This window comes from Meiothermus sp. QL-1 (assembly GCF_003351145.1).
Taxonomy (GTDB): Bacteria; Deinococcota; Deinococci; order Deinococcales; family Thermaceae; genus Meiothermus.
Map to the genome: position 1 here is coordinate 106,433 of NZ_QQSV01000002.1, position 53,230 is coordinate 159,662.

The following is a 53,230-nucleotide window of genomic DNA, read 5'->3' on the forward strand; positions in this document are numbered from 1 at the left end:
ATTCCCTGGTAAAACGCGCTCATTCCCGGCTAAGCCTAGCCCCCCTTGCCCCTTGCCGCGGTTTATGCGTCACAAGTTGCAGAGCATAATACGCAAGGTAGCACGGGTTTTTCCGGGCTATGGTAAGCAGCCTGTCCTTCAGGTCTTAATCTTCACCTGAAAAACGGTAGGCCCACTCCGCCTCAAAGCTGCGCTGCCAGGGGAAGCGCAGGTGGGTGGGCACGAGCGCCCCCCTGGGGAAGCGGGGCATGGGCTCGGCCTGGAGCCGCTTTAGGGTATGGTGGGCAGCCTCTTCCCCCAAGGGCTCGGTGAAGTGGGCCCGCACCCAGGGCCGGCCCACCTCCCCCCACAGGTACTCCAGGTAGGCCTGGGCCAGGGCCCGGGTGCGCCTCTGCTCACAGAAGCCGCTGGGGTTGCCGGCCCGCTGGCAGGGAAGAGGGGCAAACAGGCCGCCTTGGGCCAGGGCCGCGCCCAGGTTGTTGCTGGGGGTGCCCCAGGCCGCATAGGCGGCCAGGGCAGGGTAGAGGTCCAGGGCCAGCAGGTAGCGCATCAGGGCGGGGTCGCCTCGGTTGACCCGGGCGATATCGGCGATTGCCACAGGGGCCTGGCGAAGACCCTGGAGCACACCTAGGAGGCCCTGGCGGGGGTCGCGGCCGGTGTAGACCAGAAGCACCAGGTCGGGCCGCTCGGAGACCTCGATGGCCTTTGCCGAGGCCAAAAGCCGCCGCACCGACTCCCCCAGCGCAATCCCGTCGTAGCGGGCGATTTGCTCGGGGGCCTGGGGGTGGTCGTAGAGGACCCGCACGCGCAGCCCGGGGTTTAGGGCTCTGAGCAGCATTACCTGCCCGGCTTCGTCGGCCCCGGGGCGGGTGGGCAGGTCCAGGGTGGCGGCCTCGGCCACAGCCGGGGAACCGGGCAGGGCGTCGTCCCAGGGGGCCTCCACGTAGCTGAACCCCTCCAGGCCCCGCAGCAGGGCCAGGTTGCGCCCTCGGTCCACCGCGTCGGGGTGGCGGGGTATGACCCCGAAGGCCAACACCGGGCCCCAGGTGGCCTGCCAGTAGCGGAGCACCCCCAGGCGTCGTCGGGCCTCCTCTACGGAAACCCGGGCGCTGCGGCTTTGCACCAGGCCACCGTAGACCAAAGCGTCCAGGCTGGCCACCAGCATCTGCCCCGGCTGGCCCACCAGCCAGCCCCACAGCAGGGCCAGATCGGCCCCTTTGCGGCCCCGGTAGACTTCCCGCGGTGGGCAGCGCACCAGTTCCCAGCGGCAGGGCGACCAGTTGGGGGGTCGGTCGTCGAGGGGTATGTACACCACCCCGCTGGGGTAGGCCCAGGCCAGCGATGAGAGCAGCCCCAGGGTAAGCCAAAGACTCCGCATAATTCACCTGAGGCGGGCCAGGCGCTCCAGCAGAAGCCGGTAGAAGCCTTCGACGTCTATCCCAAGCCCCACGGTGCAGTTGGGGGCCTGGCCGGTGATCCGCCAGAAGTCGCAGACCGTTCGGCCAAAGCAGAGCCCCTCGTTGGCCTCCACCTCCACGTAAAACCGCTCGGTGCGGAAAATTTCGGGCCGGAGCAGGTAGGCCACCGCGCAAGCGTCGTGGATGGGAGCGCCGTCCCAGCCGTAGCGCTTTTGGTGGTGTAGGCGGAAGAACTCCAGCAGCTCTGCGACAAAAACCCCAGCCCGGTTGCCCAGCGCGCGAAACCGGGCCAGCCGCTCGGGGTGGGCCACGGTCTGGTGGGTTAGATTGAGGCCCATCATCACCAGGGGCACCCCGGCGCTGAAGACAATCCTGGCCGCATGGGGGTCGGCCAGGATGTTGAACTCGGCGCTGGGGCTCCAGTTGCCTAGGTCCACCGAGCCCCCCATCAGCACGATCTGCTGGATTTTGGGGGCGATGCGGGGGGCGAGCCGCAGGGCTAGGGCCAGGTTGGTCAGGGGCCCCACCGGCACCAGGGTGACCTCGCCAGGGTAGCGCTCTATTTGCTCGATGATGAACTGGACGGCATGGAGGGGCTCGGGTTTCTGGCTTGGGGTGGGCAGAACGGGCCCGGCCAGCCCCGAGGTGCCGTGCACCAGCTCGGCGCTGATGCGCTCCCGCACCAAAGGCCGCTCGGCCCCTGGGTAGACCGGGACGTGCTTGCCGAGCACCTCGAGCACCACCAGGGCGTTGTGGGTGGTGCGTTCCAGGGCCACGTTGCCGTACACCGTGGTGATCCCCAGGACCTCCAGCTCCGGGCTGGCCAGGGCCAGCATCATAGCAATGGCGTCGTCGTGGCCGGGGTCGCAGTCCAGGATGATCTTGCGCGCCACGGCCTACAGCTTACCCCAGGTAGACTAAGGGCATGCTCGAGGTCAAAGAGGCGGTCCGGATTGCCATGGACTATATCCAAAGCCTCTACAGCGAGAAGCAACTGCCCGAACTGCGGCTCGAGGAGGTCGAACTTACCCCGGACAACCAGTTCTGGGAGGTAACCCTCTCCTTCGTGGTGCGCGAGCCCACCGCCTACCTGAGCCTGGGGGAGGCGGCCCGTACCCGCGAGTACAAGGTCTTCCGCATCAACGCCGAGACCGGACAGGTGCAGAGCATGAAGATCCGCCGCTTCTAACCGAAGGAGAAGGGGTTGAAGCGGGTGTTGCGGTCGTAGTAGTCCTCGCCCTCGGCCCGTTTCAAAAAGCCCACCACGGCGTAGGTGAGGGGGGTGAAGAGCACCTCGACGCCCACCTTGAAGACGTAGTTGGAGACGAAAACGGTCCACAAAAGCTGGGGCTCCCAGACCCCGTAGAAGGCCACCAGCAGAAAGATGGCCGTGTCCAAACCCTGCCCCACCAGGGTCGAGCCGATGGTGCGCAGGGCCAGCCAGCGCCCCTGGGTGGCCACCTTGAGCCGGGCCAGGATGTAGCTGTTGGCGAACTCCCCCACCCAGTAGGCCACCAGGCTGGCCAGGGCGATGCGCGGCACCAGGCCCAAAAGCGTGCTGAAGGCCTCGGCCGAGTTCTGGCTAAACGCGTCGTCAGGGGCGGGCAGAGCGCTTACCAGGCCCAGGGTGAGGGTAGTCAGGAGCAGAAGGAAAAAACCCGTCCAGATTACCCGACGGGCCCGCCGGTAGCCGTAGACCTCGGTGAGAATGTCCCCGAAGATATAGGCCAAGGGAAAGAGTAAGGTGCCCCCGTCGAAGGTGAAGGGGCCGAAGAGCACCACCTTGGTGGAGGCGATGTTGGAGACGATGAGCACCGCCACGAAGGCAGCGGTGATGAGGTCGAGGTAGCGGTAGCTTCTCATTGCGAGGTGATGAAGGGCAGGTTGCGGTCGCGCTGGGCCCGGTCCAGGCCGTAGCCGTAGACGAAGGCGTCCTCAATCTCAAAGCCCAGGTAGTGGATGGGAACCTCTACCTGGCGGCGGCTGGGCTTGGAGAGCAAGGCCGCCACCCGGAGCGAGGCCGGTTGCCGGGCCTCGAGGAGCCGCAGCAGGTAGTTTAGGGTAATCCCGGTGTCCACGATATCCTCCACGATGATGACCTGGCGGCCCGCGATGGGCAGCCGCAGGTCCTTGATGAGCTCCACCTCGCCGCTGCTCTTCTCGGCGTTGCCGTAGGAGGAGACCGCCAGGAAGTCCAGGGTCAGGGGGAGGTCGATGGCCCGCACCAGGTCGGCCATGAAGATGAAGGCCCCGTTGAGCACGCAGACCAGATGGGGTTCCTGGCCTGCGTAGTCCTGCCTGATGGCCGCTCCGAGGGCCCGGATGCGCTCGGCAATCTGGGCCTCGCTGATCTGCACCCTCCCCTTGCCAGGCTGAAAGATGCTCACGGCTCGATTCTAAGCCAGGCGGCCTGGCGAAGCTGCTGAATTTCTGCGGGGCTCAGGTAGCGCCAGCCCCCTACCGGCAGGTCTCCCAGCTCAATCGGCCCCACCGCAAGCCGCACCAGCCGCTCCACCGGGCAGCCCACCGCCTGCAGCATGCGGCGCACCTCGCGCTTGCGCCCCTCAGCGATCACCAGCTTCACCCCGCCCCGGGCCGGGCTGGCCTCCAGGGCTCGAGCCAGCCCATCCTCCAGCACCACCCCCTCCTCCAGCCGGCGGCACACCGCCGGGCTCACCCGGCCGCCTTTGCACCAGGCCCGGTAGAGCTTGGGCACCTGGTACCGGGGGTGGGTCAAAAGCTGGGTGAGCTGGCCGTCGTTGGTGAGCAGCAGCAGCCCCTCGGTCTCCTTGTCCAGCCGCCCCACCGCGTGCAGCCCCGGGTGGGGGGGGACCAGGCTGTAGACCAGCTTTTCCGCGTGGGGGTCCTGGTGGGTGGTGGTGTAGCCCCGGGGTTTGTGCAGCGCAATCACCACCGTCTTGCGCGGCAGGCGTACCCGCTCACCGTCCAGCCGCACCACGTCGTTCGGCCCTACCACCGTGCCCAGCGCCGCCACCTGGTCATTTACCGTTACCCGCCCAGAGCGTATGAGCTCCTCAGCCTTGCGGCGGCTGGCGATGCCCGCGCGGGCCAGAAACTGTTGCAGCCGCATAGGGTCAACCCTCCTGCTCGAGCCAGGCCCGCTCCTCGGGGGAGAGCGGGGCTTTTTCCAAGAGGTCGGGGCGGCGCAGCCGGGTCCGGCGCAGGGCCTCCTTGCGCCGCCACTCGGCGATTTTGGCGTGATGGCCCGAGATGAGCACCTCGGGCACCCCAAGCCCGCGGAACTCTGGGGGTCGGGTGTAGTGAGGATGGTCCAGCAGGCCGGTGGCGAAGGAGTCCTGGCGATGGCTTTCGGCCTCCTTGATGACACCGGGCACGAGCCTTGCGGTGGCTTCCAGGATGACCAAAGCCGCCAGCTCCCCCCCCATGAGCACGTAGTCGCCGATGGAGATCTCCCGGGTCACGAAGTGTTCCACCCGGGCGTCGATGCCCTCGTAGCGGCCGCAGACCAGCACCAGGTGCTGCTTTTGCGCCAGTTCCTCGGCCAGGCGCTGGTGGAAGGGGACGCCTGCGGGGGTAAGGAGGATGACCTCATCGGCGGGGCCGGCGTCCTCGATGGCCCGCACCACCACGTCCACCCGCATCACCATCCCCGCTCCCCCACCGTAGGGGGTGTCGTCCACGGTTTTGTGCTTGTTTGCTGCGTAGGCCCGGATGTCCCGGACCTCCACCCCAATCAGCCCCCGCTGGATGGCCTTTTTCAGGATGGACTCCTCCGTCCAGGGCCGGATGAGCTCGGGGAACAGCGTCAGGATGGTGTACTTCATCTAGTCGAAAAGCCCGGGGATGGCCTCGATGTGGATGCCCCCTTCCTCCACCCGCACGTAGGGGGCTTGCAGGGGTACCAGGTAGGTTCGGTGCCGGGCCCTGAGCGAGCTGCCCTGGGCCCGGATGACCAAGAGGTCCTGCGGCCCTTCCCGCATATCGGCCACCTCGCCGAAGGGCTTGCCATCCACAAAGACCGGGCGCCCTATGAGCTCGAAGTAGTAGTAGCTGCCCTCCTCCAGCCTGGGCAGTTCGGCCCGGTCGGTGTAGACCCGAAGGCCCACCAGCGCCTCGGCGGCGTCGCGGCTGTTCACTCCGGCCAGGTAGAGGACGATCTCCTGGTTCAGGTTCTCGCTTTTGGCGATGGCCCGGTAGCCCAGGCCCTCGAGGTAAACCCTCTTCAGGGCCAGCACCACCGGCTCCCCCCGGAACTTAAGCCCGCCCGAGAGACCATAGGGCCTGCCCAGCCGGCCGATCTCCACCCGTTCCATAGGGCTTAGCGCACTTCCACGTTCACCCGGCCCTTGCCAAACGAGCGCACCACGGTCCGGATGGCCTCGATGACCCGCCCTTGGCGCCCGATGAGGCGGCCCTTGTCCTCGGGGTGGGTTTCGATGTAGTAGACCCAGCCCTCGCGGCCCCGCCGCTCATCGACCCGTACCGCCCCGGGGTGGTCCACCACCGCCTTGGCCAGGTACTCCACCAGGTCTCTCATCGGACTGCCCTACTGGCCGCTGGCCAGCTTGATGAGCTTCTTCACCCTGTCGGTGGGCTGGGCCCCTACCGAGAGCCAGTACTGGACCCGCTCCAGGTCGAGCTTGAGCCAGTCCTTGGTGGTTTTGCGGGGGTCGTAGTAGCCCAGCCGCTCGATATAGCCGCCATCGCGCTTGGTGCGGCTGTCCATCACCACGATGCGGTAGTGGGGGTTGCCTCTAGAGCCAAAACGAGCTAAACGGATCTTGACCATATTCGTTCTCCCTTATCGCCTGAAAAGGCCCCGGCCCCGCGGCTGCTTGGCCAGGGTCTTGAGCACCTGTTTGGTCTCCTCGAAGGTTTTGATGAGCCGGTTGACCTCCTGCACGCTGGTGCCTGAACCGGCGGCGATGCGCTTGCGGCGGGAGGCATTTAGAATCCGGGGCTCGCGCCGCTCCTCAGGGGTCATGGAGAGCACGATGGCCTCCATGCGCCGAAGCTGCTTTTCGTCCACCGAGAAGCCCGGGGGCAGCATGCGCGAGAGACCGGGTATCATGCCCAGAATCTCGCCGAAGCTGCCCATCTTGCGCATCTGGCGCATCTGGACGATGAGGTCTTCCAGGGTGAGGTCCTTGGGGGCTTTCTGGGGGGCCTCGAGCTCAGCCTGCTTGGCCCGCTCTAAGAGGGTCTGAAGGTCGCCCATGCCCAAAATGCGCTGGGCCAGGCGGTCGGGGTAGAAGGGCTCCAGGCCCTCGAGCTTCTCCGAGACCCCCGCGAAGTAGATGGGCTTGCCGGTCACGTGGCGGGCCGAGAGGGCAGCCCCGCCCCGGGCATCCCCGTCCAGCTTGGTGAGCACCAGGCCCGAGACCCCCACCCGCTCATCGAAGCTCCGCGCCACGGCAAGGGCCTCCTGACCGGTCATGGCATCCACCACCAGGAGGGTTTCTGAAGGGCCCAGCACCGCCTTGAGCCGGGCCAGCTCGGCCATCAGGGCCTCGTCAATCTGGAGCCGCCCAGCGGTGTCCACGATGACCAGGTCGCGGTAGTCGAAGGTGAGGTGTTGCTGCAGCCGGGCCCGGGTGGTCTCGGGCGTCTCGCCATCGGCCACCTCCAGGACCGGCACCCCAATTCGCTCCCCCAGGATGCGTAGCTGTTCCCGGGCGGCGGGGCGCTGGGTGTCGGCGGCGACCAGCAGGGGCCGGCGCCCTTTGGACTTGTAGAACTGGGCCAGCTTGCCGCTGGTGGTGGTCTTGCCCGAGCCCTGCAGCCCCACCATGAGCCAGAGGTTGCCTTCGGTCTTGAGCACCGGTTGCCGGGCCTCTCCCCCCAGCATCTGCACCAGCTCCTCGTACACCACGGCCAGGATCTGCTCGGCTGGGGTCAGGCTTTCCAGCACCGCCCGCCCCAGGGCCTTTTCCTGTACCCGCTGTACGAACTCCTTGGCCACCTCGAGGTTCACGTCGGCCTCGAGCAGCGAGACACGAATCTCCCGCAAGGTGGCCTTGAGGTCGGCCTCGCTGATGCGCCCCCGCCCGCGCAGCCGGTCTACTGCCGCGCGGAGGCGCTGGGAAAGGGTTTCAAACATCGTTCATCCGCTCCAGGTGCCCAAGAAACCACTAAAGGTGCTTTTGCGATTTTTGCCCCGCTTTTTCGGGGCTGCTGGCTAGGGTAGCAGCAATGGATTGAGCGTGTCAATAGCAATAAACCTTATGCATTAATTTGAAAGTGTAACTACCCCGCTCGAGGCTTCCACCCCGCGCGGCCGCAGCGGGTATTATCGTGGGCGGCAGTCGAGGGCGGAAGCCCAGAAGAAAGGAGCCAGACGATGAAATCCCCTGTACGCGTAGCGGTAACCGGTGCGGCCGGCCAAATCGGCTATAGCCTTCTCTTCCGCATTGCTGCGGGCGAGATGCTGGGCAAGGACCAGCCGGTCATCCTTCAGCTTCTGGAAATCACCCCAGCGCTCAAGGCCCTAAACGGGGTGATTATGGAGTTGGAGGACTGTGCCTTCCCCACCCTGGCCGGCATCGTGGCCACCGACGACCCCAGGGTGGCCTTTGCCGATGCCGACTATGCTTTGCTGGTGGGGGCCATGCCGCGCAAGCAGGGTATGGAGCGCTCCGACCTCCTGCAGGCCAACGGGGCGATTTTCACCGCCCAGGGGCAGGCGCTTTCCGAGGTGGCCCGGCGGCACGTGAAGGTGTTGGTGGTGGGCAACCCGGCCAACACCAACGCCCTCATCACCTACCACAACGCCCCCAACCTTTCACCCCGCCAGATTCACGCCATGACCCGGCTCGACCACAACCGGGCCATCGCCCAGCTCGCGGCCCGGCTGAAGGTGCCGGTCGGCGAGATTCGCCGGATGACCGTCTGGGGCAACCACTCCCTCACCCAGTACCCCGACCTCTTCCACTGCGAGGTGGGGGGGCGGAACGCCTATGAGCTAGTGGGCGACCACGACTGGTATGTGAACACCTATATCCCCAAGGTGGCCCGGCGGGGGGCAGAGATCATCGAGGCCCGGGGGGCTTCCTCGGCGGCCAGCGCGGCCAGCGCGGCCATTGACCACATGCGCAACTGGGCTTTGGGCACCCCCGAGGGCGACTGGGTGAGCATGGCGGTGCCTTCGGACGGCTCCTATGGCATTCCCGAAGGGCTGGTCTACAGCTACCCCTGCGTGTGCAGGGACGGCGATTTCGCCATTGTGGAGGGGTTGGAGATCAACGAATTCAGCCGCGAGCGGATGGACATAAGCGCCAGGGAGCTGGCCGAGGAGCGCGACGCGGTGCTCAAGCTGGGCCTTATCCGCTAGTCTAATAGAATGCTGCGGCGGGCCGCGGTGGGGTTGCTGGTCTTCCTGCTGGGCGTAGGCTGGCATGCCCCGCAGCGCACCTATACCGCCACCGGCCAGGTGGTGGGCCTGGTTCCTGCGCGGGGCGGCTGCTGGGTGCGGGTGCGGCTGCACCAGTGGGTCTCCCTGAGTGAGGGTTTTGGCCCGGCCGATATCCCCCAGCGGGGGCAGGTCTATGCCCTTTGGGGTGGGGTGGAGGAGTGCACGGGGCTCGAGGTGGCCCTGGCCGACCAGACCCCCGCGGCTGAGGCGGGGCACATCTACTACAAAGCGGGCCAGCTTTCCTCCGGCGCCTGGTGGCTGCTGGAAAGCCCCACCGCCCCAGTGGGCTGCGCTGGGCCCTAGCGTGGGCTGAAGCGCTTTTGTACGTAGTCCTCTACCAGGGCGATGAACTCCTCGGCGATGCGCTCCCCCTTCAGGGTGGTGGCCAGCTTGCCGTCGATGTAGACCGGGGCGCGGGGGGCCTCGCCGGTGCCGGGCAGCGAGATGCCGATGTCGGCGTGCTTGGACTCCCCGGGGCCGTTCACCACGCAGCCCATTACCGCTACCTTGAGGTTTTCCACCCCGGGGTATAGGTTGCGCCACTGGGCCATCTGGGCCTGAAGGTGGCTTGCGACCTGCAGCGCCAGTTCCTGAAAGAAGGTGCTGGTGGTGCGGCCGCAGCCGGGGCAGCTGGCGACGCTGGGGGCAAACTGCCTCAGCCCCACGGCCTGCAGGATCTCCAGGGCCACCTCCACCTCTTTGGTGCGGGGCTCGCCCGGGGCAGGGGTGATGGAGACCCGGATGGTATCCCCGATTCCCTCGGCCAGCAGGGGAACCAGACCTGCCGCGCTGTTGACGATGCCGCTCGTCCCCATCCCGGCCTCGGTTAGGCCCAGGTGTAGGGGGGCCGGGGTACGCCGGGCCAGCTCGCGGTAAACCCACCACAGGTCGGGGGCCCGGGAGACCTTGGCCGAGAGGATGATTTTGTCCTCGCCCAGGCCGTACCTGAGGGCCCACTCATAGCTTCGCACCGCCGACTCCACGATGGTCTTGAGGGTGACCCGGTGGGCGTCCTCAGGCTCGGGCAGCTTAGCGTTGGCCTCCATCATCTCATCCAGGAGGGCCGCGTCGAGGGAGCCCCAGTTCACCCCGATGCGCACCGGCTTGCCGTATTCCAAAGCCACCTCGCACATGGTGCGGAAGTTGGGGTCCTGCTGCTTGCCCCGCCCCACCGTGCCGGGGTTGATGCGGTACTTGTCCAGGGCCTGGGCCATGGCCGGGTACTTCCGCAACAGGATATGCCCATTGAAGTGGAAGTCCCCCACCAGGGGCACCCTTACCCCCAGGTCCAGCAACCTCTGCTTAATCTCGGGCACCGCTTGGGCGGCCTCGTCGTGGTTGACGGTCATCCGCACCACCTCGGAGCCTGCCCGCACCAGGGCCCAGACCTGGCCCACGGTGGCCTCCACATCGGCAGTGTCGGTGTTGGTCATGGACTGCACCACCACCGGGTGCTCGCCCCCCACGGGCACCGGGCCCACCCAGACCGTGGGGGTTTGGCGCCGCTTCACCATGCGTTTAAGTCTACTAGAAACACCCCATACCCCTTTGCTCTGGGCTGCAGTTTTTGCGGCCTAGCTACACCCGGTCCCGAATCGGTGTACGTGTACCCAAGCAAAAGGTACACTTTTCTCAGGTGTGGCCGACCCTGATATACACCATCCATGCCTTTCGGGGCCATTCCATACTCAAAGGCAGGAGGTTGATATGTCTACCCTGACCCCTGAGATGAAGCTGGAGGCCGAGAAGCTGCGCCGCGAGTGGGAGACCAGCCCCCGCTGGAGGGGCATCAAGCGCGACTACACCCCAGAGGATGTGGTGCGCCTGCGACCGAGCCTGCTGCCCGAGCAAACGCTGGCCAAAGCCGGGGCAGAGCGGCTTTGGGAGCTTTTGCACACCCGGCCCTACGTCAACACCTTTGGGGCCTACACCGGGGCCCAGGCGGTGCAGATGGTGAAGGCGGGCCTGGAGGCCATCTATCTCTCGGGCTGGCAGGTGGCCGCCGATGCCAACCTGGCGGCCCAGACCTACCCCGACCAGTCGCTCTACCCGGCCAACTCGGTGCCGGCGGTGGTCAAGCGCATCAACAACGCCCTGATGCGGGCCGACCAGATTGAACGGGCCGAGGGCAAGAGCGGCCGCTACTGGTACGCCCCCATCGTGGCCGACGCCGAGGCCGGGTTTGGCGGGCCCCTAAACGCCTTCGAGCTGATGCGGGCCATGATTGAGGCCGGCGCTGCCGCGGTGCACTGGGAAGACCAGCTCAGTAGCGAGAAGAAGTGCGGCCACCTGGGGGGCAAGGTGCTGATTCCCATCTCGCAGCACATTCGCACCCTGAACGCGGCCCGGCTGGCCGCCGATGTGATGGGGGTGCCTACCCTGATCATCGCCCGCACCGACGCCGAGGCCGCCACCCTCATCACCAGCGATATAGACGAGCGCGACCGGCCCTTTGTGAAGACCGGCGAGCGCACCCTGGAGGGATTCTACCGCTTCAAGAACGGCCTCGAGGCCTGCATCACCCGGGCCCTGGCCTACGCGCCCTACGCCGACCTCCTTTGGATGGAGACCAGCACCCCCGATCTGGAGGTGGCCCGCAAGTTCGCCGAGGCGGTGCACAAGGAGTTCCCGGGGAAGATGCTGGCCTACAACTGCTCGCCCAGCTTCAATTGGAAAAAGAACCTCGATGATGAGACGATCGCCAAGTTCCAGCGGGAGCTGGGGGCCATGGGCTACAAGTTCCAGTTCATCACCCTGGCAGGCTGGCACAACCTGAACTACCGCACCTTCGAGCTGGCCAAGGCCTACAAGGAGCGCGGTATGAGCGCCTTTGTGGAGCTGCAGCAGCTCGAGTTCGCTGCCGAAAAGGACGGCTTCACCGCGGTCAAGCACCAGCGCGAGGTGGGGGCGGGCTACTTCGACGAGGTGCTGATGGCCATCACCGCCGGACAGGCCTCCACCGCGGCCTTGGTGGGCTCGACCGAGGAGGCCCAGTTCCACTGAAAAACTGCCCGCAAAGGCGGCGGCCTGGGCCGCCGCCTTTGTATTCTGGGGGCTGTGACCCGCTACCGCATCCGCACCCGGCCCACCCAGCCCCTGCCCGGGGAGCGCAGGCTGGCCCGGCCAGGGCGGGGGCTGGAGTTCTACGAGCTCAGGGGCTACGCCCCGGGGGACGAGCCCCGCTTCATCGACTGGCGGGCCTTTGCTCGCACCGGCCGGCTCTACACCCGGCTTTTCCAGGCCGAGGCCCCGGCCCGCTTCACCTTTTTCCTGGACGGCTCCCCCAGCATGGCCCTGGGGGGGAAGCAGGCCTTTGCCGAGCGGGTTTTCCGCCTTCTAGCCGGCCTGGCCCGGCCCGAGGGGGCTTTTCTTTGGGGGGGCGGGCGCTACCTCGGGGCGGTCAGGGCGGTGGAGGCCGGCCCCTCGGCCCTCCTGGCCGCGCCCCGCCCGCGGGGGGTGACGGTGCTCATCACCGACGGGCTGGATGCTCTGGACTGGTCGCGCCTTTTGCAGCGGCTGAGGCGGGTGGTGCTGGTGCAGGTGCTGGCCCCTGAGGAGCTTTCACCCGGCTTCACCGAGGCCTTGCTCCAAGACGTGGAGACGGGCGGGCGGCTCGAGGTGGGCCCGGCGGAGGTGGCCGGCTACCGTGTGGCCTTGGAGGCGCATCTGCTGCGCTTGCGCACGGTGGCCCGCCGGCTGGGCAGCTACGCTTTGCTGCGGGTGGGGGAGCCCATTTTGCCAGCGCTCTTGCGCCAGGGGGTGCTGGAGGAGCGCTAGAAGGCCAGCACGGCCTGGATCACCGCCTCTATCTGCTCCTCCCGCAGGAAAGGGTGCATGGGCAAGGAGAGCACCTCGCGGGCGGCGGCCTCGGCCGCGGGCAGGCTGCCTTCCGGGGCCAGGTGCCGGTAGGCCGGCTGCAGGTGGGCTGGGAGGGGGTAGTGCACGCTGCAGCCGATGCCCCGGGCTTTTAGGTGGGCGGCCAGCCGGTCGCGCTCCGGGTGGCGGATGGTGTACTGGTGGTAGATATGCAGGGCGTAGGGCATCTCGCAAGGGGTCTGGACGCGGTGCTTCAGGGCCTGGGTGTAGCGGGCTGCGATTTCCCGGCGGCGGGCGTTCCAGCGCTCTAGGTGGGGCAGCTTGGCCCGCAGGATGGCCGCCTGAAGGGCGTCCAGCCTCGAGGTGTACCCGGCAGCCCGCACGTGGTGGTAGCGCACCTTGGCCCCGTGGGCCGCGAGCAGGCGGGCCTCTTCGGCTAAGGCAGGGTCCTGCGTGGCGATGAACCCCCCGTCGCCGTAGGCCCCAAGGTTTTTGCTGGGGTAGAGGCTGAAGGCCCCGGCTTGGCCCAGGGTGCCGGCTGGGCGGTGCAGGTAGCGGGCCCCTATGGCCTGGGCTGCGTCCTCCAGCACCCAAAGTCCGTGCTGCCGGGCAAAGGCCAGGATTTCATCCATAGGGGCCACCTGGCCGTAGAGGTGCACCGGCAGAATGGCCCGGGTCCGGGGGGAGAGGGCTTCGGGCAGAAGGGCCGGGTTCAGGTTGAAGGTCTGGGGGTCGATATCCACCAGCACCGGCCGGGCCCCCGCGTGCAGGATGGCCTCGAGGGTGGCGATGAAGGTAAAGGGGGTGGTGATCACCTCATCCCCCGGTCCTACCCCCATAGCCCGCAGGGTGAGGAAAAGGGCGTCGGTGCCAGAGGCGCAGCTCACCACCCGGGCCACGCCTAGATACTCTGCCAGCTCGGCCTCCAGGGCCTCCACCTCGGGGCCGCCGATGAAGTGGCCCGAGGCCAGCACCCGGCCGATGGCTGTGTCAATCTCGCTTTTGAGCTCGAGGTACTCCTGCTTCAGATCGAGAATCGGAACCATTCCACACCCGCTTTAGGTTATCGCAAGGGCTAGCGGTAGATGCCCTTTCCCAACCAAAATCCCACCCCTACCCCCAGCAGATTGGCCCCCCAGGCGGCCAGGGCCGGGGGCAGCGGCCCGGTCAGGGCCAGCACCTTCCCCACGCTGAAGGCCACGTAGTAGGCGATGGTGAGGACCAAGGCCAGCGCCAGGGCCACACCAGGGCTGCTGGCCCGGCGCACCGCCACCGGGAGGGCCAGCACCAGCACCAGCAGGTTGGCCAGGGCCAAAGCGAGGCCGGTGTGCCACTGGGCCAGCGCCTCGCGCCGCTCGCCTGGGGGGGTGCTGGGGTCTTGCAGCTTGCGCCACCAGGAGGAGAGCGGCACCGGGCTTTCGAAGCCGCCCCCGGCGTACTGGGCCTCCAACTCCTCACGGCTTTGGGGGAGGCGAACGGTGAGCTCGGCCCCTGCAGCACCGATGTTTTGCGCCCTGAAAACCTCCCGCAGGTGGGTCTCGGCCTCGGCCAGGCTGGCGAAGTTGGGGAGGGGCAGGCGGGCAAAATCCAGGGTGAAAACCCGGTAGTCGCGGAAGATGATGCGGTGGCCTTCCAGCCGGGCGCTTTCGGCCAGGACGACGGTCTGGGTCAGGCCCTGCCAGCGCTCGAGGCGCACCTGCCTGAGCTCATCCTGGGCAGGGTCGAAGCCCTCGAAGCGCAGCACGTACTCCCCCACCGCGAGCTCCCGCCCGGCCAGGCGAAACTGGGCGGTGCGCTCGGGCACCAGCTCGTTCCAGTAGACCACCACGGTGGCCCGGTTGGCCCAGGGCACCACCCACTCCGAAAGGGCGAGCGAGGCCCCGCTCAGAAGAAGCCCGCCCGCCAGGAAGACCCGCGCTGCCCGCAGCAGGGGAATGCCCCCAGCCTGCATCACCAAAAGCTCGTTCTCCCTTGCCAGCCGGCCAAAGGCCAGCATCACCGCAAGCAGCCCGGCGATGGGCAGGGCCTGCACGGTGGCGTGGGGGACCTGCAGGGCCAGCCACTTGAGGATGCTGCTGAGTTCGGCGGTGGTCATCCACTGGGCCCGGGGCAGCAGGTTGCTCAGGAGGCCGAAGCCCACGTAAAGGAGCAGCCCGAAGAAGAAGGCGGGGAGGGCCTCGCGCAGGATGTAGCGGTCTAGGTAGCTCATCGGATTTCCAGTCCAAAGACCAGGCGGCTTCCTGGGGTCTCGTCGGGGTGCTGGGCGATGTAGACGGCCTGGTAGCCCAGCCGCCAGACGAAGCAGCAGTCGGCGTAGCGCAGCTCCAGGCCAGCCCGGCTTATGCCCTGGCGCAGAAAGTCGTAGCCGATGGAGGGGGCCAGGCTCAGGTCAAAGGTGCACTCCAGGGGTCTGGGGCTGAAGCCCAGCACCAGCTCGCGCCGTTCCCAGTCGTCGCGGCCGTTGCTCAGGGTTTTGCCCACGCAGTCGAAGCAGCCCTGGAACTGGGCCCAGAGCTCGCCAAAAGGCTGCTGCAGCCCGAGCCGCAGGCGGGTTTGGGTCTGGGCCTTGAGGAGGTCGCGCTCAGCCTCGAGGTCGAAGCCCGGAAGGGATAGCCCCCCGTCGAGCTTCCGGGCGGCCTCGCGCCGCTCGAGCCAGAAGCGCCCCTGGGTGGGGGATTCCACCCAGGTGTAGCCCAGCCGCAGGGCAAAGTCCCCCTCGAAGCGCCCCTCGAGCCGCCCGCCATAGGCCCAGTAGGCCGGCCCCTGGTCGTAAAAAGTCAGGAGCCCGAAAGGCTCCAGCCGCAGGCGAAAAGGGCCTTCGGCCAGGGCCAAAGGGTAGCGCAGCTCGGCCCCGGCGGCCACGCCCCGGACCTGGCTGGCCGGGGTGCCGTCGGGCCAGTCCTGGGCGATGTGGCCGAAAAGCCTGAGGTTGGGGTAGCTGGCCTGAAGCCCAAAGGCGTAGCGGCCCAGCTCGCTGTTGTGGGTGAAGAAGAGGGGGCCATCCACCATCTCGCTTTGGCTTTTGGGGCTGCTGGCCTTGGCATCGAACTGGAAGCTAGCCCGGCGATTTTCCTCGCGGACCGAGAAACCAAAGCGCAAGGTGGGGTCGGGGCCGCCCAGCCCAAGGCCCAGCAGGGTGAGCCGCGGGGCGGCGGGCAGCCCCAGGAGGGGGAATTCGCTCAGGCCCAGGTTCATCCCCTGATCGAAGTCGAAGCGGATGGGGGAGGAGTTCCCCAGTTGGTCGAGGCCCAGGCTGGCGGCCAGAGGTCGGTTGGGCTCTAGGCGGAGGGTCGTGTACTGGGCCAGGCCGAAGCGGTAGGCCTCGAGCCGGCTCTCCTCCAGCAGCACCTCGCCGCTTTCGGTGTCGAAGTGCAAAGTCTGGGCTAGAAGCCGCAGGTCGTCGCCGCAGCGGCAGGGGGTGGCGCGAATATTCGCGGCCTGAAGGATGCGCCCCTGCACCCGGGCCTCGGCGGCCCACAGGCGGTAGCGGGGTGTTTCCACCTCCACCGCCTGGGCCTCGAGCACCCCGCTGGCCTGGTCGTAGCGCAGGCTGGGGGCGCTCAGGGTAAGCCCTGGGGTCTCCAGGCAGGCCCCATCGCTGAAGAGGGCCACCTCGCCGTCGAACTCCAGGTTCCCACCGCCCGCCAGCCCCTCGGGGGTCTCGAGGGTGTAGGGCTGGTCGCGGCAGGGGGTGGCCCAGGCCAGGCCAAGGGCAAGCCAGGCCAGAACTCCCCCAAAGGCTCTTCGAGAAAACCACACGCCCTACAGTCTATCGGCATAGGGGCGCAGCCGGTTCAGAGTTTCGGCCGGCACCCGTGTGCTGGCCCGCACCCGTCCCTCGCCGAAGCTCAAAAGCAGGGTGCTGTCGGGCCGGTTGCCCCTGAGGACCGTGGACCCATCGCGGAAGGTGAAGCTGCCCAGCACCAGGGCCTGGTTCCTCCCGGTCTCTACCACCACCGTGCTGGCCTCCAAATAGGGCTCGCTCGAGCGCACCTCCCCCTTGAGGACCAGCACGTCCTCCCGCAGCAAAAGCCCCTGCTGGGCGCTGAGCCCCCGGATGTCCTTGGAGCTGAAGCGTACCCCTGTCATGCGCAGGGTGTCGGGTTTTTGCAGGTATTCCAGGCTGGCGGCGCTGAAATCGCCGTCTTTGGACCTCAGGGTGGCCCCCTGGGCACGGATGAACTCCCCGTCCTTGTACTGGATGTAGCGGGCTTCCAGCACCAGCCCGCTTTTGTTGTCGGTGATGGTGCCGCCGTTGGGCAGGGTGTAGACGCCGGTGCTGATGTCCAGTTCGGAGTTGCCCCGGGGCTTGACCTCAAAGCCGGCGAACCTCGAGGCCAGCGCAAAGCCCAGCACAAAGAGCAAGACCAGAACGCGGCTCATAGGCTTCATCCTAGCGCCGGGCGCATGAATGGCGTGAGGGTGGGCTCAAAAGACCTCCGTCTCACCGGGCCAGCTCCTCCAGAATGCCGCACAATAAAGCGGTGCGGCCTGGGATCTGGGGGATGTAGACATTCTCGCTGGGTTGGTGGGCGGCCTCGCCGAAGAGGCCCAGCCCGTCCAGGGTGGGCACCCCCAGGGCCGCGGTGAAGTTGCCGTCCGAGCCGCCCCCCACCCGCCCAGCGCCCAGCTCCAGTCCGAGCTCCTGGCCCACCCGGCGGGCCATCTCGAAGAGTTCCAGCGAGGCCGGGCTGGGCTCCATGGGCGGCCGGTTGAGGCCCCCTTCCACCTGGAGGCTGGCCCCCGGCAGCACCGGCTGCAGGGCCTTCAGGGCCTGCTCCACCCGCTGGGCCTCGCCCATGGTCCAGACCCGCAGGTCCACCTCCACCCAGGCCTCGGCGGCCACCACATTGGTGGCGGTGCCGCCCTGGATCCGGTTTGGCCCCAGGGTGGTTCCCTCCTTTGCATCCTCCAGGGCCACAATCCTGGGAATCTGGTGGGCCAGCTCCAGGATGGCGTTGACCCCTTTTTCCGGCTCCACCCCCTGGTGGGCGGGCCGCCCACGGGCGGTGATTCGGTAGAGGCCTACCCCTTTGCGGGCCACCTTGAGGTCGCCGTTGGGCATGGGGGCTTCCAGCACCAGCACCGCTTCGCTCTGCCGCGCTTCCGCCTCGATGAAGGGACGGGAGGCCTGGGAGCCTATTTCTTCGTCGGGGGTGAAAAGGAGGGTCAGCTCGGGCCAGGCCAGCCCCAGCCGACGAAGGGTGTGCAGGGCCCACAAAAGCTGCACGATGTTCCCCTTCATGTCGTAGACCCCGGGGCCGTAAGCCCGCTCGCCCTCTACCCGCCAAACCCTGGGGAAGCTTCCCACCGGGTGGACGGTGTCGTAGTGGCAGAGCACCAGCACCCTCCGGCCCCTTCCCGCTACCCTGGCCTTGAGCAGGGGACCGTTGGAGGTCTCGGTGCGCTCCACCGGGCCCAGGGCGCTGAAGCGGGTCTCAATCCAGTCGGCCACCGCCGCCAGCCCCGGCAGGTGGCGGGAGGGGGATTCCAGCGAGATGAGGGCCTCCATGTCGCGCAGTAGGGCGGGCAGCCCGGTTTGCAGATATGCCAGCGGTCTCACCCGTCCATCCTAATCCTTTGGGAGGGTCTGGGGCTGGTAGTATGGGGCCCATGACACCGCACCTCGCCGCCCCAAAAGGCGCCATCGCCGAGACGGTGCTGCTCCCCGGCGATCCCTTGCGGGCCCAGCACATCGCCGAGAAGTTCCTGAAAGACCCGGTGCTTTACAACCAGGTGCGGGGCATGCTGGGCTACACCGGCACCTACAAGGGCCGGCGCATCAGCGTGCAGGGTACGGGGATGGGCATCCCCTCAGCCAACATCTACATCCACGAGCTCATCGAGTTTTACGGCTGCAAGACCTTGGTGCGGGTGGGCACCGCTGGGGCCATCCAGCCCCATCTGCGCCTGCGCGACCTGGTAATAGCCCAGGCCGCCTGCACCGACTCCTCCCTCATCCCCCTGCGCTTTAGGGGGCAGACCTACGCCCCTATCGCCGACTTCGAGCTGCTCTACAAGGCCTACGTGCAGGCCAAGGCCCGGGGATTTCCTGCCCATGTGGGCAATGTGCTCTCCACCGATACCTTTTACCCTGAAGAGAAGGAGGTCTATCGCCCCTGGGCCCAGTATGGGGTGCTGGCGGTGGAGATGGAGGCGGCCGGGCTCTACACCCTGGCAGCCCGTTTTGGCGTGCGGGCGCTTTGCATCCTCACGATTAGCGACCACCTCCTCACCGGAGAGCGCTCCACCCCCCTAGAGCGCCAGGAGACCTTCGACCAGATGGTCGAGCTGGCCCTGGAGTCGGTGGTCGCCTCCTAACGCACCAGGCTGGCGAACTCGCTGAACTCGGGCCGGAAGCCCCCCGGGATTCCCTTGGCGATTACCGCCACCGCGTCGTGGGCGTGCAGGCTTTCCAGGTGAGCGCAGGCCACCAGGAAGTCGTGGATGCGTGGGTCGGCCGCCAGCGTTTGGTAGAGCAAGCGCACCGCGTCCTCCACAAACTTCACGTAAGCCCCGTTGAGCTCGGCAAAGGCCTGCTCATCCTCGCGTTTGACCACCACCTGGACCTCGGTCTTGAGGGCCTGGCGGGCATGCTGCACCAGGTGCTCCAGGTGGAGCCCGGCCTCTGCCGCGACCTCCACCCTGATGCGGGCCACCGAGCGCTGGCTGTGGGGGATGGCGTAGGCCCCCCGCACGTCGCGGGCGTGCTCGGCCAGCTCGGCCGAGCAAGGACAGGCCGAGGAGTAGACGAAGTCGAGCTCGATGTAGCGACGCACGGGCCCATCCCCCTCTACTGCGGCCTCGTAGCTGGCGCTGTAGTACTGGTACCCCTCCAACCCCGAGCGCAGCGAGGGCAGGCGCATGGGGTAGTTGAAGGCCACCTTGACCCGTGCTGTGAGGCTTCCCAGCTCCCGCTGGTAGTCGCGCACCACCTGGGCCAGGGTTTCCAGCCCAAAGGCCTCGTCCTTGCGGGCGTAGAAGGTGCGGAGAATGCGGCTCATGTTGATGCCCTTGAGGTCAGCCTCGAGCGAGACCGTGCCGGTGATGCGGGCCTCCAGGGTCAGTGCCTCTCCCTCTAAGGTCAGGAACTTCAGAGGCATGCGGAAGCCGGCGATGCCCACCTGGGGAATGGGCACGTTGGCCCCCTCCACCGCATCCACGGTCTCGGTCATGTCGGGCAGGCTGGCCCGGTAGGCCGCGTCGGGCCGGAAGTGGGCGTCGTAGCGCCGCACGATGGTGGGCTCTGCCCCCTCGGTGTTGCGGAAGAGGTAGGCTTTTCGGGTAGGGGTTTTGCTGGGTTTTAGAGGGAGGGGCTCGAGGATTTCATTTTCCCGAAGCAACGGCATCTCCTTTTTTCCGCCAGCAACCTCGAGGAGTCCGGCGGCTAGAATTCCGAAGGGAGCGCGACCGTGGCCCCCGGCCATCTCCCTTCCGCCTGGTGCGGGGGCCGCACCCGTCCAGCATGCCACCCTGTACGCAGACTAAACGTAAGCTGGACGGCTGTCTTCACAGGTTCCATCCCCCAGCGACCTCCAGGACCTGGCCGGTGATATAGCCGTTTTCCTCCTTTATGAAGAAAAGCACCGCCCGGGCCACCTCAGCCAGGCCGGCCAGACGGCCCATGGGAATCTCTTCGATGGGCTTGGAGAGGGAGTTTTCGGCCACCCCAGGCGCCACCACGTTGACGGTGACCCCTTTGGAGGCCAGCCGTGCGGCCAGCGCCTTGCTGTAGAGCGCCAGGCCAGCCTTGGCAATCACGTAGGGGGTGGTGTGGGGCCAGGCCCGAAGCTGCAAGGCGCCAGCGAAGCCCAGGTTCACCACCCGCCCGTACCCGGTGGCGCAGAGGTAGGGCAGGGCCGCTTGGGTGAGGTAGAAGGGGGCGTTCAGGTTGGAGTCGAGAATCCAGTCCCACTCTGCGGGCGAGACCGCCTCCAGGGGTTTCTTGAGGTAGTCGCCCACGTTGTTGACCAGGACCTGTATTCCCCCCAGCTCCGATGCAACCGCGTGCACCAAGCGGCGGGCCTCCTCCGGCCGGGTTACATCGCCCTGGACTTTGATAGCCCGCACCCCAAGCCGCTCGGCCTCTCGCCGGGTGGCCTCGGCCTCCTCCGCGCTCTTGCGGTAGTGCACCGCTACGTCGAAGCCCTGCTCCGCCAGCGCGAGCAGGATGGCCCGGCCAATGCCCCGGGCCGAGCCGGTGACCAGGGCTGCCCGCCTCACCTCGCCTCCTTCAGGTAGGCCTGGAGGAGGAGCTGGGTGATGCGGTTTAGGGGGTAGTCCAGCGCTGCCTCTGCCTCTACCCAGGCCCATTCGGCGATCTCCGGGTTGGGCACCACGGCCTCGCTTTGCGCTTCGGCGAAGTAGTTGATGAAGAGGAAGTGCTCTGGCCGATGGAATTCTGGGTCGAACACCCCCTCTTGCAGGAGGGCGAAGCGCAGGTGGGTAAGGGGGAGCCCCACCTCTTCCAAAAACTCCCGTCTAAGCGCCTCCTCCAGGGGCTCGCCCCAGTGCACCTTGCCCCCCGGCACCCCCCAAAGCCCCCGCCACTTGGGGGTTCTTACTATGAGCACCCGCCCTGAGGGGCCCCGTACCAGCGCGCCTACAGTGGGAATGGGATACTTTGCCTCCATGCACCTCAGGCTACGTCAGTCCTTCTGGCAAAAAGGTGCCGTGTAGACCGCATAGACCCTCCCCCCCTTGGGATAGGCCTCCACCCGGTAGGGCTGGGGGTGATTGGGCAGGTGCGCGGTGGCGCGCTGGGGCAGCCCGGTCTCCAGCGCCACCACCAGGGGGTCGTCGCGCCGGAAGCCAGCCCCCCGCGGAAGGCGCTGGGGAATGAGGGGGTGCTGGGCGCTGAAGTAGACCCTCAGGGGTTGCCCCCCCGCCACCAGCGCGATGATGGGCTGGGGGGCGTGCTCGGCCAGGGCGATGACCACCACCTCTTCCGAGACCTGGTGTTGCTCGGCGAGCTGGGGGATGAGCCTAGGGTGCGGGCCCTGGTGGGCCAGGGCCATCCTCACCACCTCCGCTGGCAGCAGCATCTCCGCCGCGCCCAGGTTGCACAAAGCCTCCAGGGCACGCTCCAGCCCCTGGCCTGCGTGCGCTTCGTGCAGCGCGGAGAGCAGCTCCTCGTCTTGCTGAATCAGAAGGTGCATGACCTCGTGGGCTAGGGTGAAGCGCTGGCGCCGGGCCGGGCTTTGGGGGTCTATCAGCACCAGGTTTTTTTCTGCCAGCACCAGGCCAAAGCGCCCCTCCGAGAGGGAGCTGTAGACGAGCCGAAGCCCCACCCCTTCAGCCAGCCGCTGCGGGGTCAGGGGAGCCTGGGCCCTGCGGTAGGCCCGGGCCAGCTCGAGCACCCGTTGGCGCAGCTCCAAGCCTCCTCCTAGCGAACCGCCACGAAGATCGAGGCCCGCTGGCTGTTCTCGTGGACCTCGAAGTCGAAGGTGTAGGCCCGGGCTGGCGCACGGGGCTGGGCGAAGTAGGCTCGGATTTCTTCCCAGGCTCGCCAGGCCGAGTGGGGCTGGGGCCCCTCGGCGGTAAACATCAAGTAGTGCCCGGAGGGAATGTTGAGCAGCGATAGCCCCTCCGGGGCGTCCTCGGGCCCCCGCACCTGGTAGCCCACGAGCACTGCGCAGCTCCCCTCAGGGCCGTAGCTGTGGTAGACCACGAAGGGCTTACCCCGGGCCATCCGCTTGGGCAAGAGCTGTTCTAAGGCCCCGCTTTCGATGTGCACCCAAAGCTCCTGCCGGGCCTGCTGGCCCTGGGCCTCGTAGCCCGCTACCATGAAGCCGGACTCGCGGGTAGGGATTGGGCGCTCCACCCCTCAGCCCTCGAGCACCCGCTTGAGGTGCAGGTATATCTCGTACCAGTCGCGCTTGGACTCCGGGCGCTTGCCCCTTAGCTCGATGCGCGCAAGGGTTCGCTGCCACTCCGGGGTAATCTCGGGGCCAAGCAGGGGGTCGGCCACCAGCTCGGCCAGGCCCTTGGGCAGGGCGGCCTCGGTGCGCTCGCCGTAAAAGTCAACCGGGGCCAGGAGGTCGTTCACGGTGAGGTTGTAGGCGGCGGCCAGGGTCTGCAGGGTGTCCAGAGAGGGGTTGGTGCGGCCCCGCTCGAGATCGGACAGGTAGGGCACCGAGAGGCCGCTGTGCTGGGACAGGTCTTTCAGGCGCCAGCCCCGCTGGGTGCGCAGCTCGCGCAGGCGTTCGGCCAGTGTCATGCTTCTGACCCTAGCATAAGGCTCCTGTTCGGTCAAGGCGTAATGCGTGGGATGGTGCATAGCCTTATGCAGACTGATTATGCTAAAATCATAAAAAGTGGAGGTGTTATGAGCTCTGCCGAAAAAGTCTGGAGGAGCATCGGCCGGGGCCGGGCCCACCCCAGCGAGGTGCTGAACACCCTCATCGAGCTGGACAACCGCCAGGGGGCGGTGGGGCTCTACGCGCTGGAGCGGGAGCTGGGAAGGGCGCTGCCCCGCCTGCGGCCTTCGGCCCGGCCCCTGGCCCAGGCCTGGCTCGAGGCCGTGGTCCTCTACCGCCAGACCTACTACCCCGAGGCTCGATTGGCCCGGCTACTCTGCCGCACGAGCCTGCCCGCTGCAGGCTAGCAGGAGGGCTCTGGCCAGGGCTTCCCCAGGGGGGCCTTCCCCCTGGTAAACCTCGGCCCCTCTCTCCACCCGAATATGCCCCGGGCGAAAGGTGAGGTTGTGGAAGCCCTGGGCAAAGGCGGCTTGAATCAGCTCGCCCAGCGAGCCTGCCGGCAGGCCTCGTTCGGCCAGGAGCTGCGCAAGCTCGCCCGGCAGGTCGGGCTCGAATCCCTGCCGGGCGGTGAGGCGGCGGTAGGCCGGTTCTCGCTGCTCCATGGTGCCGCCCTGGGTGAAGTAGTGGGCCAGCAGCCGGTACCAGTCGCCGCCGCGGGCAATGGGGGCCATGGCTTCGTAGCCTTCTTCCAGGGCTTCTGGGGCGTAGTCCTGGTAGCGGTTCTCGTGGACCACCAGGTGCCGGGGTAGGCGCGGCCGGGGTGGGGGGGTCTCGTCCGGTACCCCCACGCAGAGGCCCGCCACCGGCACCACCCCGGGGGGCAGGCCGCACAGCCGGGCGATTTCCTCGATGCCGTTCAGCACCCCTCCAACCCAGACGATGCCGTAGCCCAGGCTCTCGGCCATGGTGGCCAGGGCGCTTCCCGCCAGCACCGCGTCGGTGATGGCGAAGTGGAGCGCAGTGCGGGGCCAGCGGCCAAATCTCCCCCCTCGGTGCTCCACCAGCCGTCGCAGGCGGTGGGTGTCGGCCAGGATTAGGAAGAACTCGGCGCAGGTCTCAATGTGCGGGTTGTTGCCGGAATGGGCGGAGACGGCTCGCCTGAGGGCCGGGTCGCTTATCCGCAACAGGCTGTAGAGCTGGGCGGTGGCGTCGGTGGGCGCTCGCTGGGCGGCAAACAGCAGCTTCTCTAGGTCCCCTTCCCGCAGGGGCTCCGGCTTGAACTTGCGCACGCTGGCCCGGCGCTGGTATAGGGCAAGGAGCTCGTCCATGCGGTAGAGCCTACCCAAGCCTCCCCCTTCTGAGCTTGCTTTTGGACACTTTGTCCGTTGCAACCCGGTTTTCCTCGGCCTACCATAGACCCAACTGCCAAAGGAGGTTGGTATGCTCAAAGAGCCTCAGGTAAGCCTAAAGCGCGTCACCCACTGGATTGGTGGACAGCGGGTGGAGGGCCGCTCGGGCCGGAGCGGGGTCGTTTGGAACCCCGCCACCGGCGAGAAGCAGGCGGTGGTGGACTTCGCCTCGGTGGAGGAGGTAGACCAGGCCGTGGCGGTGGCGAAGGAGGCCTACAAAAGCTGGCGCCAGACCCCCCTTTCCCGCCGGGCGGAGGTCATGTTCAAATTTCGCGAGCTTCTGGACCAGAACCGGCGCAAGCTGGCGGAGATGATTGTGCTCGAGCACGGCAAGACTCTCTCCGACGCCCTGGGCGAGGTGGCGCGGGGTTTGGAAAACGTGGAGTTCGCCACCGGCATTCCCCACCTCCTCAAAGGCGGCTTTTCCGAGCAGGCAAGCCGGGGCGTTGACGTCTACCAGATCCGCCAGCCCCTTGGGGTGGTGGCCGGTATCACACCCTTCAACTTTCCGGCCATGGTGCCCCTCTGGATGTTGGCCAACGCCATTGCCTGCGGCAATACCTTCGTGCTCAAGCCCTCGGAGAAGGATCCTTCCCCAAGCCTCTTCCTGGCCGAGCTGCTGCAGCAGGCAGGCCTGCCCGATGGGGTCTTCAATGTGGTGCAGGGCGATAGGGTGGCGGTGGACCGCCTGCTGGAGCATCCCGATGTGAAGGCCATCAGCTTTGTGGGCTCCACCCCTGTTGCCCGCTACATCTACGAGACCGGCACCAAGCACGGCAAGCGGGTTCAGGCGCTGGGCGGGGCCAAGAACCATATGGTGGTCCTCCCCGACGCCGATATCGCCATGGCTGCTGATGCAGCGGTGAGCGCCGCCTATGGTTCGGCTGGCGAGCGCTGCATGGCCATATCGGTGGTGGTGGCGGTGGGCGAGGCCACCGCGGAGGCGCTGGTAGCCGCCATTCGGGAGCGCCTGCCCAGGATCAAGGTAGGGCCGGGCCTGGAGGAGGGGGTGGAGATGGGCCCCCTGGTGACCCGCGAGCACCGCGACCGGGTGGCCGCCTACATTGAAAACGCCCCCAAGGAGGGGGCCGTGGTGGTGGTGGATGGCCGGGAGGACCCGGTGGCCCGGCGCGAGGGCTTCTTCCTGGGGGTGAGCCTTCTGGACCATGTGAAGCCCGGCATGAAATGCTACGACGAGGAGATTTTCGGTCCGGTGCTCTCGGTGGTGCGGGTCAAGACCTACGAGGAGGCGGTCCGCCTCATCAACGAGCATCCCTACGGCAACGGTGCGGCCATCTTCACCCGCGATGGGGGGGCTGCTCGGCAGTTCCAGTTCGATGTGGAGGCGGGCATGGTGGGCATCAACGTACCGATTCCGGTCCCGGTAGCCTACTACAGCTTCGGCGGCTGGAAGGCCAGCCTGTTTGGTGACCTGCACATGTACGGCCCCGAAGGGGTGCAGTTCTACACCCGGGCCAAGGTGGTCACCAGCCGCTGGCCCGACCCCGCCACCTCCAAGGTAGACCTGGGCTTCCCCCAGGTGCGCTAGTTTCTGCCGGCCACCCGGCTGCGCAGCCACTCCCCGAGCAGGTTCATGCTCAAAGCGGTGAGGGCAATGGCCGCGCCGGGGAAGACGGCCATCCAGGGGTAGACTGCCAGGAACTGCCGCCCCAAGGCCAGCATGTTGCCCCAGCTCGGTACCTCGGGGGGCACGCTCAGACCCAGGAAGCCGAGTCCTGCCTCGTAGAAGATCATGGCCGACATCTCGAAGCTGGCCAGGGTGAGAAGAGGCCCGGCCAGGTTGGGCAGGACGTGGCGCCACAGGATGTGCGCGTCGCTACCCCCCAGGCTCTGGGCTGCCTCCACATAGGGTAGTGCGCGGATGCGCAGGGTTTCGCCCCGCACCAGCCGGTAGAAGACCGGGGAGCCGGTCACGCCAAAGAGCAGGACCACGTTGAACAGGCTCCGCCCTAGCACCGCGGCCAGCACCGTGACCAGCACCAGGTAGGGCACGGAGAGAAGCAGGTTGTTGAGTGCGGTGAACAGGGCGTCTACCCGGCCGCCGAAGTAGCCGGCCAAAAGACCCAGCAGGGTGCCTAGGCTGGCCGCCAGGAGCACCCCGAAGAAGCCCACCGTGAGCGAGACCCGCGTGCCGTAGATGAGCCGGCTTAGCAGATCCTGGCCCAGCGGGTCAGTGCCCAAGGGGTACTCCAGGCTGCCGCCCTCGAGCCAGAAGGGTGGACGCTTGGCCTGGAGCAGGTCGCCCTCGTTGGGCCCGTGGGGGGCCAGCCAGGGGGCCAGAAGGGCGGTGAGGACCAGCAAAAGCAGTAGGCCGCCGCCTACCAGCCCCCCTAGGTCGGTGGAACGCAGGCGCTTTCTAGCTGTGCTGGATGCGGGGGTCGAGCCAGGCATAGGCGAGATCGGCAAGAAGCTGCAGCAGAATTACGAAGAAGGCGATGAAGAGGGTAATGGCCTGGACCAGGGGAAAGTCGGCGTCCTGGATGGCGGTGTTGAGTAAGCTGCCCAGCCCCGGCCAAGCGAAGATGGTTTCGATGTAGATGGAACCCCCCAGCAGGTAGGTAAGCTGCAAGCTGGCCACGCTGACGATGGGGATGGCCAGGTTGGGCAGCAGGTGGTGCCAGGTAATCCGGGCGGGGCTCAAGCCTTTGGCCCGGGCGGTGCGGAGGTAGTCGGCACGGCGGGCTTCCAAAGCTGCGGTGCGGACCAGCCTGAGCATCTGTCCGAGGCCGCTAAAGCCCAAGGCCACCGCAGGCAGTACCAGCGAGAGCGGGCTGTCGCGGCCGAAGGAGGGAAACCAGCCCAGCTCCACCGCGAACCACAGGATGAGCAGCATGGCCAGCCAGAAGCTGGGCACCACCTGGGCGGCAAAGGCCAGGCCCAGGGCCAGCCGGTCGAGCAGGCCGCCGGGGTTCAGACCGGCCAGCAGCCCGAGCGGCAGAGCTACCAGCAGGATGAAGGCAAAGGCGGCCAGGGCCAGCTCGAGGGTGGCTGGCAGCCGCTCCAGGATGAGCTCTAGGTTGGGCCGCTGGTTCCTCAGCGAATGGCCCAGGTCCCCTTCCAAAACGCCTCGCAGATACTGGGCAAATTGCAGCCAGAGCGGCTGGTCAAGGCCCATGGCGGCGCGGAAGGCAGCCCGCTGCTCTGCATCGGCTTCCTTGGGTAGCATCAGGGCCAATGGGTCGCCGGTGAGCCGCACCAAGAAGAAGACCAACACCAGCGCCCCTGCCATTAGCAGGAGCGCTTGCAGGCCTCGAGAGACGAGATAGCGCAGCACTAGCGGACGCTGACACCCTTAAGGAAGTACTCTTCAGCGCTGCGGGGCTTGTAGCCCTGCACCCGCACGTTCACCGCCTCAAAAATGACCGGTTGGTAGAGGTAGATGAAGGGCGGGTCCTCGTACATGCGCCGCTGGAGCTGACGGTACAGGGCTGCCCGGGCCGTGCGGTCGGTGGTGGTGGCGATCTGTTCGATCAGGCGGCCTAGCTCCGCGTCCTCCCAGGTGTTGTAGTAAGCCCCCGGGGTCAGGGCGCCTTGCAGCCGGGGCAGGGCCTCGCCCACCGTGGATGACCAGCTGTCCACGTACATGGCCCCCACCGCGCCGTAGCGTTCCTGGCTCCAGTAAGCAGAGGAGGTCTTGAACTCCAGTGTGAGGTCGATCCCCACCCGGGCCAGGTCGCGTTGAATGGAAAGGCAAACCTCGTTGATGTGCACGTAGGCGTCGGCAGGGCAGCCCATGCTGAGGCTGAAGCCCTTCTCGAAGCCGGCGGCGGCCAAAAGCTTTTTGGCCTGCTCGGGGTCGTAAGGGTAGGGCTTCAGGCTTTCGTCGTAGCCCAGGTTTCCTGGCAGTACAAAACCCGAGACCAGTCGGGCCTGGCCGTTGAAGATGGCCTGCACGATACCCGGGCGGTTGACTGCGTAGTTCAGGGCCTGCCGCACCAGGCGGTTCTCCAGCGGCGTGCCCTTGCCCGCGCCGATGTTCTTGAAGCCTACGTAGTAGACCCGGTCGTTGGGGTAGCTTACGATCCGTACCCGGTTGTTGCCCCGCAGCTGGGCCACCAGGTCGGGGGTGAGCCGATTGGCGATGTCGATCTCACCGGTTCGCACCGCAGCCACCCGGGTGGTAGCGTCGGGGATTACCCGGAAGACTACCCGCTGCACCCTGGGCAGGCCCGGCTCCCAGTAGTTGGGGTTGGCCTCCAGCACAATTCGGTCCGCGCTGCGGCTTACAAAGCGGAAGGGTCCGGTACCTACCGGGCGGGCGGAAAAACCGTCCAGACCGACCTGTTTTATATAGCCTGGGGGCACCAGCGCCCAGGCGTTGGCCAGCAGGTTCAGGAAGAGGGCGTTGGGCTTCTCCAGAACCAGGGTGACCGTGGTGGGGTTCAGGACCCGCACCTCTTTGACCAGGCTGAAGTTGCCGGCGTAGTCGTTGGACTTGTCCCGACCGGTTTCCCAAGTGGCCACCACGCTGCGCGCGTCGAAGTCCTCGCCATTGTGGAACTTGACCCCGGTGCGCAGGGTAAAGGTGTACTCCCGCCCGTCCGCCGAGATGCTCCAGCGGGTGGCCAGCTCGGGCACGATCCGGCCCTGATCATCTACGGCCACCAGGGTGTTGTAAATCTGTGCGGCTACGTTGCTGGCGGTGCGGTCGGCAGCTCGTGGCATGAATAGGCTCTTGGGGTCGTTGGCTAAAGCAACCGTGAGCTGGCCTGAGGGGCCCTGGGCCAGCACCCAGCTCAGGAGGGTGAGCAAGAAGACTGTCAGCCGCATCATAAGTCCCTCTTCGGGCCGTTGTGTGGCCCTAGCACAGGGAATTTACCCGCGGCTGTTCAGCTCCTGGTCAGGCGCAAGTACCCCTTAGCGAAGCGCTGGAGCTCTGCCGGGCTGCTCAGGCCCAGCTTGCGCATCACCCGGCTGCGGTGGGCGCTTACCGTGTGGGGGGAGATGGCCAGGGCCATGGCGATCTGCCGGTTGGTGTGGCCCAGAGCGACGCCTTCGAGCACCCGCCGCTCGGTAGGGGTTATGAGGTTTCGCTTGCGCTGGGGCATACCCGCTCCTTTGGGCTACCTGAGGAAAATCACGGTGTAAACCCCGAGCAGCAGGAAGAAGCCAAACCAGGCCCCTAGCATGCCCACCGCCACGCTGCCCAAGCGTTCCAGCGCCGGGGAGACCTCCACACCCTCTTTTTTACTTCCTGAGGCGTAGAGTACCCCCACCAGGAAGGCCAGCACCGTGACCCCCACCAAAGTGGTCAGAACGAAGATCGTTACCCCGCCCCAGTCGAGTTGCCAGGGATATTCAGCCACCCGGTAGCCGAAGCGCTCGAGCGAGGCCGCCCGCACCAGCTCGCGCATGATGCCCACGTTGAGCAGGGCCACCAGCCAGACCCCAAGGGCCTGTGGGGCTTGCAGGGCTGGATTCCTGAGGCTGCGGTAGAAGAGGAAGAGCCCCAGCGCCAGCAAGGTAAACCATATCTCCATGGGACCATGCAGATCGAAGTACCGTCCCTGAGTTGCGGCCCAGCCCATTCCCGCGAGCCAGAAGAGGGGTACCACCCAGAGGGCAATCCGCCGGCCTAAGCTGGCTACCCAGTCCAGGAAGCTGCGGTCGAAGTCCTCCCGTTTGCGGAAGTACCAGGCCAGGAGCATCAGCACCGTGGCGAGGGAGAGCAGGGCCTGGATGGGGAGCAGAAGGGTTAGCCGGGGCAGGTTGTACGCGTGGAAATGCATGCCACGGGTGTCCACCGCCCCTCCTGGGGCATACCATTGCAGCCATTTTTCCGGGTAGATGGAGACGCTGGCCAGCACGTGCATGATCCAGCCCGCGAAGAAGAGGAGAGCCAGGGAAAACGCCGCTGCCCACAAAAGCCGTCCTTCCGGGCTGCCCTTCAGGTAGAAAAGGTAGGCCAGGCTGTACCCCCCCATCACCACGAAGATGAACGCTACCGACCAGAAGCCGGTAAGGGTATTGGCTGTGTACCACGCAGGGTCGTAGATGACCTGAATGAATAGCAGGGGGGCAATCCCGGTTACGATCCCAAGCCCCACCGCGTTGGGGGTAACGCGGGCTGCGAGGCGGGCCAGGGTGGGCCAGTTGCCTTTTTTCCACCAGAAGCCGAAAAGGCTCAGCCCCGAGGTACCCAGCGCCAGGGTTACGAAGAAGATGTGGAGCACGAAGGTTGCCACCAGCAACACCTGCGCGGCAACGGGTGCGATAGGGGATCCGATTGGATCCCGCATCATCCTGAGCATCTCACCGAGTTCCACCGCTCACCTCCGGGCCTGTTCCATACCCCTGCGCTCGCTGACCAGCCAGGCCAGATAAGCGGCCATGGCCTGGCGTTCCGCTTCGGTGCCCACGAAGGGATGCATGTAGGGAAAGCCCCCGATGGCCCCCAGGTAGGCCGCGATGCTTGCTTGGGTGGTTTGGTTGCGCGCTTCGAGCAGGCGAGCCAGAGAGCGAAGCTCGAGCCGTTTTTCTCCGATTTGGAGGGAAGTCTGGGGACTGACGGAGTGGCAGGCCGAGCACTGTTGGAGGGTGAGAAGGCGGCCTACCTCCAGCTGATGTTCACGGGCAACAGGCTGTGTTCCAACAAGCGAGCTGGCTTCGGGCAGTTGGAGGAAGGGCAGGTTCTTCATCATGCCCCTTTCGTGGAGAGGCTGCTCTTCCGCCCGGATGCCTTTTGCAGGTACGTCGGTCATCACAAGCTGGTTGGAGGACATATAGCCATGGATTATGTCTGGCTTGCGCATGACCTCGCGGGTACGCTCTGCTCCGAATATGGCGGCGAAGAGCACGCCCATCGCGCCTAGAGCTATGAGCGGGTGCTGGAGCTTGGGAGCGCTCAGGGCAAAGATGAGTCCCAGTGCGGTGAGTATCAACCCCCCCTGTATGACCGCAAAGGTGGGGCTAGGGATGGCCGGAGTGAATAGGATCGCCCTAGCGTGTTCAGGCAAGGCGGGGTAGTACCAGGTGGTGAAGACAATGAGGGCCAGGACCAAGCCCAGGAGGCCGAAGGCTGCGGCGTAGCGGATAATACGCTCCCGCTCAGGGAAGTTTTTGGGCATCAGGCTGGCGATCAAAAGTGCCCAGGCTCCGGTGATGGTGAACATCAGGAAGAAGCGCATAAAGAGCTGGGGCCAGAAGGTAGGGTTGTAGAAGCCCTCCAGGCTGAGCCCGCTTTGTAGCCAATTCCCAGGGGTTAGCTTGAAGGAGAGAATCCCAACGATAATGGCGAGGGTGCCGGTGCCGCCGAGGGCCAGGAGCCAGGCGATCTTGAGGTGGGTTCTGGGGCTGACCCGGCCAAAGGTGTAGTAGTAAGCGATAATGCCTACTACGTCGATTAGGAACATGTACCACTCAGCCCCCCAGTACAGCACGAAGTTGTGGATCAGGGCCGAGATGCCTCGTGGGTTGGCTGCGGTGGTGCTTTGCCAGATACCCACCCCAGCCATGGCGCCAAACACATAGGCGAAGACCAGAAGGCCCAGTGCGCTCCTCTTGAGGTAGGCGTAGAGCTCAGGGCGGTTTTCGTAAACAGCCTTGCGCTCGAGGAAGAGATTGAACCAGCCAGCCGCTACCGTGATGTGCGAGGCCAGCACGTGGAAGGCCGAGATGATGGCGATGAACATGGCGGAGTGTACCCACACCCCTTCCCAGATGGGAAACACGTTGAACCTCCTTTCATTGGACCTAGGGCCGAGGCTCGGAGGCCTCTGGGCCTCCGAGCCGATCTGAGCTTTGGCAATCGAGGCCTAGGCCGGGGGGGCTCGGGCCGCTACTCTTTGGGCAAAGGCTGGTTTTACCGGGGCTTGGGCCACCACTAGGCGCTTGACAAACCGGAGGTTCGCGAAGCGGCCTTGGGCGGGGGCCAACCCCTCTGCGGGCAGCAGGTGTACGAAGCAGAGCGGCCCGTGCTCTGCCGGTCCGCTTTTTTCGTCTTGGGGGTTGGGGGTGCAGGCGTTCGCCCGGTTGAAGCGCTCCAAGGCCTCTGTCCCTACCAACCCCGGAGGGGTGTACATCAGCACCCCCCGCAGCCCCAGCTCGAGCGAGACCACCAGCAGGGAAAGGACGAGCAAGGGAGCCAGGCGTTGGGCGGAGGGTGTGCTCATTGGGTTCACACGTTTCTCAGCAGAAATCGTAGGCGGCAAGGCCACGGACAATTGTCCCGCTAAGACAGGCACATACTTTGCTTGCAGCGTAAAAGATATTGATTTATCAATATTGACTAGGAGGGAATATCGAGATGAAAATCTTGCCTTGGATGCTCCTCGTATCGGCCCTAAGTCTGGCCCTGGCACACCAACCGGTGCCCGAGCGGCCCGAGGCCTACCAGCTCGAGGCGCGACTCTTCGTTCTGGACAACGGAGAGGAGCGCAGCCGCCTGCTAGCCTTTGACCTACCCACAGGGAAGAGGGTGGCGGAGCTCAGCCTACCGCCAAAGGGCATGAGCCTGGTCGTCACCCCTTCAGAGCGCTTTCTGGTAGTCTCCCGCGGCCGGGACACCGACCGGCAGTGGCTTACCGTGGTGTGGACGGGAAAGGAGAAGGCGCGCTGGAGCCGACCAGTCGTTGCCAAGAGCCTGCTTGTGGGTAGGGGTTGGAACATCGGCCACGGAGCCCACGCCTACACCCTGGGGGGACAGCTCCTATTCCTGGAGGAACGCGAAGGGGTAGCCCTGCGCTTCAGTGAGGAGGCTCTGAGGCCGGAGGCCGCCTTCGAGCCAGAGAAGATCGCCCTGCCAAGCCCTGACCACTACCACATCGTGGAAGCCCCTGAGGGCACCTATCTGACCCTGCTGCGCAAGGGCCAGGTCATCCTGTTTGACGCCGCTATGCGGGAGGAAAAGGCCCGCTTTGCCTGTCCTGTGGAGCATGGTGAGGCGTTTGACCCGGAGACAGGGCGGAGCTTTTTTGCCTGCGCCAAGGACCTGCTGGTAACCGAGGCTGGGCGCGAGCTTGTTCGCTTGCGCTACCCCGTGCAGGAGCGCATAGGGGCTTTTTTAAGGGGCAAAGGTGGCTTTTTCGGCTACTCCGATGCGGTTCAGCACCTTCAGCACTTGGATCCTCGCGCCCCAAGCCTAACACCGATACCGTTGGGGGGCAGCCTGATTCGGGCGAAGAGCGATGGCGAGCGGCTCTATCTTCTTCTCAGCGACGGCCGCCTGCAGATGCGCGAGGCCCGTCAAGGCCAGCTGGTCCAGGAGATCCGCGTGGGCCGCCCTTTTCCCACGACGGATGAGACCACCGGGGGGGCCATCTACCCCGATATAGCGCCTTGGCCGGAGAAGGGCCTGGTTTTCGTGAGCCTGCCCCAGCAGGGATTGGTAGCGGTGGTAGATTCGCAGCGGGGTTGGGTGCGGCAGTATCTGCGCACAGGTGGGAGCCCCACCCGGCTGGTCTTGCTCAAAGGTCCGTAGCTAGTAGGCCTTTTCTAACCCCCCACTTAGGGTGGGGGGCCGGCAGGGCCATTTTCAGAAGGCTTGCCCCGCCTACTCGCCGGCCCGGGTTTCCCCTCCCACATCCCAGTGCTCGGGCGAGCGCCAGAGGTTGGAGATCAGAATCTCGCGCATGGCCAGAAACTCCTTGGGCATGCGGGTGTAGAGCTTGATGAAAAGCTCCTCGTGGGAGAGGATCTCCTTCAGCCACAGGTCTCGGTCGATGGCCATCAGCTCCTGGAATTGCTCCTTGCTGAACTCGAGCCCCCTCCAGTCTATGTCCTCGTATCGGGGCACATAGCCCAAGGGGCTCTCGGTGGCGTAGCCCCGCCCGTTGGCCCGTTCCACAATCCACTTGAGGACCCGCATGTTCTCGCCGTAGCCCGGCCAGAGGTAGTTGCCGTCCTTATCCTTGCGGAACCAGTTCACGCTAAAGATGCGCGGGGGGTCCACCACCTTTCGCCCGATATCCAACCAGTGGTTGAAGTAGCTGGCCATGTGGTAGCCGATGAAGGGCAGCATGGCGAAGGGGTCGCGGCGCACCTCGCCAATCTGTCCGAAGGCGGCGGCGGTCATCTCGGAGCCCATGGTGGCGCCCAGATAGACCCCAAACGACCAGTTGAAGCTCTGGTAAACGAGGGGCACCACGCTGGCCCGGCGCCCCCCGAAGATGAAGGCCTTGATGGGCACCCCCTTGGGGTTCTCCCACTCGGGGTCGATGGCCGGGTTTTGGTGCGCCGGGGCGGTGAAGCGGGCGTTGGGGTGGGCGGCTTTGCGGCCGCATCCGGGTGTCCACTCCTGGCCCTGCCAGTCGATGGCCCGTTCCGGAGGGGGCCCATCCATCCCCTCCCACCACACATCGCCCTCGGGGGTCAGGGCCACATTGGTGAAGATGGTGTTGGCCCGGATGGCCTCCATGGCGTTGGGGTTGGTGGCGTAGGAGGTCCCAGGGGCCACCCCGAAGTAGCCGGCCTCGGGGTTGATGGCGTAAAGCCGCCCATCAGGGCCCGGCTTAATCCAGGCGATGTCGTCGCCCACGGTGGTCACCCGCCAACCTTCCTCTAAAAAGGGCTTGGGCGGGATGAGCATGGCGAAGTTGGTCTTGCCACAGGCTGAGGGAAAGGCCGCCGCCACGTAGGTTTTCTGGCCCCGGGGGTCCTTTACCCCCAGGATGAGCATGTGCTCGGCCAGCCAGCCCTCGTCCCGCCCGATTACGCTGGCGATGCGCAGGGCCAGGGCCTTCTTGCCCAGCAGGGCGTTGCCCCCGTAGCCCGAGCCGTAGCTCCAGATGCTGCGCTCTTCGGGGAAGTGCACGATGTACTTGACCTTGGGGTTGCAAGGCCAGGGCACATCCTTCTGGCCGGGCTTTAGGGGCATGCCCACGCTGTGTATGCAGGGCACGAAGTCGCCGTCCTCGCCCAGCACCTCATAGACCGCCTTGCCCATGCGGGTCATGATGCGCATGTTGACCACCACATAGGCCGAGTCGGTGAGCTCAATGCCGATGTAGCTGATGGGCGAGCCTAGAGGGCCCATGCTGAAGGGCACCACGTACATGGTGCGGCCCCGCATGCACCCGTCGAAGAGGCTCAGGAGGGTAGCCTTCATCTCCTTGGGGTTGACCCAGTTGTTGGTGGGGCCGGCGTCCTCCTTGTTCAGGGAGCAGATGAAGGTGCGGTCCTCCACCCGCGCCACGTCCGAAGGGTCGGAGCGGGCCAGAAAACTGTTGGGGCGAAGTTTGGGGTTTAGTCGGATGAAGGTGCCGGCCTGCACAAGCTGCTCACACAGGGCGTGGTACTCCTCCTCCGAGCCATCGCAAAAGTGCACCCGGTCGGGCTTGCAGAGGGCTACGGCCTCAGCAATCCACTGCCTGACCCGCGGGTTCCGGATGTAGGGGGGGAACTCGAGGCTTTGCATGTCGCATTACACTCTAATAGCTGGTCCAGCAGTTGCCCAGACGCCGTGGCGGGAATGGGGTAGACTCTAGGGTGGTGAAACCATGAGCCTGAGCCAGGGTAAGTTCAAGCGCCTGCAGGCCTGTGCCGACGAGAAAGGTGTGATTGCTGCAGCGGCCATGGACCAGCGCGGTTCGCTGCGCAAGGCTATCGCCAGGGCCAAGGGGGCCGAGGTAAGCGATGCTGAGCTCACCGAGTTCAAGACCGCGGTGGTGAAAATCCTAACCCCCTACGCCTCGGCCATCCTTATCGACACCGAGTACGGCCTGCCGGCCCTGCAGCACAAGGCCCCCCGTACCGGGGTTCTGTTGGCCTACGAGAAGTCGGGCTACGACGCCAGTGTGCCGGGACGGCTACCCGATCTACTGCCCGAGCTCAGTGTGCGGCGCATCCAGGAGCTGGGGGGCGATGCGGTGAAGATCCTCCTCTACTACAACCCCGAGGACGATCCCAAGATCAACGCCATCAAGCACGCCTTTGTGGAGCGGGTGGGGGCAGAGTGCGCAGCCCTGGAGATGCCCTTTTTCCTCGAGCCCATCGCCTACAACGAGGCCCTCGGCGAGGGTCTGGAGATGGCCAAGGTCAAGCCCCGCTATGTGGCCAAGTACATGGAGGAGTTTTCCAAGGAGCGCTACGGGGTGGACGTGCTCAAGGTGGAGTTCCCCTTCAACATCGCCTACACCAGCGGCACCCTGGGCTTCAAGGGCGAGGCGGCCTACACCCGCCAGCAGGCCCTGCAGTTCCTGAAGGATGCGGCCAGCGCGGCCGGTAAGCCCTTCATCTACCTTTCGGCTGGGGTGAGCGATGCGGTCTTCCGCGAGTCCTTGGAGATGGCCGCCGAGGCTGGGGTGCCCTACAGCGGGGTGCTCTGTGGGCGGGCAACCTGGCAGGATGGCATCCCGGTCTACGCCAAGCAGGGCCTGGCTGCGCTGGAGGACTGGCTTTCGGACCAGGGGGTGAGGAACATCCAGATGCTCAACGAGGTGCTGGCCAAAGGGGCCAAGCCCTGGTGGACGCTTTACGGCAGTCCTGAGGCGGCGCTGGCCTGAGGCTTTTCCCCTTTTTTGGGTTGTGCTAAACTCTTAGGGTTGCCTGGCCTGGCCCGGCAGTACTTCAGGGAGGAAGCCGATGAAACGCACTTGGCAGCCCAATAAGCGCAAGCGGGCCAAAACCCACGGTTTTCGCGCCCGCATGAGGACCGCCGGCGGCCGCAAGGTGCTGGCCCGCCGCCGCGCCAAAGGCCGCTACAAGCTCACCGTCAGCAGCGAGCCCCAGCTCAAGCGCTAACCCCTGGGGGTTGGCGGAGGCTCCCCGCGGGGGAGCTTTTTTGTAGATGCCCTTCTCTTCGCTCAAAGGTGAAAAGGCCTTCCAGCGCCTGCGGGGAGGGAGGACGGGGCGCGGTAAGTACCTGGTGTTGCGCTGGCTGCCCCTGCGCCCCACCGCCATCAACCCGGTGCGGGTGGGGATTGTGGTCTCGAGCAAGGTTTCCAAGAAGGCTACCGTGCGCAACAAGATCCGCCGTCGCCTGCGGGAGATTCTGCGCCGGATGCACCTTCCCCCTTCGGAGATGGTGATCTGGGTGCAGCCCGAGGCGGTGGAGGCCTCCTACTGGGATTTACTGCGCGACCTAGGCCATGCTCTAAAGAAGAGCGGGCTGGTACAATAACACGGGTATGGGAAGGCTGGCGGCGATGCTCAACCGGCTGCTCATGGCCGGGGTGCGCTTTTACCGGCGCTACCTGTCGCCCCTGAAACCCCCCACCTGCCGCTTCTACCCTACCTGCAGCCAGTATGCCCTGGAGGCGTTGGAGCGCCACGGTCCTTTTTGGGGGCTCTACCTGAGCCTGCGGCGCATCCTAAAGTGCCACCCGCTGCACCCTGGGGGGCTGGATTACGTGCCCAAGGAGCGGCCCAGGATTCGCCTGAGAACAAAGGAGCAGGAATGAAATGGTTCTGGACGAGTTTGGCCCTGTTCGCCTTGATGCCGGCGCTTGCCCTTACCCCGGAGTGGCGGGAGGTGGACATCGATAAGGATGGCAGGCCTGAGAAGGTGGCCGTGACCAACCTGGCCGATGTGGCCTTCAACACTCAGGGCCAGATTGTAGGATGGTACATCAAAACCGCCCGCGCCACCGACTTCCGGGGCAACTACGACCGCGCTCCCAACCTGGTCAAGGCCGGTCAGACCCCCCCAGGGACCCTCGAGGGCTTCGTGCCCACCGCTTTTGAGTTCACCCGGCGCGACCCAGCCGACCCTGAGGCCGACTTCATCGCCACCTTCACCGATGGAGCCACCCGTCTTACCTACATCATCCACCCCCGTTTCCTCACCGTGGACATAGAGGTGGATAGCTCCACCCCCAGGAAGCTCATCTGGACCGGCATCGGGGGAACCGACACCCCTATTACCAAGTGGCTTGGTCAGGGCAACCTCCAGCCCATCAACGCCGGTCAGGGACCTGCGGTCTACGTGGGGTGGCAGACCCAGAAGGGTGCCGGCTTTGCTATGTTCTTGCGCCCAGAGCGGCCGGTGCCCATCACCATGACCCAACTGGGCGGGGCAGGGATAGCCGAGGTCAGCCTGCCAGAGGGGAAGTTCAACCTGAAGGTCTATGGGGGGCTCAACGAGCTGGTGCGGCTGCATGTGGAGGGGTTCTACCAGCTTCCTGGGGTCTTCGAGCCCAACATCTGGGGCCAGATCTCGCTGGGCTTAGTTTGGGCGTTGGAGCAGGCCCACCGGCTGGCGGGGGGGAGCTGGATCCTGGCCATCATCATCGTGACCGTGGTCATCCGGCTCTTAATGTGGCCCCTGATGCACCAGCAGTTCAAGAGCATGGCTGAGATGCAAAAGATCCAGCCTTTGGTCAAAAAAATCCAGGAGAAGTACAAGGATGACAAGCAAAAGCAGCAGGAAGAGCTGATGAAGCTTTACCAGGAGCACCGCATCAACCCTCTGGGGGGCTGCTTCCCCATCCTGCTGCAGATGCCCATCCTGTTTCTGATGTACAAGGTCATGGTGGGCTACGAGTTTGGCCAGGGCTTTCTCTGGATCCGTGACCTGGCCCTGCCCGACCCCCTCTACATCCTCCCCTTCCTCTACATCCTGGTGCTTTTGGTCTCTACCTGGCTCTCCGCGGCAGGCAACAAGGATGCCCTTCGCCAGGGCATCCTCATCAACCTTATTTTCGCCTTCATCCTCTTCAGTTTCCCGGCCGGCGTTACCCTGTACTGGCTGCTCTCCACGGCCATTGGGGTAGGGCAGCAGTGGCTCATCAACAAGCAGCTCGGCCTGCCGCTGGCTCCGGCCAAGGGCTAGAGGTAAGCCCTCACCCCCGGCCCGCAGGTCGGGGGGTTTTCCTTTGGTAAGCTAAAGGTTATGGACGAAAAAAAGCGTGGCCTTGACGATCTTTTGTCCGACCTGGGGATAGAGGACGAAACAGCCCCCGAGGTCGTGCTGAAAGAAGGGGGAGAGGCTCCCTTGGTGGCCCCGGCGCGCCAGGAGGACCCGCGGAGCTTCCTCGAGCACTTCATGGTGGGGCTTCTGCTTCGCCTGAACCCCGCCTACTCGGTGGAGATAGAGCAGCAGGGAAACCTGTTCCGGGTGGAGATCGTGGGGGGGGATGTGGGTCGGGTGATTGGCCGTGAGGGGAAGACCCTGCAGAGCCTGGAGTTCCTTGTCAATGTGGTCATGGCCAAGCACTGCGGTCCGGCCTACCGGGTGCTGCTGGACGCGGGCGGCTACCGCCGCCGCAATGAGGAGCGCATCAAGCGTCTGGCCAACGAGGCGGCCATCAGGGTGGAGATGAGCGGCGAGCCGGTGGAGCTGCCGCCCATGCGGCCCAGCGAGCGACGGATGGTCCACGTCCTGCTCAAGCAGCACCCTAAGGTGACCACCACCTCGGTGGGGGAAGGGGAGGCGCGGCACGTGGTGGTGCTGCCCCGCACCCCCTCGGAGTAGGTGTGCCGGCGACCTACCTGGCGCTTCTGCGGGACATGGAGCGGCGGCTTGGGGCAGGGGGAAAGCCCCCCCTGGAGGCGCGCTGGCTGCTGGCCCACGCTGCGGGGCTGGACCTGGAGGAGCTTTTGAGTCTGCTGGGAAGGCCGGTGCCCGAGGGCGTGGCCGAGCGGGCCCAAGCCCTGTTGGATAGGCGGCTGGGGGGCTGTCCGCTGCAGCTTATTCTGGGGCAGACGGAGTTTTATGGTCTTGAGCTTTGGGTGGAGCCGGGGGTGCTCATCCCCCGGCCCGAGACCGAGGGGCTGGTGGAGCTGGCCCTTCACGCTCTGTCCCCGGGTTGCTCGGCCTGGGTGCTGGACGTGGGGACCGGCAGCGGGGCCATCGCTTTGGCCCTCAAGGCCAGGCGTCCTGAGCTGCGGGTCTGGGCTACCGACATAAACCCTAGGGCCATACGGCTGGCCCAGAGGAATGCCAGGCGCTGGGGGCTCGAGGTCGTCTTTTTACTGGCTTCCCTGACGGCAGGGCTGAGGGGGCTGGACCTGGTGGTCTCCAACCCCCCCTACCTGCCCGAGGGCTACCGCAAGGAGGCCCCTCCTGAGCTGGCCTACGAGGACGAGGCGGCTTTGTACGCGGGGCCGGAGGGGCTGGGGGTGGCCCGGGCCCTGCTGGGGGAGGCCTGGGGGGCCCTGCGGCCTGGGGGGCGATTTATGCTGGAGCTGGCCCCCGAGAACATCCATATCCTGCGGGATGAGGCCGCGGCCCTGGGCTGGGAGGGGCTGGAGGTGCGGCCCGACCTGGTCGGGCGTCCTCGCTACCTGCTGGGGCGGCGGCCCTACTTCCAGTAGGGCCGGACCGATTCCAGCAGCCGTTCTACCGCCTGACGGTTGCGCCGCTCGATCTCGGCCTTGCGGGGAATCTCCGGGTAGGGCTGCTCGGGGTCGTGCAGGGTGTGGGTCAGGAATTGGCCGAGCCGGCTGCCCCAGCGCTCCAACCAGGGCTCGGGCAGGTGGTCGGGCCAGGGCAGGCCCTGCAGGGTGAGGTACAGAAGGGCCCAGACCCGGCTGGCGGCGTCCAGGCTGTACCCCCCGCCCAGGGTGTAGATGGCCCGGCCCCCGGCAAAGGCAGATGCGTACTGCCGCAGCAGGGTGAAGACCCGCGCGTAGGCCCGGGTGGTGAGGAGAAGTTCGGCCAGAGGGTCTTGGTAGTGGGCGTCGGCCCCGCACTGGATGACCATCACATCGGGTTGGAACCAACGCAAAGCCGGTTCCAGCCCCATCTGCAAAACCTCCAGGTAGGAAGCGTCCTCGGTGAAGGGTTCCAGGGGGACGTTCAGCTTGCGTCCGGTCCCGGAGGCCTTGCCGATCTCGTGGGTGTGTCCGGTGCCGGGATAGAGGTAGCGGCCGGACTCGTGGATGGAGAAGGTCAGCACCTCGGCCTCGTCGTAGTGGATCCACTGGACTCCATCGCCGTGGTGGACGTCGATGTCCACGTAGGCCACCCGCAGGCCCTGGCCGGTGAGGTAGCGGATGGCCACCGAGAGGTCGTTGTAGACGCAGAAGCCCGCAGCCAGGTCCTTCTGGGCGTGGTGCAGCCCCCCCCCAAGCTGCAAGACCTCCTTGGCCTGACCCCCAGCCACCAGCCGGGCCGCGCTCAGGGTGCCCCCCACAAGCCAGCGGGCGGCCTCGTCCATGCCGAGGAAGATGGGGGTGTCGGCGGTGCCCAGGCCGTAGTACTCAAAGCTGGGGGAGTCCTCCCCCCGGCTCGCGGCCTCTACCCGGCGCACATAAGACTCCAGGTGCACCGTGCGCACCTCCTCGCGGGTGGCCTGCTGAGGGGTGTAGAGGGACGGAGGAGGGCCGAGCTGGACCAACAGATCGAGCAGCATCTCCAGCCGCAGGGGGCTGAAGGGGTGTTGGGGGCCGAAGTCGTACTCGAGGTAGTGGGGGCTGTAGACCACCGGGATCATGGCTTGCCTGGAATCTCCGGGGGCCAGTGTACCCTAAAGCCCTGCTGCCGCAGGGCCTGGGCCAGCCGCCGGGTCTCCGGGGTGTCCACCCGCACCACGCTGTTGACCTGCTCCTTTCCCATGGGGTAGGTGAGCAGGGAGTGGATGTTGATGTTTTTCTGCGCTATGGCGGTGCAGAGCCGGGCCAGCTCTCCGGGCCGGTCGTCCAGGGCGACCTCGAGCCGGCCGCTGGGCTTCTGCACCCCGGTCAGGCGCAGCAGGGCATCTAGCAGGTCGATACCGGTGACGATGCCCACCACCCTTCCTTCCTCCACCACCGGCAGCGCCCCGATCTTGCGTTCGCGCATGATCCGCGCGGCTTCCTCGACCGGGTCAAGGGGATCGGCGGTCAGCACCGGCCGGCTCATGACCTCCCTCACCGGGGTCTGGACGGGCCGGGCCCCCTCGGGGGCAAAGGGGCTGGTGGCCAGCCGGATGTCCCGGTCGGTGATCATGCCCACCAGCCGGCCTGCCTCCACCACCGGGATGTGCCGGATGTTGTGCCTTAGCATCTGGTGGTAGGCGGCCTCGAGGCTCACCTGGCCCTCCACCGTCAGCACTGGGCTGTTCATGACGTCTTTGACCAGCATTGCCTCCAGTCTAAGGCACCGGGGCCTGGCTGGCTGGGGTGAGGAGGGGTATATTCACTGGGGATGGACTGTGCTTTTAGCCATTGATGTCGGCAACACCAACATCACCATGGGCCTTTACCAGGGCGAGACCCTGGGGCCGCGCTGGCGCGTGGCCACCGATGCCCAGCGGATGCCCGATGAGTACGGCCTCACCCTGGTCAGCCTGCTGGCCCACAGCGGCTACGCCCCGGCCCAGGTGGAGGCAGTGGTGATGGCCTCGGTGGTGCCCCCCCTGACGGGCACCCTGTTCCAGGCGGTGCAGAACTACCTGGGCAAAAAGCCTCTGGTGGTGGACTCGAGCGTCAAGACCGGGGTGCGGGTGCGCTACGAGGACCCCTCGCAGGTAGGGGCCGACCGCATCGCCGATGCTGCCGCGGTCCAGCGGCTTTACGGTGGGCCGGCCTGCGTGGTGGACTTCGGCACCGCCACCACCTTCGACGCCATCACCGCCGAGGGGGACTACCTGGGGGGGGCCATCGCCCCCGGGGTGGGCATCGCCGCCGAGGCCCTCTTCCAGCGGGCGGCCAAGCTGCCCAAGGTGGAACTCCAGCCCCCTCCCCGGGCCATTGGGCGCAACACCGCGCACGCCATACAGTCGGGGCTGCTCTTCGGCTACGTGGGGCTGGTGGAGGGTATGGTGGCCCGCTTTCGCGCGGAGCTGGGGCCTGGCATGAAGGTTATTGCCACCGGCGGCCTGGCCGAGCTCATCGCGCGGGAGACCCCGGTCATCCAGGTCGTGGCCCCCTGGCTGACCCTGGAGGGCCTGCGCATCATCTGGGAGCTCAACCGATGAACCCGCTGCAGGGCAAGCGCATCGTGCTCGGGGTGAGCGGCTCGGTGGCGGCCTACAAGGCGGCCGATCTGGCCAGCAAGCTCACCCAGGCGGGTGCCCAGGTAGAGGTGGTGCTGAGCGAGGGGGCCGAGCACTTCATCGCGCCGCTGACCTTTTCCGCCCTGACCGGGCGCCGGGTCCACACCAGCCTGTGGACGGACGAGGCCCATGTACTGCACGTGGGGCTGGGGGAGGGGGCCGATGCGGTGGTGATTGCTCCCTGCAGCGCCAACACCCTGGCCAAGCTGGCGGTGGGGCTGGCCGACAACCTGCTCACCCTGACCGCCCTGGCCGCGCGCGGCCCGGTCTTCGTGGCCCCGGCCATGGATGGGGGGATGTTCGAGCACCCCGCCACCCAGGCCAACCTCCAAATCCTGCGCCAGCGGGGGGTGCGGGTTCTGGGGCCGGCCCGGGGCCGGATGGCCTCGGGGCTGGTGGGGTGGGGGCGGATGCTCGAGCCCGCCGAGATTCTAGGCCAGCTTCGTCTGGCCCTGGCCCAGGGGGGGCCTTTGAGCGGCCGGCACGTGGTGGTGAGCGCAGGTGGTACCCAGGAGCCCCTCGACCCAGTGCGCTACCTCACCAACCGCTCCTCGGGCAAGCAGGGCTTTGCCCTGGCCCAGGCCGCCTTGGACCTGGGGGCCCGGGTGAGCCTGGTGGTGGGGGCCACCGCCGCCGCCCTGCCCACCCCCACGGGGGCAGAGCGCACCGATGTGGTAACCGCGGCCCAGATGGCCGAGGTGGTGTTGCAACTTGCGCAAACGGCGGACGCCCTGATCATGGCTGCTGCGGTGGCCGATTTTCGCCCCCGGCAGGTGCAGGCCCAGAAGATTAAGAAAGAGCGCCTGCCCCAGCTGGAGCTCGAGCCCACCCCGGACATCCTGCTGGCGGTGGCCGAGGCGCGCCAGCGGACGGGCCGGCCCAGGGTGGTGGTGGGCTTTGCCGCCGAGAGCGAGAACCTGCTGGCCAATGCCCAGGACAAGCTAAAGCGCAAACGGCTTTCTTTGCTGGTGGCCAACGATATCACCGCGCCCGATGCGGGCTTTGCTGTAGAGACCAACCGGGTTACCCTGCTCTGGCCCGATGGGCGGGTGGAGCCGCTGCCCCTCATGACCAAGAGCGAGGTGGCCGAGGCGGTGCTGGCCCGGGTGGTGGGGCTGTTGGAGGGGGGCTGAGGTTCGGATGCTGGCCCTGCGCCTGCGGCTTCTTTGGAACGCTTTCCGCCAGAATCCCCTCCCGGCCCTTCTGGGGCTCGGCGCGGGGGCGCTGCTGGCCTACGGGCTTTGGTGGGGGACGAGCTGGTTTTTGCACTTCCTCTCAAACGAGCTCTTCGGCAGCGGCTTTTTGGGCCGTCTGGCCGCAGCCTTTACCCGGGATGTGCTGGTGGACCGCCTTCTGGGCAGTCTGCTTCTGGTGCTCTCCAGCGCGGTGGTTCTCTCTGCCCTGCCCAACGCGGTGACGGTGCTCTACACCTCCGAGGACCTGCCCCTGCACCTGGCCCTTCCCCAGCGGGCAAGCCGGGTATTTCTGTTCAAGGTGGGTGAGGTTTTCCTCGCCACCGCCCTTTTTCCCACCCTGCTTTTGCTGCCGGTGCTTTTCGCCTACGGCGCTTTTTACGGGGCGCCGCCCTTTTTCTTCGCAGGGGCCTTCCTGGTGGCCCTGGCCCTCTTTGCCTTCCCGGTGGCCCTGGGGGTGGGGCTGGCCCTTCCGCTGGTGCGCTACGCCCCAGCCGGGCGGGCCCGGGAGTGGTCGGCGGCGGTGGCGGCGGTGCTGGGGGGGGCTCTGATCCTGCTGCTGCGGGTTTTGCGGCCCGAGGTGCTCCTCAGCACCGACTTCTCCGACCCCGAGGCCCTGGACCGCTTCCTGCAAACCTTTCGCGACCCCGCAGCCCCTTTTCTTCCCTCGGCCCTGGCCCACGCGGCCCTTAGGGCCTTGAGCCGGGGGGAGCTGGAACCTTCCTTTTGGGGGTTGCTGCTGCTTTCGGGGGGGCTGCTCTGGCTGGGCGGGGTGCTGGCCGGCTACGCCTACCAGCAGGGCTGGGTGCGCAGCCTGGAGGGCAGCGTGCGCGAGCAGGGTTTTCGGAGACCGGGCTTGCTGGACCGGTGGGCCATGTCGGGGGTGGTGGGGGCCCTTTTCGTGCGGGACCTGCGGCTCTTCTTTCGCGACGCCAACCAGGCCGCCCAGCTCGTGCTGGTGGGGGTGCTGGTGCTGCTTTATACCACCAGCCTGGGGTATTTGCCCCTGGGCGACCCCCGCTTCCAGCTCGTGGCGGGCTTCATGCACCTGGCCTTTCAGGGTTTCGTGATCGCAGGGGTGGGGGTGCGGCTGGCCTACCCCCTGTACAGCCTCGAGGGGCCCGCCCACTGGCTGCTGCAGACAAAGCCGGTGGCCCCGAGCACCCTTCTTCTCACCCGCTTCGGCCTGGCGCTCTTCTTCCTGCTGCCGCTGGGGCTGTTGCTCGGATACTTTTCACCCCGGGTGCTTGCTTTGGAGGCGGGTCTAAGCCAGGTTTCTCTGCTTCTAGCCCTGGCCGCGGCGATCGCCGTGGCCGGGCTCGGGGTGGGGCTGGGGGCGGCCTTCCCCAAGTTCGAGGCCACCAACCCGGCCGAGGTGCCGGTGGGCACCGGAGGGCTTCTCTACATGGTCCTGAGCCTGGCCTACGCCGGGGTGCTGGTGCTTCTGGCCAGCCGCCCGGTCTACCTGGCCCTGGTGCACCGCCAGGGGGACTACCTGGCTGGCCCCGAGGGCGCCTGGTGGCTGCTGGCGCTCGCGGGGGCGACCCTGCTGCCCACCCTGCTGGCTTTGGGCTTTGGCTACTGGCGGCTGCGCACCCCTCCCAGGTAGGCCGCGATGGGCCCCACCGCCTCGCCGTTTCGGCTGGTCAGGAGGTCCAGGTGGGTGAGGCCGGGCAGAACGCGCACCTCGAGGGGGGTGTTGGGGAAGAACTCGGCGGTGCTCCGGAAGTCCTCGGCCCGTGGCAGAAGCCCCCGCCCGGCCCCAAGGGCCAGCACCGGGTAGGGCAGGGGGCGCGGCCTGAGGCCTGGAAGGGCCACCTCGAAGGCCGCGATGTCCAGCAGCAGCCGGTAGGGGAAGAACCACTCCGAAAAGCCGGTGAGGGGGTTGGCGTAGAGCCGGATGAACTCCATGGGGTCGGTGGCCTCGCCGGTGTCGCGCCACTCCACCCGCCGCCCCCTGGGGCCCCGGATGGTGTAGACCCGGTTGCCCCCCAGAAGCCCCAGCAGGCTAAGCCCCTCCCGGGCCACAGCCTGCCCCAGCGAGACCGCGAAGATGGGGGAGGGGGCGTAGCGGTCGTCCACCCGGTACAGGGCCGCGGCCAGGCGGCTGCTGCGGAAGGGCACCCAGCCAGGAGGGGCGTCGGCCTCGGGGGCCTGGGCGGCCATGTAGGCCTGGGCCTCGGCCAGGGCCAGCCCCACCGGGTCCAGCCCGAAGGCCGCGACGTAGGGGGGTGTGCGGCCGGCGAGCAGGTCGTTGAGACCGGGCAGGCGGCCCAGGGGGCCCTGGACGCCTTCGAGGTAGGCCTCCGCCCCCACCGAGACCAGCCGGGGGGCCCCGTCCAGCAGGATGAGGCCCTGGAGCTTCTCGGGGCGGTACAGGGCGAAAAGAGCCGCCAGGCTGGCCCCCAGCGAGTGCCCCGCCAGCACCACCGGGCCTTCGGTGCGGGCCTGGTCCACGATGCGCTCGAGGTCTTCCAGGTGTACGGCCAGCCCCCAGTCCTTGAGGAAGGGCAGCTCGGGCAGCCGGTAGGCCCGGTAGTAGGCCCAGGGGTCTTCGGTCAGGAAACCCCGCCGGTCCTCCAGCCCGTTGGCCCGCCGGTCCCAGGCCCAGACCCGGTAGCCTGGGGCCGCAGTCACCAGCCGGCGGGCCAGGGCCTCGAAGTTGGTGGCCCCGCCTAAAAAACCTGGCACGAAGACCACGGTACCCCTGAGCCCTCCTTCCTGGGGGAAGGCCAGGGCATAGCTCCGGTCCAGCCCGGGCCCTGCCGCGGTGGGGGCTCCGGGAAAGGAGATGTACTGGGGCTCGCCCGGCCAGCGGACGGGCTGGGCCAGCCCGATGGCCAGGCTGCTCAGGAGGACCAAGCCGAGCCGCATACCCCCATGCTGTACCCGAACCCTGGAACCAACCTGGCCCGGGCCCACAAAAAAGGGGGTGGGCCCGGACCCACCCCGGCCTTGGCATCGCTTCAGGGGCTGCCGTAGCTGTCCTCGACCACCACCACCTCCAGCGTCTGCCCTGCAACCAGGCCCACCGCGAAGACGCTGTAGACCTTGCCCCCCTCAAAGGCCACCCCCTCCAGGGGCAGGACCGCTGTGGTGGTGCCGGTGGGGCGTACCTCGAGGTCGTAGGCCCCGGCCCGCACCGTGCCGTAGCCTGAGCGCTGGCCGAAGGCCAGGTTGCGGAAGAGCACCGGCCCTCCCTTCAGGGCCACATCCACCGCGGGGGCGTCGGGGGAGGCGTGGATGACCCGCACCTTGGCCACCCCTTCAGCCGGGGCCAGCCGGTCCTCGACCACCTGGGCCCTCAAGGTGGCCGCGGTGCCCAGGGCCATTACCGTGTAGTACCGGCCGGCCTGCACCCGCAGGGTCACGTCGGCCACCTTGGTGGGGTTCTGGCCGGCGGTCTGCACGGTCAGGGTCAGGCTGCCCGCGGGCACCTCGGCGTAGTAGGTGACGTCCTTGAAGACTTGGGCCTCAAACACCTTGTTTCCGCCCGATAGGATATCCACCGCGGGCGCGTCCGGCACCAGGTGGGCGAAGCGCACGAAGGCGGTTCCCCCATCTTGCTGCGCCAGGGCGAGCCCCAGCGCCAGCACCCAAGCCACCATCCAGCCTCTGTAACCCATAAAAGCTCCTTTCCCGTAGCGTTATAGCCTTGCAGGGTCATCTTATCGTGAGCTCCCGGCCACAGCAACCATCAAAAAAGCCCCCGTGAGGGGGCTTGGGCCTGGGGGGCTTTACTTGGGCAGCAGCACCGTGTCGATTACGTGGATGATGCCGTTGCTGGCCTGGATGTCCACCGTGGTCACGGTGGCAACGCCGTTCAGGATTACCTTGCCGTCGCGCACCTGGATGGTGATGTTCCGGCCCTCCACGGTCTTGGCCTCCCTGAGGTTGACCACCTGGCTCGAGGGCACCCGGCCCGAGACCACGTGGTACTGGAGCACCTTGGTAAGCTCGGCCCTGTCGGCGAGGAGCTTATCCAGGTCGGCCTTGGGAATCTTGGCAAAGGCCTCGTTGGTGGGGGCGAAGACGGTGAAGGGTCCAGGGCCCGAGAGGGTTTCCACCAGCCCGGCGGTGCGCACGGCGGTAAGGAGGGTGCTGAAGTTGGGGTTGTTGGCGACAATCTGGGCGATGGTCTGGTTGGCGGTCATGGTGCCTTGGGCTTGGGTCAGGGTAAGGCCCAGGGCGGCTAGGGCCAGGGCAGCTAGGACGAGCAGGCTTCTTTTCATGTGGACCTCCTTGGGGTCGTCTGACCTCCACAGCCAGGGTATACGCCCGGATATGGTAGAACCTTTGTCTAAGATACGTTTAGATTTGTAGGGCATGCCACAGGTCAAAGCCCAGGAGGAAGAGCCCCTGGAACAGAACCGCCAGGCCAAAGCCCCTGAACAAGGGGTTTTTCTGGCGGAGGAGGAAGAGCCCGGCCAGCAAATAGAGGATGTCCAGCCCGGCGTTGAGCCAAAGGAGCCGCCGCAGGTGGGCCGGATCCGGTTCCTCGCCCAGCCAGCCGGCGTAGGCCAGGGCCGCGTTGACCAGGCCCCAGGCCCCGCCCATGAACCAGAAGCCCCGCCAGAAGGGCTGGGGGTTGTACCAAAGCCCCAGCCAGCCCGCCCCAAGCCACAATAGGCCCCACAGCATGAGCTGCTGGGCTATCCGTTCGCCGATAGGCTCGCTCATCTGCGCACCCTTCGGGCCCGGCGGCAGGCCTCGGAACAGTACTTCACCTCCTCCCAGTGGCGGGCCCACCTCTTGCGCCACTGGAAGGGGCGGCCGCAGACTGGGCAGGACTTGTGGGGCAGGTGGGCCTTGAAGCCTTTCATCCTCGTCTGGCAATTCGCTGGGCCGCCTCCAGGTAGCGTTGGCGGGCTTTTGCCAGGTCTACCAGGGGGGTCTTGTAGGGACCGGGTCGTCCCTCCGACTCCGGTACCCAGCGCTCCAGCCAGCTTCCTTCGGGGTCGTGCTGCTCGGCCTGGCCGATCAAGTTGAAGACCCGGAAGTAAGGGGCCGCGTCCACCCCCAAACCCCCGGCCCACTGCCAGCCCTGCAGGTTGGAGGCGTTGTCGCCATCAAGCAGCAGGTCGCGGAAGGCCCGCTCGCACTTCTGCCACGGCAGAAGGGCCAGTTTGACCGCGAACTGGGCCACCACCATCCGCCCCCGGTTGGAGAGGAAGCCGGTGGCCCTGAGCTCCCGCATGGCCGCGTCCACCACCGGGATGCCGGTCTGGCCCTCCAACCAGGCTTGGAAGAGCTCGAGGTCGTCGTTCCAGGGCAGGGCTTCCCAACGGGGGTCAATGGCCCGCCGCATCATCTCGGGGTGGTGGTGGAGCAGGTGCCCGCTGAAGTCGCGCCAGCAGAGCTCGTTCACCCATTTCTGCGCCCCCTCCCCACCCACCCGCAGGGCCCTCTGCACCGCCAGGCGGGGTGAGAGCACCCCCAGGGTGAAGTAGTAGGAAAGCCGGGAGACCCCCTTCCCGTCCAGCGCGTCGCGGGTTTTGGCGTAGAAGGGAAGCTTGTTTGCCAGAAAATCCTCCAGCGCCCGCAGGGCGGCCTCCTCGCCTGCAGGGGGTAGGGGGATGCCCGGGGCCTCCTCGGGGACCTCCCCCATCTCCACCCCTGGGGGCAGGGCCACGGGGGGGAAGCGCTGCGGGGCCTCGAGGGGGGCTGGCGCCAGGTGGGCCCACCAGCGCTTGGAGAAGGGCGTGAAGACGGTGTAGGGCGTTCCGTCCGGTTTGGTGAGCCTGTCGGGCTCGAGGACGTACTGCCCTGGCAGAAGGTGTAGGGGACGCCCCAAGGCGGCAGCCACCTTGGCGTCGCGGAAGTGGGCGTAGGGGGTGGTGTTGCGCACGGCGAAGACCTGGCGAACCCCCAGGGCCTCCGCCACCTGCGGCAGCACCACCCAGGGCGGGCCGGTGCGCACCAGCAGGGTTCCCCCCCGCTGCTGATAGGCCTTTCGCAGGGCCCGGACGTTCTGGTAGAACCAGGCCCGCCGGCGGGGGCTGGTGTTCTCCAGAATCTGGGGGTCCAGGACCACCAGCCCCACCAGGGGGCCTTGGGCGAGGGCCTGGTGCAGGGCCGGGTTGTCGTGCAGGCGCAGGTCTGCGCGGTGCCAGACCAGGTTCACAAGCGCATCATCTCCCCTGGCCCCAGGGCAGAGTAGGGGATAGCCTAAATTTCAGCCCGCCTCGATGGGGCGGAAGGGCACCTCGAGGCCGGTGACATAGAGCATCCCCCCTTCCTCCTCCAGCCGCAGCCTGGGGAGAGGATGGCGCGGGGGGCCGTAAACCGCCCTCCCCCCCTGCAAGGGCTCGTAGGCGCCGAAATGGCAGGGGCAGCCCAGGAAGGGATGGTCGGTGCGGTAGTTGTAGGCGATGGAGCCCAGTTCGGGGTTATCCACGAAATTGACCGTGCAGCCCTGGTGGGTGCAGATGCGGGAGAGGGCCAGAAAGTGACGGTCCTCCAGCGAAAGCCCTCCCAATACCGGTTCGGGAAGGCGGAGGAGGATGGCCTTGAAGGGGCTGTCGTGGTAGCGGTACTCGAAGTACTTGAACTGCCAGACCCGATCGAACTCGGCCCAGGCGGCCACCGGCAGACGGGGGCCTGGGCGCCAGACCGGCTCGCCCACCTGGGCTTTGGTGAAGTGAATCACATAGGTGCGCCAGCCCAGCCAGCCAAAGAAGCCGCCGGTGATGGCGCTGGGGATGAGCCAGAGGAGGTCGCGGCGGTCAAAGCGGGGTTTCATAGGCCTTTGAGGTAGGCCAGAAGGGCCTCCATCTCGCCCTCACCCAGGGGTACGGCGGGCATCTGGCCCCGTCCCTTGAGAACGATCTCCCGCACCGCCTCGGGCACCCGCAGCACCGGGTTTCCCCTGAGCCGCGGACCCGAGCCCCCCTGGGCCTCCGCGCCATGGCAGGCCGCGCAGTGGGCCAGATAGACCCGCTGGCCCTGGTCTTCGCTGGCGAGCTGGCTTCTGGCAGTGGCGATGAGGTTTTCCACCTGGGCCCGGGCCTCGCCGCCGGCCTTGAGGTAGCCTTCCCAGGCCACGATGGCCTGGGCGGGGCGGCCTAGCTGGAAGTAGGCGTTGCCCAAAAAGAGCCAGCCTTCGGGCTCGTCGGGCTCGGCCTGCACCGCTATCTGCAAGGCCTGGACCGCTTCGGCCGGTCTCCCGCTCATGAAGAGGAGGACCCCGATGCGCCGCACGGCCTGGGGGTTGCGGGGCTCTTGTTCGATGACCCGTAGGTAGCCCCGCACCGCCCGCTCGAAGTCCTGCAGGGCGTAGGCCTCGTTGGCGTAAGCCAGCCAGTCGGCGGCCTTTCCGCTTCGCTCGGCCTGGCGCTCCAGCTCGCCCAGCCGCCGGGCCTCGTTGCGGCTGGTGATGATGGTCTCGCCGGGCAGGCGGGGCACGGTATAGGCCCAAAGCCCGGCCCCCAGCAGCAGAAGCCCTAGGGCCGCTCCCCCCAGGAGGGCGGGGCTCAGCCGGCGCGGTGGAGGGGAGTCTTGGCCCAGCTCGGCGAGCTGGCGCTCGAGGCGCACCGCCTGGGCCAGCAGGCGCTTGCGCTCCTCGCCCAGGGCCTCTTTGGCCAGGGTCTTTACCACCTCGAGCTCTGCCTTCAGCTCCTCTGGCCTGGGGCTTTTGGGGAAAGGCTCGGGCCGGGAGCGGAAGGGCCCCAGGGCATAGGCCAGGGCCAGCAACAACAGTAAGGCGAGTAGAAGATAGGCCAGCGTCATCGTCGATCCAGTTCGGCCTCGAGCCGGGCAATTTCCTCCTCCGGGACCTGGAGGGCGGTTTGCTCGGCCCGGGCTCGTACCTGCGCCTGGTAGCGCCAAAGCCCATAGCCCAAAAGCAGAAGGCCCACCAGGGGCGAGAGCCAGACCCAAAGGGTGGCCCCGCGGGCGGGGGGGTTGTAGAGAATCCAGTCGCCGTAGCGCTCCACGAAAAACTGTTTGATCTCGGCGGGGCTTTCGCCCTGGGCGAGCTTTTCAGCGATAATTCGGCGCATCTCCAGGGCAATGCCCGCGTTCGACTCCGCCGCCGACTCCCCCTGGCAGACCGGGCAGCGCAGCTCCCGCGCAATCTCGAAAACCTGGGGTGGGAAGTCGGGGGGTGGGGTGTTGGGGGCAGGCTGGGCCAGCACCCCCAGTCCCAGCCAGAGCAGAAGACCAAGCCGCTTCACCGTGCCACCTGCCTCAGGTACTCCAAAAGACTGGCCTCGTTCAGCTCCCCAATGTGCCGGGCCCGCACCGTGCGGTCCTGGGCGATGATGAAGGTTTCGGGCACGCCGGTGTAGCCGTACTCGATCCCGATGCGGCCCCGGGCGTCGTAGACGCTGGGGAAGCTTAGGCCATACTGGGCGATGAACCTCAGGGCCTCGCTTTCCTGGTCCTGCACATTGACCCCTAGGATGAGCACCTGGTCCTTGTGCGCCTGGTAGAAGCGCTCCAAAAGGGGGGCCTCTTTGCGGCAAGGAAGGCACCAGCTAGCCCATATGTTGAGGAAGACCGGCTTGTCCAGGACTTCCTTGATGCCGTACTCGAGGCCAAACTGCTCCTGGTAAGGCGCCAGCACCGGCAGGCTGAAGGTAGGGGCCGGCTTGCCCACCCGCACCGAGTCCAGGACCTCGGGGTTGGGCCGCTGTAAGCCCCAGTAGAAGAGGCCCCCTATGAGCAGAACCCAGACCGGCCAGAAGCGAAGCATGCTCAACCCAAGCTCGGCGCTGCCTCCCGGCTCGGTGCCCACGCTCCCGCCGGCCAGAGGATGTACGCCGTCCCCAGCACCATCAGCCCCCCCGCCACCCACAGCCAGAAGACCATGGGGGTGATGATGACCTTCAGGGTAGCCCACTGCCCTTTTTCCTGGTCGAACTGCATCAGCACAAAGTAGTAGTCGTTGTAAAGCGAGTACCGGACCACCGGGGTGGCCAGGGGTG

The 53,230-nt window shown here is 66.7% G+C and carries 64 protein-coding genes (2 of these 64 cut by a window edge); 19 read left to right on the top strand and 45 right to left on the bottom strand.

The annotated features are described in order from the left end of the window. The 3 genes from DV704_RS03260 to DV704_RS03270 form a co-directional block, all read right to left on the bottom strand. On the bottom strand, positions 1-23 hold the 5' end (the start) of the coding sequence (locus DV704_RS03260; protein WP_114798138.1) for a GAF domain-containing protein. 2,557 nt of this gene lie to the left of the window's left edge; the window shows 23 of its 2,580 coding nt (coding positions 1-23); its start codon is at positions 21-23; its stop codon lies beyond the left edge, outside the window. Positions 24-145: 122 nt separating this feature from the next. Continuing rightward, positions 146-1,378 (bottom strand): DUF4127 family protein, encoded by a 1,233-nt coding sequence (locus DV704_RS03265; protein WP_114798139.1) that lies wholly within the window; start codon positions 1,376-1,378, stop codon positions 146-148. A gap of 3 nt (positions 1,379-1,381) precedes the next feature. After that, positions 1,382-2,311, bottom strand: coding sequence for a nucleoside hydrolase (locus DV704_RS03270; RefSeq protein WP_114798140.1), 930 nt, complete (start codon positions 2,309-2,311; stop codon positions 1,382-1,384). Between the two features lie 32 nt (positions 2,312-2,343). On the opposite strand from DV704_RS03270, the gene DV704_RS03275 reads away from it, so the two are divergent. Next, positions 2,344-2,607 (top strand): hypothetical protein, encoded by a 264-nt coding sequence (locus DV704_RS03275; RefSeq protein ID WP_114798141.1) that lies wholly within the window; start codon positions 2,344-2,346, stop codon positions 2,605-2,607. Here the strand turns inward: DV704_RS03275 and DV704_RS03280 are convergent. The 8 genes from DV704_RS03280 to ffh are packed head-to-tail and all read right to left on the bottom strand — an operon-like array spanning position 2,604 to position 7,500. Further along, entirely contained in the window at positions 2,604-3,281 is a 678-nt protein-coding gene (locus tag DV704_RS03280; RefSeq protein WP_114798142.1) for a queuosine precursor transporter, read from the bottom strand. The two genes, DV704_RS03275 and DV704_RS03280, sit on opposite strands and share 4 nt — an antisense overlap. Then, positions 3,278-3,799: a hypoxanthine phosphoribosyltransferase gene (gene hpt, locus DV704_RS03285; RefSeq protein WP_114798416.1), complete on the bottom strand. Its 522-nt coding sequence runs from the start codon at positions 3,797-3,799 to the stop codon at positions 3,278-3,280. Before hpt ends, DV704_RS03280 begins: the two co-directional genes overlap by 4 nt. Positions 3,800-3,801: 2 nt before the next feature. After that, the gene (locus tag DV704_RS03290) at positions 3,802-4,509 is read right to left on the bottom strand and encodes a pseudouridine synthase (protein ID WP_114798143.1); all 708 of its coding nucleotides are present in this window, start codon (positions 4,507-4,509) and stop codon (positions 3,802-3,804) included. A gap of 4 nt (positions 4,510-4,513) precedes the next feature. Next, the gene (gene trmD / locus DV704_RS03295) at positions 4,514-5,224 is read right to left on the bottom strand and encodes a tRNA (guanosine(37)-N1)-methyltransferase TrmD (protein ID WP_114798144.1); all 711 of its coding nucleotides are present in this window, start codon (positions 5,222-5,224) and stop codon (positions 4,514-4,516) included. Continuing rightward, a complete protein-coding gene (rimM, locus tag DV704_RS03300; RefSeq protein WP_114798145.1) occupies positions 5,225-5,713 on the bottom strand; it encodes a ribosome maturation factor RimM in 489 nt (162 codons plus the stop codon). It abuts the gene before it with no gap. A gap of 5 nt (positions 5,714-5,718) precedes the next feature. After that, positions 5,719-5,937, bottom strand: a complete 219-nt coding sequence (locus DV704_RS03305) for a KH domain-containing protein (RefSeq protein WP_114798146.1) — start codon at positions 5,935-5,937, stop codon at positions 5,719-5,721. Positions 5,938-5,946: 9 nt separating this feature from the next. Then, positions 5,947-6,189 (bottom strand): 30S ribosomal protein S16, encoded by a 243-nt coding sequence (gene rpsP, locus DV704_RS03310; RefSeq protein ID WP_114798147.1) that lies wholly within the window; start codon positions 6,187-6,189, stop codon positions 5,947-5,949. 12 nt (positions 6,190-6,201) lie between these two features. Beyond that, on the bottom strand, positions 6,202-7,500 hold the full coding sequence (gene ffh, locus DV704_RS03315) for a signal recognition particle protein (protein ID WP_114798148.1): 1,299 nt from the start codon (positions 7,498-7,500) through the stop codon (positions 6,202-6,204). 240 nt (positions 7,501-7,740) lie between these two features. Here ffh and DV704_RS03320 point away from each other — a divergent pair, with 240 nt between their 5' ends. After that, complete coding sequence (locus DV704_RS03320) at positions 7,741-8,730, top strand: malate dehydrogenase (RefSeq protein WP_114798149.1); 990 nt, start codon at positions 7,741-7,743, stop codon at positions 8,728-8,730. A 9-nt stretch (positions 8,731-8,739) separates the two neighbouring features. Then, the gene (locus tag DV704_RS03325; RefSeq protein WP_114798150.1) at positions 8,740-9,114 is read left to right on the top strand and encodes a hypothetical protein; all 375 of its coding nucleotides are present in this window, start codon (positions 8,740-8,742) and stop codon (positions 9,112-9,114) included. On the opposite strand, the gene ispG is transcribed toward DV704_RS03325, so the two are convergent. After that, positions 9,111-10,325: a flavodoxin-dependent (E)-4-hydroxy-3-methylbut-2-enyl-diphosphate synthase gene (gene ispG, locus DV704_RS03330; RefSeq protein WP_114798151.1), complete on the bottom strand. Its 1,215-nt coding sequence runs from the start codon at positions 10,323-10,325 to the stop codon at positions 9,111-9,113. The genes DV704_RS03325 and ispG overlap by 4 nt on opposite strands. A 193-nt stretch (positions 10,326-10,518) precedes the next feature. Between ispG and aceA the strand changes: the two genes are divergently transcribed. Both aceA and DV704_RS03340 read left to right on the top strand, forming a co-directional pair. Continuing rightward, positions 10,519-11,814 carry an isocitrate lyase gene (gene aceA / locus DV704_RS03335; protein ID WP_114798152.1) on the top strand — a complete coding sequence of 432 codons (1,296 nt, stop codon included), beginning with the start codon at positions 10,519-10,521 and terminating at the stop codon, positions 11,812-11,814. A gap of 54 nt (positions 11,815-11,868) precedes the next feature. Then, positions 11,869-12,588 (top strand): DUF58 domain-containing protein, encoded by a 720-nt coding sequence (locus DV704_RS03340; protein ID WP_114798153.1) that lies wholly within the window; start codon positions 11,869-11,871, stop codon positions 12,586-12,588. Here the strand turns inward: DV704_RS03340 and DV704_RS03345 are convergent. The 5 genes from DV704_RS03345 to DV704_RS03365 form a co-directional block, all read right to left on the bottom strand. Beyond that, entirely contained in the window at positions 12,585-13,673 is a 1,089-nt protein-coding gene (locus tag DV704_RS03345; protein ID WP_114798154.1) for a DegT/DnrJ/EryC1/StrS aminotransferase family protein, read from the bottom strand. The two genes, DV704_RS03340 and DV704_RS03345, sit on opposite strands and share 4 nt — an antisense overlap. Before the next feature lie 29 nt (positions 13,674-13,702). Further along, the gene (locus tag DV704_RS03350; RefSeq protein ID WP_114798155.1) at positions 13,703-14,836 is read right to left on the bottom strand and encodes an LptF/LptG family permease; all 1,134 of its coding nucleotides are present in this window, start codon (positions 14,834-14,836) and stop codon (positions 13,703-13,705) included. Beyond that, entirely contained in the window at positions 14,833-16,386 is a 1,554-nt protein-coding gene (locus tag DV704_RS03355; RefSeq protein WP_114798156.1) for a hypothetical protein, read from the bottom strand. Before DV704_RS03355 ends, DV704_RS03350 begins: the two co-directional genes overlap by 4 nt. 3 nt (positions 16,387-16,389) lie before the next feature. Continuing rightward, complete coding sequence (locus tag DV704_RS03360) at positions 16,390-17,010, bottom strand: hypothetical protein (RefSeq protein ID WP_114798157.1); 621 nt, start codon at positions 17,008-17,010, stop codon at positions 16,390-16,392. A 61-nt stretch (positions 17,011-17,071) separates the two neighbouring features. After that, positions 17,072-18,190, bottom strand: a complete 1,119-nt coding sequence (locus tag DV704_RS03365; protein ID WP_114798158.1) for a M20 family metallopeptidase — start codon at positions 18,188-18,190, stop codon at positions 17,072-17,074. Between the two features lie 50 nt (positions 18,191-18,240). Between DV704_RS03365 and deoD the strand changes: the two genes are divergently transcribed. Continuing rightward, positions 18,241-18,948 carry a purine-nucleoside phosphorylase gene (gene deoD, locus DV704_RS03370; protein WP_114798159.1) on the top strand — a complete coding sequence of 236 codons (708 nt, stop codon included), beginning with the start codon at positions 18,241-18,243 and terminating at the stop codon, positions 18,946-18,948. On the opposite strand, the gene folE2 is transcribed toward deoD, so the two are convergent. From folE2 to DV704_RS03400, 6 genes are all read right to left on the bottom strand, one after another. After that, positions 18,945-19,976: a GTP cyclohydrolase FolE2 gene (gene folE2 / locus DV704_RS03375; protein ID WP_114798160.1), complete on the bottom strand. Its 1,032-nt coding sequence runs from the start codon at positions 19,974-19,976 to the stop codon at positions 18,945-18,947. The genes deoD and folE2 overlap by 4 nt on opposite strands. A gap of 160 nt (positions 19,977-20,136) precedes the next feature. Beyond that, positions 20,137-20,850, bottom strand: coding sequence for a bifunctional dihydropteridine reductase/dihydrofolate reductase TmpR (tmpR, locus tag DV704_RS03380; protein WP_114798161.1), 714 nt, complete (start codon positions 20,848-20,850; stop codon positions 20,137-20,139). Then, positions 20,847-21,260, bottom strand: coding sequence for an NUDIX domain-containing protein (locus tag DV704_RS03385; RefSeq protein WP_114798162.1), 414 nt, complete (start codon positions 21,258-21,260; stop codon positions 20,847-20,849). The genes tmpR and DV704_RS03385 overlap by 4 nt, the downstream gene beginning before the upstream one ends. Positions 21,261-21,275: 15 nt before the next feature. Further along, entirely contained in the window at positions 21,276-22,004 is a 729-nt protein-coding gene (locus DV704_RS03390; protein ID WP_114798163.1) for an ImmA/IrrE family metallo-endopeptidase, read from the bottom strand. 8 nt (positions 22,005-22,012) lie between these two features. Beyond that, positions 22,013-22,450 carry a GyrI-like domain-containing protein gene (locus DV704_RS03395; protein ID WP_114798164.1) on the bottom strand — a complete coding sequence of 146 codons (438 nt, stop codon included), beginning with the start codon at positions 22,448-22,450 and terminating at the stop codon, positions 22,013-22,015. A 3-nt stretch (positions 22,451-22,453) separates the two neighbouring features. Further along, positions 22,454-22,846 (bottom strand): helix-turn-helix domain-containing protein, encoded by a 393-nt coding sequence (locus DV704_RS03400; RefSeq protein WP_114798165.1) that lies wholly within the window; start codon positions 22,844-22,846, stop codon positions 22,454-22,456. Between the two features lie 108 nt (positions 22,847-22,954). On the opposite strand from DV704_RS03400, the gene DV704_RS03405 reads away from it, so the two are divergent. Beyond that, a complete protein-coding gene (locus tag DV704_RS03405) occupies positions 22,955-23,233 on the top strand; it encodes a hypothetical protein (protein ID WP_114798166.1) in 279 nt (92 codons plus the stop codon). On the opposite strand, the gene DV704_RS03410 is transcribed toward DV704_RS03405, so the two are convergent. Next, the gene (locus tag DV704_RS03410; RefSeq protein ID WP_114798167.1) at positions 23,198-24,154 is read right to left on the bottom strand and encodes a nitroreductase family protein; all 957 of its coding nucleotides are present in this window, start codon (positions 24,152-24,154) and stop codon (positions 23,198-23,200) included. The genes DV704_RS03405 and DV704_RS03410 overlap by 36 nt on opposite strands. A gap of 112 nt (positions 24,155-24,266) precedes the next feature. Between DV704_RS03410 and DV704_RS03415 the strand changes: the two genes are divergently transcribed. After that, positions 24,267-25,784, top strand: a complete 1,518-nt coding sequence (locus DV704_RS03415) for a CoA-acylating methylmalonate-semialdehyde dehydrogenase (RefSeq protein WP_114798168.1) — start codon at positions 24,267-24,269, stop codon at positions 25,782-25,784. Here the strand turns inward: DV704_RS03415 and DV704_RS03420 are convergent. The 7 genes from DV704_RS03420 to DV704_RS03450 form a co-directional block, all read right to left on the bottom strand. Further along, the gene (locus DV704_RS03420; RefSeq protein WP_114798169.1) at positions 25,781-26,647 is read right to left on the bottom strand and encodes an ABC transporter permease; all 867 of its coding nucleotides are present in this window, start codon (positions 26,645-26,647) and stop codon (positions 25,781-25,783) included. The genes DV704_RS03415 and DV704_RS03420 overlap by 4 nt on opposite strands. Beyond that, positions 26,613-27,530, bottom strand: a complete 918-nt coding sequence (locus DV704_RS03425; protein WP_114798170.1) for an ABC transporter permease — start codon at positions 27,528-27,530, stop codon at positions 26,613-26,615. Before DV704_RS03425 ends, DV704_RS03420 begins: the two co-directional genes overlap by 35 nt. After that, positions 27,530-29,026 (bottom strand): ABC transporter substrate-binding protein, encoded by a 1,497-nt coding sequence (locus DV704_RS03430; RefSeq protein WP_158539593.1) that lies wholly within the window; start codon positions 29,024-29,026, stop codon positions 27,530-27,532. Before DV704_RS03430 ends, DV704_RS03425 begins: the two co-directional genes overlap by 1 nt. Positions 29,027-29,085: 59 nt before the next feature. Beyond that, positions 29,086-29,304 carry a LuxR C-terminal-related transcriptional regulator gene (locus tag DV704_RS03435; protein ID WP_114798172.1) on the bottom strand — a complete coding sequence of 73 codons (219 nt, stop codon included), beginning with the start codon at positions 29,302-29,304 and terminating at the stop codon, positions 29,086-29,088. Between the two features lie 15 nt (positions 29,305-29,319). Beyond that, complete coding sequence (locus DV704_RS03440) at positions 29,320-30,450, bottom strand: hypothetical protein (protein WP_199489929.1); 1,131 nt, start codon at positions 30,448-30,450, stop codon at positions 29,320-29,322. A gap of 75 nt (positions 30,451-30,525) precedes the next feature. After that, positions 30,526-31,926 (bottom strand): cytochrome c, encoded by a 1,401-nt coding sequence (locus DV704_RS03445; protein WP_114798174.1) that lies wholly within the window; start codon positions 31,924-31,926, stop codon positions 30,526-30,528. Between the two features lie 84 nt (positions 31,927-32,010). Further along, on the bottom strand, positions 32,011-32,334 hold the full coding sequence (locus DV704_RS03450) for a hypothetical protein (RefSeq protein WP_158539594.1): 324 nt from the start codon (positions 32,332-32,334) through the stop codon (positions 32,011-32,013). Between the two features lie 167 nt (positions 32,335-32,501). Here DV704_RS03450 and DV704_RS03455 point away from each other — a divergent pair, with 167 nt between their 5' ends. Further along, positions 32,502-33,674: a PQQ-binding-like beta-propeller repeat protein gene (locus DV704_RS03455; protein WP_114798176.1), complete on the top strand. Its 1,173-nt coding sequence runs from the start codon at positions 32,502-32,504 to the stop codon at positions 33,672-33,674. Between the two features lie 72 nt (positions 33,675-33,746). Here the strand turns inward: DV704_RS03455 and DV704_RS03460 are convergent, their stop codons facing one another. After that, positions 33,747-35,609 carry a phosphoenolpyruvate carboxykinase (GTP) gene (locus tag DV704_RS03460; protein ID WP_114798177.1) on the bottom strand — a complete coding sequence of 621 codons (1,863 nt, stop codon included), beginning with the start codon at positions 35,607-35,609 and terminating at the stop codon, positions 33,747-33,749. 82 nt (positions 35,610-35,691) lie between these two features. Between DV704_RS03460 and DV704_RS03465 the strand changes: the two genes are divergently transcribed. The 7 genes from DV704_RS03465 (at position 35,692) to prmC (ending at position 40,447) form a co-directional block, all read left to right on the top strand. Next, positions 35,692-36,696: a tagatose 1,6-diphosphate aldolase gene (locus tag DV704_RS03465; RefSeq protein ID WP_114798178.1), complete on the top strand. Its 1,005-nt coding sequence runs from the start codon at positions 35,692-35,694 to the stop codon at positions 36,694-36,696. Between the two features lie 79 nt (positions 36,697-36,775). After that, positions 36,776-36,934: a 50S ribosomal protein L34 gene (rpmH, locus tag DV704_RS03470; RefSeq protein ID WP_114798179.1), complete on the top strand. Its 159-nt coding sequence runs from the start codon at positions 36,776-36,778 to the stop codon at positions 36,932-36,934. 46 nt (positions 36,935-36,980) lie between these two features. Next, entirely contained in the window at positions 36,981-37,313 is a 333-nt protein-coding gene (gene rnpA, locus DV704_RS03475; RefSeq protein WP_114798180.1) for a ribonuclease P protein component, read from the top strand. 7 nt (positions 37,314-37,320) lie between these two features. After that, positions 37,321-37,593 (top strand): membrane protein insertion efficiency factor YidD, encoded by a 273-nt coding sequence (gene yidD, locus DV704_RS03480; protein ID WP_233498224.1) that lies wholly within the window; start codon positions 37,321-37,323, stop codon positions 37,591-37,593. Then, a complete protein-coding gene (locus DV704_RS03485) occupies positions 37,590-38,963 on the top strand; it encodes a YidC/Oxa1 family membrane protein insertase (protein ID WP_114798181.1) in 1,374 nt (457 codons plus the stop codon). Before yidD ends, DV704_RS03485 begins: the two co-directional genes overlap by 4 nt. Positions 38,964-39,023: 60 nt before the next feature. Further along, positions 39,024-39,605, top strand: coding sequence for a R3H domain-containing nucleic acid-binding protein (locus DV704_RS03490; RefSeq protein ID WP_114798182.1), 582 nt, complete (start codon positions 39,024-39,026; stop codon positions 39,603-39,605). A 35-nt stretch (positions 39,606-39,640) separates the two neighbouring features. Further along, positions 39,641-40,447, top strand: coding sequence for a peptide chain release factor N(5)-glutamine methyltransferase (gene prmC / locus DV704_RS03495; RefSeq protein WP_114798418.1), 807 nt, complete (start codon positions 39,641-39,643; stop codon positions 40,445-40,447). Here the strand turns inward: prmC and DV704_RS03500 are convergent. Both DV704_RS03500 and DV704_RS03505 read right to left on the bottom strand, forming a co-directional pair. Next, positions 40,435-41,568: an acetoin utilization protein AcuC gene (locus DV704_RS03500; RefSeq protein WP_114798183.1), complete on the bottom strand. Its 1,134-nt coding sequence runs from the start codon at positions 41,566-41,568 to the stop codon at positions 40,435-40,437. The two genes, prmC and DV704_RS03500, sit on opposite strands and share 13 nt — an antisense overlap. Next, positions 41,565-42,197: a CBS and ACT domain-containing protein gene (locus DV704_RS03505; protein WP_114798184.1), complete on the bottom strand. Its 633-nt coding sequence runs from the start codon at positions 42,195-42,197 to the stop codon at positions 41,565-41,567. The genes DV704_RS03500 and DV704_RS03505 overlap by 4 nt, the downstream gene beginning before the upstream one ends. A 70-nt stretch (positions 42,198-42,267) precedes the next feature. Here DV704_RS03505 and DV704_RS03510 point away from each other — a divergent pair, with 70 nt between their 5' ends. The 3 genes from DV704_RS03510 to DV704_RS03520 are packed head-to-tail and all read left to right on the top strand — an operon-like array spanning position 42,268 to position 45,912. Beyond that, complete coding sequence (locus DV704_RS03510; RefSeq protein ID WP_114798185.1) at positions 42,268-43,032, top strand: type III pantothenate kinase; 765 nt, start codon at positions 42,268-42,270, stop codon at positions 43,030-43,032. After that, positions 43,029-44,243, top strand: a complete 1,215-nt coding sequence (gene coaBC / locus DV704_RS03515; RefSeq protein ID WP_114798186.1) for a bifunctional phosphopantothenoylcysteine decarboxylase/phosphopantothenate--cysteine ligase CoaBC — start codon at positions 43,029-43,031, stop codon at positions 44,241-44,243. Before DV704_RS03510 ends, coaBC begins: the two co-directional genes overlap by 4 nt. Positions 44,244-44,250: 7 nt before the next feature. Further along, positions 44,251-45,912, top strand: a complete 1,662-nt coding sequence (locus DV704_RS03520) for a hypothetical protein (protein ID WP_114798187.1) — start codon at positions 44,251-44,253, stop codon at positions 45,910-45,912. Here DV704_RS03520 and DV704_RS03525 read toward each other — a convergent pair. The 11 genes from DV704_RS03525 to DV704_RS03575 form a co-directional block, all read right to left on the bottom strand. Next, on the bottom strand, positions 45,882-47,177 hold the full coding sequence (locus DV704_RS03525; RefSeq protein WP_114798188.1) for an alpha/beta fold hydrolase: 1,296 nt from the start codon (positions 47,175-47,177) through the stop codon (positions 45,882-45,884). The two genes, DV704_RS03520 and DV704_RS03525, sit on opposite strands and share 31 nt — an antisense overlap. A 92-nt stretch (positions 47,178-47,269) precedes the next feature. Beyond that, positions 47,270-47,929, bottom strand: a complete 660-nt coding sequence (locus DV704_RS03530) for a DUF4397 domain-containing protein (protein WP_114798189.1) — start codon at positions 47,927-47,929, stop codon at positions 47,270-47,272. A gap of 111 nt (positions 47,930-48,040) precedes the next feature. Continuing rightward, on the bottom strand, positions 48,041-48,535 hold the full coding sequence (locus DV704_RS03535; protein WP_114798190.1) for a fasciclin domain-containing protein: 495 nt from the start codon (positions 48,533-48,535) through the stop codon (positions 48,041-48,043). A gap of 79 nt (positions 48,536-48,614) precedes the next feature. Continuing rightward, positions 48,615-48,983 carry a hypothetical protein gene (locus tag DV704_RS03540; protein ID WP_233498225.1) on the bottom strand — a complete coding sequence of 123 codons (369 nt, stop codon included), beginning with the start codon at positions 48,981-48,983 and terminating at the stop codon, positions 48,615-48,617. Beyond that, positions 48,980-49,126, bottom strand: coding sequence for a DUF2256 domain-containing protein (locus DV704_RS03545; protein ID WP_114798191.1), 147 nt, complete (start codon positions 49,124-49,126; stop codon positions 48,980-48,982). Before DV704_RS03545 ends, DV704_RS03540 begins: the two co-directional genes overlap by 4 nt. After that, on the bottom strand, positions 49,123-50,427 hold the full coding sequence (locus DV704_RS03550; protein ID WP_114798192.1) for a deoxyribodipyrimidine photo-lyase: 1,305 nt from the start codon (positions 50,425-50,427) through the stop codon (positions 49,123-49,125). The genes DV704_RS03545 and DV704_RS03550 overlap by 4 nt, the downstream gene beginning before the upstream one ends. A 51-nt stretch (positions 50,428-50,478) precedes the next feature. Further along, the gene (locus DV704_RS03555) at positions 50,479-51,045 is read right to left on the bottom strand and encodes a ubiquinol-cytochrome c reductase iron-sulfur subunit (protein ID WP_114798193.1); all 567 of its coding nucleotides are present in this window, start codon (positions 51,043-51,045) and stop codon (positions 50,479-50,481) included. After that, entirely contained in the window at positions 51,042-52,031 is a 990-nt protein-coding gene (locus DV704_RS03560) for a tetratricopeptide repeat protein (protein WP_114798194.1), read from the bottom strand. Before DV704_RS03560 ends, DV704_RS03555 begins: the two co-directional genes overlap by 4 nt. Further along, positions 52,028-52,477 (bottom strand): cytochrome c-type biogenesis protein CcmH, encoded by a 450-nt coding sequence (locus tag DV704_RS03565; protein ID WP_114798195.1) that lies wholly within the window; start codon positions 52,475-52,477, stop codon positions 52,028-52,030. The genes DV704_RS03560 and DV704_RS03565 overlap by 4 nt, the downstream gene beginning before the upstream one ends. Beyond that, positions 52,474-52,998, bottom strand: a complete 525-nt coding sequence (locus DV704_RS03570; RefSeq protein WP_114798420.1) for a redoxin domain-containing protein — start codon at positions 52,996-52,998, stop codon at positions 52,474-52,476. Before DV704_RS03570 ends, DV704_RS03565 begins: the two co-directional genes overlap by 4 nt. Before the next feature lie 2 nt (positions 52,999-53,000). Then, positions 53,001-53,230 carry the 3' end of a heme lyase CcmF/NrfE family subunit gene (locus DV704_RS03575; protein WP_114798196.1) on the bottom strand. Its footprint extends 1,759 nt past the window's final position, so the window shows 230 of its 1,989 coding nt (coding positions 1,760-1,989); the start codon falls outside the window, past its right edge — the gene reads right to left on this strand; the stop codon is at positions 53,001-53,003.

Bases quoted from the DNA above. Each gene is read 5' to 3' on its own strand.
- DV704_RS03500 (WP_114798183.1), bottom strand. From the start codon at position 41,568: ATGATCCCGGTGGTCTACAGCCCCCACTACCTCGAGTACGACTTCGGC.
- DV704_RS03570 (WP_114798420.1), bottom strand. From the start codon at position 52,998: ATGCTTCGCTTCTGGCCGGTCTGGGTTCTGCTCATAGGGGGCCTCTTC.
- rpsP (WP_114798147.1), bottom strand. From the start codon at position 6,189: ATGGTCAAGATCCGTTTAGCTCGTTTTGGCTCTAGAGGCAACCCCCAC.
- DV704_RS03490 (WP_114798182.1), top strand. From the start codon at position 39,024: ATGGACGAAAAAAAGCGTGGCCTTGACGATCTTTTGTCCGACCTGGGG.
- DV704_RS03465 (WP_114798178.1), top strand. From the start codon at position 35,692: ATGAGCCTGAGCCAGGGTAAGTTCAAGCGCCTGCAGGCCTGTGCCGAC.
- folE2 (WP_114798160.1), bottom strand. From the start codon at position 19,976: ATGCCGTTGCTTCGGGAAAATGAAATCCTCGAGCCCCTCCCTCTAAAA.
- prmC (WP_114798418.1), top strand. From the start codon at position 39,641: ATGGAGCGGCGGCTTGGGGCAGGGGGAAAGCCCCCCCTGGAGGCGCGC.
- DV704_RS03435 (WP_114798172.1), bottom strand. From the start codon at position 29,304: ATGCCCCAGCGCAAGCGAAACCTCATAACCCCTACCGAGCGGCGGGTG.
- DV704_RS03275 (WP_114798141.1), top strand. From the start codon at position 2,344: ATGCTCGAGGTCAAAGAGGCGGTCCGGATTGCCATGGACTATATCCAA.
- DV704_RS03410 (WP_114798167.1), bottom strand. From the start codon at position 24,154: ATGGACGAGCTCCTTGCCCTATACCAGCGCCGGGCCAGCGTGCGCAAG.
- DV704_RS03520 (WP_114798187.1), top strand. From the start codon at position 44,251: ATGCTGGCCCTGCGCCTGCGGCTTCTTTGGAACGCTTTCCGCCAGAAT.
- DV704_RS03485 (WP_114798181.1), top strand. From the start codon at position 37,590: ATGAAATGGTTCTGGACGAGTTTGGCCCTGTTCGCCTTGATGCCGGCG.
- DV704_RS03545 (WP_114798191.1), bottom strand. From the start codon at position 49,126: ATGAAAGGCTTCAAGGCCCACCTGCCCCACAAGTCCTGCCCAGTCTGC.
- DV704_RS03305 (WP_114798146.1), bottom strand. From the start codon at position 5,937: ATGAGAGACCTGGTGGAGTACCTGGCCAAGGCGGTGGTGGACCACCCC.
- DV704_RS03350 (WP_114798155.1), bottom strand. From the start codon at position 14,836: ATGAGCTACCTAGACCGCTACATCCTGCGCGAGGCCCTCCCCGCCTTC.
- DV704_RS03455 (WP_114798176.1), top strand. From the start codon at position 32,502: ATGAAAATCTTGCCTTGGATGCTCCTCGTATCGGCCCTAAGTCTGGCC.
- trmD (WP_114798144.1), bottom strand. From the start codon at position 5,224: ATGAAGTACACCATCCTGACGCTGTTCCCCGAGCTCATCCGGCCCTGG.
- DV704_RS03505 (WP_114798184.1), bottom strand. From the start codon at position 42,197: ATGCTGGTCAAAGACGTCATGAACAGCCCAGTGCTGACGGTGGAGGGC.
- DV704_RS03560 (WP_114798194.1), bottom strand. From the start codon at position 52,031: ATGACGCTGGCCTATCTTCTACTCGCCTTACTGTTGTTGCTGGCCCTG.
- DV704_RS03530 (WP_114798189.1), bottom strand. From the start codon at position 47,929: ATGGGTTACAGAGGCTGGATGGTGGCTTGGGTGCTGGCGCTGGGGCTC.
- DV704_RS03430 (WP_158539593.1), bottom strand. From the start codon at position 29,026: ATGCGGCTGACAGTCTTCTTGCTCACCCTCCTGAGCTGGGTGCTGGCC.
- deoD (WP_114798159.1), top strand. From the start codon at position 18,241: ATGACACCGCACCTCGCCGCCCCAAAAGGCGCCATCGCCGAGACGGTG.
- DV704_RS03345 (WP_114798154.1), bottom strand. From the start codon at position 13,673: ATGGTTCCGATTCTCGATCTGAAGCAGGAGTACCTCGAGCTCAAAAGC.
- aceA (WP_114798152.1), top strand. From the start codon at position 10,519: ATGTCTACCCTGACCCCTGAGATGAAGCTGGAGGCCGAGAAGCTGCGC.
- DV704_RS03290 (WP_114798143.1), bottom strand. From the start codon at position 4,509: ATGCGGCTGCAACAGTTTCTGGCCCGCGCGGGCATCGCCAGCCGCCGC.
- DV704_RS03420 (WP_114798169.1), bottom strand. From the start codon at position 26,647: ATGCCTGGCTCGACCCCCGCATCCAGCACAGCTAGAAAGCGCCTGCGT.
- DV704_RS03400 (WP_114798165.1), bottom strand. From the start codon at position 22,846: ATGACACTGGCCGAACGCCTGCGCGAGCTGCGCACCCAGCGGGGCTGG.
- DV704_RS03320 (WP_114798149.1), top strand. From the start codon at position 7,741: ATGAAATCCCCTGTACGCGTAGCGGTAACCGGTGCGGCCGGCCAAATC.
- rpmH (WP_114798179.1), top strand. From the start codon at position 36,776: ATGAAACGCACTTGGCAGCCCAATAAGCGCAAGCGGGCCAAAACCCAC.
- yidD (WP_233498224.1), top strand. From the start codon at position 37,321: ATGGGAAGGCTGGCGGCGATGCTCAACCGGCTGCTCATGGCCGGGGTG.
- DV704_RS03265 (WP_114798139.1), bottom strand. From the start codon at position 1,378: ATGCGGAGTCTTTGGCTTACCCTGGGGCTGCTCTCATCGCTGGCCTGG.
- rnpA (WP_114798180.1), top strand. From the start codon at position 36,981: ATGCCCTTCTCTTCGCTCAAAGGTGAAAAGGCCTTCCAGCGCCTGCGG.
- ispG (WP_114798151.1), bottom strand. From the start codon at position 10,325: ATGGTGAAGCGGCGCCAAACCCCCACGGTCTGGGTGGGCCCGGTGCCC.
- DV704_RS03280 (WP_114798142.1), bottom strand. From the start codon at position 3,281: ATGAGAAGCTACCGCTACCTCGACCTCATCACCGCTGCCTTCGTGGCG.
- DV704_RS03405 (WP_114798166.1), top strand. From the start codon at position 22,955: ATGAGCTCTGCCGAAAAAGTCTGGAGGAGCATCGGCCGGGGCCGGGCC.
- DV704_RS03555 (WP_114798193.1), bottom strand. From the start codon at position 51,045: ATGAAACCCCGCTTTGACCGCCGCGACCTCCTCTGGCTCATCCCCAGC.
- DV704_RS03525 (WP_114798188.1), bottom strand. From the start codon at position 47,177: ATGCGGCTCGGCTTGGTCCTCCTGAGCAGCCTGGCCATCGGGCTGGCC.
- DV704_RS03385 (WP_114798162.1), bottom strand. From the start codon at position 21,260: ATGGAGGCAAAGTATCCCATTCCCACTGTAGGCGCGCTGGTACGGGGC.
- DV704_RS03360 (WP_114798157.1), bottom strand. From the start codon at position 17,010: ATGAGCCGCGTTCTGGTCTTGCTCTTTGTGCTGGGCTTTGCGCTGGCC.
- DV704_RS03540 (WP_233498225.1), bottom strand. From the start codon at position 48,983: ATGAGCGAGCCTATCGGCGAACGGATAGCCCAGCAGCTCATGCTGTGG.
- DV704_RS03535 (WP_114798190.1), bottom strand. From the start codon at position 48,535: ATGAAAAGAAGCCTGCTCGTCCTAGCTGCCCTGGCCCTAGCCGCCCTG.
- coaBC (WP_114798186.1), top strand. From the start codon at position 43,029: ATGAACCCGCTGCAGGGCAAGCGCATCGTGCTCGGGGTGAGCGGCTCG.
- rimM (WP_114798145.1), bottom strand. From the start codon at position 5,713: ATGGAACGGGTGGAGATCGGCCGGCTGGGCAGGCCCTATGGTCTCTCG.
- DV704_RS03415 (WP_114798168.1), top strand. From the start codon at position 24,267: ATGCTCAAAGAGCCTCAGGTAAGCCTAAAGCGCGTCACCCACTGGATT.
- ffh (WP_114798148.1), bottom strand. From the start codon at position 7,500: ATGTTTGAAACCCTTTCCCAGCGCCTCCGCGCGGCAGTAGACCGGCTG.
- DV704_RS03325 (WP_114798150.1), top strand. From the start codon at position 8,740: ATGCTGCGGCGGGCCGCGGTGGGGTTGCTGGTCTTCCTGCTGGGCGTA.
- DV704_RS03460 (WP_114798177.1), bottom strand. From the start codon at position 35,609: ATGCAAAGCCTCGAGTTCCCCCCCTACATCCGGAACCCGCGGGTCAGG.